The following is a 57,137-nucleotide window of genomic DNA, read 5'->3' as shown; positions in this document are numbered from 1 at the left end:
GTCGTCGCCGCAATCATTGCCGACTTCGGCCGCCTCGACGTGCTGATCAACAACGCCGGGCTGATGCCGATCCGTCCGATGGCCGAGGTCAACACCGACGAGTGGGACCAGATGATCGACGTCAATCTGAAGGGTACGCTCTACGGCATCGCGGCGGCCCTTCCCGGTTTTCTCGAGCAGGGCAGCGGCCACATCATCAACCTGAGCTCGGTTGCGGGCATCAAGGTCTTCGCACCAGGCGGCACGGTCTACTCCGGCACCAAGTTCGCCGTCAGCGCGATCAGCGAGGGCTTGCGCCACGAGGTGGGGGAAAAGGTCCGGGTCACGTCAATCGAGCCAGGAGCTGTCGAAAGCGATTTGAAGTTCACGACCTCTGGCACGGCTGCCGAGACGGTGCTGGACTTCTACAAGCAGGCCATTCCGGCGGCATCGGTGGCGCGTGCTATCGCGTTCGCTGTCGAACAACCTGATGACGTCGACGTCAACGCGATCGTCATCCGGCCGACCGCACAGGAGTTCTGATTTCGACGAGGAGGCGGGGCCGCGTGTGCTCCGCCTATGGGGAACGTACCGGCCCGCTCGTCCGTTACTTTGCCGAATGATATCTGTCCGTTTTACTCGAGGAGTCAATTATGCCCAAACTTGCCCTGTATGTACCGCTGAAGGCCAAGCCCGGAAAAGAGCGCGATGTCGTCGATTTCCTGACCTCGGCATTGCCGCTCGTTCAAGCTGAGCCGGGCACTCTGACCTGGTATGCGATCGAGGAAGGTCCCGGTGCGTACGCGATCTTCGATACGTTCGACACAGAGGAGGATCGGCAGGCCCATCTTGACGGCAAGGTTGCCGCCGCACTGATGGAGAAGGCAGAAGAACTGTTCTCTGAACCGCCGCAGATTCACAAGTTCACTCTGCTGGCTGCGAAATAGCGGAGCGATCGGCACCCTAGCGCGTCGCTCTCATCGCCCGCGTGGGGGGTGGACCCGGGCGCGGCGGCGTGCGTTGAGCGGTGTTCCACGAACTGACCACGGAGACACACCATGCGCACTACCCAAACGCTCGACCTGAACGACGCGCGGACCATCATCGATGTGGGGATCGCGGAGGCCGAGCGGATCGGCAACCCGATGAACATCGCGGTGGTGGACGCGGGCGGCTGCCTCCTAGCGTTCGCGCGGATGGACGACGCGTGGCGCGGCAGCGTCGACATCGCGATCGGCAAGGCGTGGACGGCGCGCGCGTTCGACGTCGAGACCAAGGCGCTGGCGAAGCTCGCCCAGCCGGGCGCCGACTTCTACGGCATCCATGCCTCTAACGACGGCAAGGTGATGATCTTCGCCGGGGGCGTGCCGATCAAGGAGGGCGAGACGGTGATCGGCGCGGTGGGCGTGTCGGGCGGCACCGGCAAGCAGGACCAGGGCGTGGCCGAGGCGGCGGCGCAGGCGTTGGCGGGCGGCTGAGCTTTGGAGCGCGGTGCCGGGCGCGACGGCGCTGGCTCAGTCACGGCGGTTCAGTCGACGGCGGCGGCTCGGGCGCCGGGCGCGCCTCCCGCGCGGCGCGGGTCGCTTCCGTTTGGCGCGTTATTGGGCGGTTCTGGTCCGGTCATTCAGAAAACCGCCGTGAATCGATCCCGGGATGGCTCTACGGGAAGGAACCTCTCAGGTAGCAGATGGTTCAGGAAACTGAGATCACTTCGAAGGGTGCGATGTCCTCCGCCGTTGCGATGGACCGGATCATTACCAAGCTCTCGATTTGATGACGCGTTGAGAAGAGCTGCGAAAGGAAAAGATCCATGAAAGCTGTCGTGTACAACGGGCCCAAAGATGTTTCCGTCAATACCATCGATGATCCCAAGATCGAAAAGCAGACCGATGTTATCATCCGGCTGACCACGACCAATATCTGCGGGTCGGACCTTCACATGTATGAGGGCCGCACCAGCTTTGAGAAGGGCAAAGTTTTCGGTCACGAAAACCTTGGCGAGGTCATCGAAGTCGGCGCTGCCGTAGATCGCATCAAGAAGGGCGATCGCGTGTGCATGCCGTTCAACGTCGGTTGCGGTTTCTGCGAAAATTGCGAACGCGGTTTGACGGGTTTCTGCCTCACGACCAACCCTGGAACCGCCGGCGCAGCGTATGGCTTTGCCGAGATGGGTCCGTGGCAGGGTGGTCAGGCCGAGTTGATGCGCGTTCCCTATGCGGACTTCAATTGTCTGAAGCTGCCTGAGGACGCTGAGGAGAAGGAGGATGACTATGTCATGCTCTCCGACATCTTCCCCACCGGTTGGCATGGCGTCGAACTGTCGGGTTTCCAGCCGGGCGAAAGCATCGCGATCTACGGCGCCGGTCCGGTCGGCTTGATGGCCGCGCACTCAGCCGAAATCCGCGGCGCCTCTCAGATCTTCGTGGTCGATTCTCACGATGACCGCCTGAAACTGGCCGAGGCGATGGGCGCTATTCCGATCGACATGCGCAAGGGCGATCCCGCCCAGCAGATCCTTGACGCGACCGGCGGCCTCGGGACCGACCGGGGGGTCGAGGCGGTCGGGTATCAGTGTTGCGATCGCCACGGCAAGGAGCGCAGCAATTACACGATGAACTGCCTCGTCAAAAGCACGAAGGCCACCGGAGGCATCGGCGTCGTCGGCGTGTTCATTCCGGAAGACCCGAACGCGCCCGACGATCTCCAGAAGGAAGGCAAGATGGCGTTCGACTTCGGCAACTTCTGGTTCAAGGGCCAGAAGATCGGCACCGGCCAGTGCAATGTAAAGCACTACAACCGGCGACTGATGAAGCTTATCGAGCGAGACCGGGCCAATCCTGCCCAAATCATCTCGCACCGACTGCCGCTTGATCAGGCACCAGACGCCTACAAGCATTTCGACGAACGCGATGCTGGTTGGACGAAGGTCGTGCTCAAACCGGGTGCCTGACTTTCGACGGATAGGAAATAAATTATGACTTTGAAAGGCAAATCAGTTGCTATTCTGATCGCACCTCGTGGAACGGAAGAACCAGAATTCTCGAAGCCCAAGCAAGCTGTCGAGGACGCTGGTGGCAAAGTTACCGTGGTCAGTTTTGAACCGGGCAAGGCTCGCACAGTCAATGGCGATCTTGACGAGGGCGGCAGCTATACTATCGACAAGACGTTTTCCGAGGTCAAAGCCGACGATTTCGACGGGCTTGTTGTGCCCGGAGGGACTGTCGGTGCCGACAAGCTGCGCGGCAGCGACGAGGCGATTGGTTTCATCCGGGCTTTCTTCGATCAGAAGAAACCTGTCGCGGCTATATGCCATGCACCCTGGACATTGATCGAGGCGGGCGTACTCAAGGGTCGCACCTTGACGTCCTACTCGACGCTGAAGGTCGATATCGAGAACGCTGGCGGTGCATGGACCAATGAGGAAGTCGTGGTCGACAAAGGCCTTGTTACCAGCCGCGATCCCGATGATCTGCCCGCCTTCTGTACCAAACTCGTTGAAGAAATCGCAGAAGGTGGGGGCGCAGCGCTCCCAGCAGGGAGTTAAGACGGGGCGTTTCGACGAACCATGTGAGGACCCTCTCCCTGGAGAAGGTCCGCACAAAACAAGCGTTGCGGGTGGCCAGCGATTGGCCGTCCGCCACGCTGCGTAGCACACGGACACGGCGCACCTGGCGGGCATTCAAACCCTAAGCCGCGTCAACCGCGGTGACACATCGCCGGCTCCCGCTTCCAGATCCGACCCATTCCGCCGTGTGGTTGAGATGCACCTGGTCGAACGTGCGTTCGGCCAGATTTACGACCTACAGCGCCGCCTTGAGATAGCGGGCGGTGAGACTGCCTTTCGCTTCCGCAACGACGCCAGGGACGCCGCTGGCAACGATACGGCCCCCATCTTCTCCAGCCCCCGGTCCCAGGTCGATGATCCAGTCCGCCTGCGTGACGGCGCGCATGTCATGTTCGACGACTACGACGGTATTGCCGGCGTCTACGAGGCCCTGCAGGTGTTGCATCAGCCGGTCGCCATCGGAGGGGTGAAGCCCCGAAGTTGGCTCGTCGAGGATATAGATCGTGTTGCCGCGTTGAGCACGTTGCAGTTCAGTCGCCAGCTTGATGCGCTGCGCCTCCCCGCCAGACAGCTCGGTCGCCGGCTGACCGAGCCTCAGATAGCCAAGACCGATCTCCCGCAACACGTCGAGGGAGCGCATTACAGATGCCTCGCCAGCGAAGAAATCGCACGCATCGTCGACCGTCAGTTCGAGCACCTGGGCGATATTGCGCCCGTTCCATTCGACTTCGAGCGTTTGCGGGTTGTAGCGCGAGCCATGACAGGTCGAGCACGGGGCAAAAACGCTCGGCAGGAATAGCAGCTCCACCATGACGTATCCCTCGCCCTCGCACACAGGGCAGCGGCCTTGCGCGACGTTGAACGAGAACCTTCCCGGGCTGTAGTGCCGCCGGCGGGCGAGCGGCGTATCAGCGAAGATCCGTCGCACATGGTCAAACATGCCGCTGTAGGTGGATAGGTTCGAGCGCGGCGTGCGGCCGATCGGCTTCTGATCGACCCGCACCAACCTGCGAACATGCTCCATGCCTGCGACAATGCGTCCTTCAGTGTCGTTCTGCGCAACATCGAGCAGCGGATCGATATCCTCCTCATCAGCCGCGGGGGAGCCGCCGAGGTGTTCCGTGACGAGCTCGGGTAGCGCCTGACTGACAAGACTGGATTTACCCGATCCCGAAACGCCGGTGACAGCGGTGAAGCAGCCGATGGGAAACTCGACGTCGAGACCATGGAGATTGTTCCGTCTGATCCCTTCCAGGCGTAGCCATGCCTTGGGATCGCGCGGTGTGCGCTCACTGCGGACCGGCTCTGCGAACAGGTAGCGGCGGGTGATCGAACTCTCGACGTCGGCAAGCCCCTCTATCGGCCCGCTGTAGAGGACTTCACCGCCCTTTTCCCCGGCTCCTGGCCCGACATCGACGAGCCATTCCGCGCGGCGGATCACGTCGAGATCATGTTCGACGACGAACAGGGAGTTGCCCGCCGCCTTGAGACGCTCGAGGATGGTGAGCAAGGCTTCGCCATCTGCCGGGTGCAACCCTGCCGAAGGCTCGTCAAGCACATAGACCACCCCGAAAAGCTGTGACGACAATTGCGTGGCAAGCCGCAAGCGCTGCAGCTCTCCGGAGGAGAGCGTCGGCGTGCTGCGGTCGAGCGAAATGTAGCCAAGGCCAAGATCGATCAGCGGGTCCAGCCGCTCGATCAATTCGCAGGCAAGGCGTTGGGCGGCGATCCGCTTCTCGTCGGAGAGATTGGGCGTGCGGCGTACGTCGGGCGCGCTCTTGTGCGCAGAGCCGCCCGCCGCAACCCGTTGTTCGACCGCTGCATCGCGGGCCGCTTTTTCCAGAACATGGCCCTTTGAGGGGGCTGAGACCGCCCCATACGCGCCATGCGCGACGGGCATCAGCAAGTCCTTCAGCTTGAGCACCGTCAGGTCGCCGAACTCGGCAATGTCGAGGCCGGCGAATTTGACCGACAAGGCTTCGCGCTTCAGGCGCTTGCCGTCGCAGGTCGGGCAATCGCGGCCGATGATATATTGCGAGACGCGCTTCTTCATCAGCGCGCTTTTAGTGTTGGCGAAGGTTTCCAGCACATAGCGGCGCGCGCCGGTGAAGGTGCCCTGGTAGCTCGGCTCCATGCGGCGCTTGAGCGCCGCCCGGGTCTGTTCGGGCGTCAGACCCGCATAGACCGGCACCGTCGGCGCCTCTTCCGTGAAGAGAATCCAGTCGCGATCCTTTTTCGGCAGGTCGCGCCACGGCGTGTCGACGTCATAGCCGAGCGAAACGAGGATATCGCGCAGGTTCTGCCCATGCCAGGCGGTCGGCCAGGCGGCGATCGCCCGGTCGCGAATGGTGAGGCTGTCGTCAGGAACCATTGTCTCTTCGGTCGCGTCATATACGCGGCCGATGCCGTGGCAGGTCGCGCAGGCCCCCGCGACCGTGTTGGGGGAGAAATCCTCCGCATAGAGCATGGGTTGATGGCGCGGATATTCGCCGACGCGCGAATAGAGCATCCGCACCAGGCTGGAGAGCGTCGTCACGCTGCCGACCGAGGATCGCGCGTTGGCCGAGCCGCGCTGCTGCTGCAGCGCGACCGCAGGCGGCAAACCGTCGATCACGTCGACCTCCGGCACGCCGGCCTGGTCGATCAGGCGACGGGCATAGGGCGCAACCGATTCCAGATAACGCCGCTGCGCTTCGGCGTAGAGCGTGCCGAAAGCCAGCGATGACTTGCCCGAGCCCGATATGCCGGTGAACACCACGAAGGCGTCGCGCGGTACATCGACGTCAATATTTTTGAGGTTATTCTGGCGCGCGCCGCGAACCTGCACGCAAGCGGGCGGCCCCGTATGCCCATGATCGGTGGCCGGCGTCCTCGCGTGAATATCCTTGCTCTTCAATTCAGTCTTCCTGCCCTATACGCCCGTGCGCCCCGTGGTTCATCACAGTCGGGCGACAGATGAATGCATTTCCGACTCAATACGTCCAACGGCCAGGCTGGCCCGATGTTCGGCACCTTTGAAATATTTTTTCAGCATCAGACAACGGTTACGACAAAACCATTTTTCCCGTTGGGTCGCGCGACGAGACCACACACACTCCGCTGGTAAGCGCCTGGGCCAGGCGGACCTGGTCAGTGCCGCTATCGGCATGTAACGACCGCACTTCGGCCCCTGTTACCGCATCGCGACGCGTTGCCCATTTGCCAGAGCGCGCGTCATCATGGCCGGGGTCGGGCCATGATGACGGGCGAGTTGTCGATTCGAGCGCTTCGCGCCGCTTTGGATCGATGGGTCAGTAGTGAATGACCGAGCGGATCGACTTGCCTTGATGCATCAGTTCGAAGGCCTCGTTGATCTCCTCCAAACCCATCGTGTGGGTTACGAACGGGGCCAGATCGATATCGCCTCTCATCGCGTCCTCGACCATGCCGGGGAGCTCAGTCCGTCCCTTGACGCCACCGAAAGCGGACCCCTTCCATACGCGGCCCGTGACGAGCTGGAATGGGCGGGTGGAGATTTCCTCGCCCGCGCCGGCAACGCCAATCACGATCGACTGACCCCAGCCACGGTGCGCTGATTCAAGCGCGGCGCGCATGACGTGGACGTTGCCGATGCACTCGAAGGTATGATCGATGCCCCAGCCCGTCATCTCGATCAGCACTTGCTGGATGGGCTTGTCATGGTCCTTGGGGTTGATGCACTCGGTCGCGCCGAACTGGCGCGCCAGCTCGAACTTGGACGGATTGGTGTCGATGGCGATGATGCGACCCGCCTTCGCCTGGCGCGCACCCTGAATCGCCGCGAGGCCGATGCCGCCGAGGCCGAACACGGCAACCGAGTCTCCGGGCTGGACTTTGGCGGTATTGTGGACTGCGCCGATGCCGGTCGTGACGCCGCAGCCGAGCAGGCAGACATGTTCGGGGTTTGCCTCGGGATTGATCTTGGCGAGCGAGACTTCGGCGACGACAGTATATTCACTGAAGGTTGAACAGCCCATGTAATGATAGAGAGGCTGACCATTGTACGAAAAGCGGGTGGTCCCATCGGGCATCAAGCCCTTGCCCTGCGTTTCGCGGACAGCGACGCACAGGTTGGTCTTGCCCGACAGGCAGAAGTCGCACTTGCCGCACTCGGCAGTGTAGAGCGGAATCACGTGATCGCCCGGCACGACGCTGGTGACGCCTTCGCCGACCTCGACAACGATGCCCGCGCCCTCGTGGCCCAGAACCACCGGGAAAACACCCTCCGGATCACTCCCCGCCAGCGTGTACGCGTCGGTGTGGCACACACCGGTGTGCGTCACCCGTATGAGGACTTCGCCTTTCCGGGGTGGGGCGACATCGATCTCGACGATTTCGAGTGGCTTGCCCGCCTCGAAGGCTACAGCGGCGCGAGATTTCATGTTGGGATACCCTCGTTGGACTAAACTGATTGCTGGCGCGAGGCTGTTGCGTCAGCGCAAATTCGTCGACATTCTCATACTGGCAGGGAGTATGTTTATCATACTCCCCAGCAGTATACAAGAGGTGTCCTGACGAGGATCTCAAACCAGAGAAGGCAGCAGGGGCTGGCTTCTGAGTGCGGGAGGACACGGGCAGGAAAATGAGCCTGAAATCGTCATTTGAGATAAGTACGCAGAATCTTCATTACGCCCTCCACGCCGTCATCGTGCTCGCCACCTGCGCCTCCGACGGCCCGATCCGCGCCCGCACCGAATGTTTCCCTGAGATGGCTCTGCATCACTTCTGCCATCAGTCCATTTGTCGCACCGCGCATGGCGACAATTTGCTGCAGCAGGGGAGCGCAATCGGCCCCCGCTTCGATCGCGCGTTCCAGAGCGTCCGCCTGACCCTTGATGCGCCGCAAGCGTGTGATGGCTCGCTTCTTGTCCTCTGATGAATGTGGCATCGCGTTTTCCCGAGAAATCGCTCCAGCATACTATACAGGGGGGGAGTTTCAATCCTGCACAGAGCTGGGCGTTTTTCTGATCGGGCGAGGTTGCGGTCATGCTCTCAAGCCTTCGCCACGAGCAGCTTTGGCATGGGCTCCGAGGGTCCGATTCTCTGTCGGGGAAGGGGGAGCGATCGCTCACTCCCCCGGTATGCCGGTCAGACCGTAACGACGACCTTGCCGATCTGGTCGTTCGATTCGAGGAAGCGGTGAGCGTCCTGGATGGCGTCGAGCGGGAAAGTGCGCGCGATCCGCGGCTTGAGCGAGCCCGATTCCAGACCCGCCACGATGAACGCCTTGGCGCGATCGAGGGCGGCATCGTCCGAGACAATCTCGCTGTAGAGATACCCCTTGAGCGTGAGGCTCTTGCCCAGCACGGAGAACAACGGGAACGGCGTCGGTTCGCCGCTGAGCGCGCCATATTCGAGCAGGATGCCGCCGCGTGCCATGCTCTCGGTCAGCGGCTCGAACGACGGGCCTCCGACGGGATCGAGCACCACGCGCGCACCCTGACCATCGGTTATCTCCATCACCCTCGCTACCAGATCCTCTTCCCCGGTCGCGACGACATGATGTGCACCGGCATCGATCAGGGCCTGGCGCTTGGCGCCGGTACGCGTCGTCGCGATTACCGTCGCGCCGACCATCCGCGCAATCTGGAAGGCAGCAAGGCCGACGCTGCTGGAGGCAGCAGTGACGATGACGAAATCGCCCTCGCCGAGTTTCGCCTGCTCCACCAGCGCACCCCAGGCGGTGACATACTGCATCCATACGGCCGCCGCTTCCTCGAACGACAGCGCCGCAGGATGCTTGACGACGAGGCGGGCGGGCACGTTTGCGACCTCGCCATAAGTGCCCCAGCGCGCGATATCGAGTGGGGGAATGACGCTGACGGCTTCGCCTTCCGCAAACCCGGTAACGTCCGCACCGACCGCAGCGACAGTGCCGGCAGCCTCATAGCCAAGGCGGCTCGGGAACTCGGCTTCCTGAAGGTAGGCATGGTTGCGGAACATCACCTCGGCGCGGTTTATGCCTATCGCCTTCACCGCGATCTGCACTTCGTCGGCCGCGGGCGCGTGGACTGCCACATCTTCAATCCTGAGGACGCTGGCGTCGCCATATTCGTGGATACGGACGATGCGGCTCATGGGAGACTCCTTGATTATTGAATGACCGTTCTGTAAGGTAGCGGACCACCAGTTTCAAGATATTATTTATCGATCGTTCCATATCGTGCACCAGAGATGACAGAGACGAAAGCCCGTCGCCGCGCAGGTCGCCCACGTGTGTTCGACACTGACGCTGCGCTCGACAAGGCGGTGCGGCTGTTCTGGCAGCGCGGCTACGAGGCGACATCGATGGCCGATCTGGTGGCGGAGACTGGCGTCGCCGCCGCCAGTCTCTATGCAGCGTTTGACAACAAAGCGGGGCTGTTTGCGGCGGTGATCGAGCGCTACGCTGCGACGTTTAGCGTCCACCTCTACGCACCCATCAACGATCCGGCGTTGTCCACCTACGAGGCCGTCAAAGGCCTGCTGGATCGAGCGGCGTCATCATTCTCGGAACCTGGAACGCCGGCCGGCTGCTTCATGTATTCGGCAGCGGCAGCCGTTTCGCCGGCGTCCGCCGCCATCGAATGCCTGCTGCGCGACAAGCGTATCGCGGCGGAGGCCCTCCTGATCGAGCGTCTGCAACGCGGCGCCGCGCAGGGCGAGCTCGCGGCCAACACCGATCCGGCCGTGCTAGGCAAATTCATCAATACTGTCATGGAAGGCATGTCCGTTCAGGCGCGCGACGGCGCTACGATCAACGAACTGCTCTCCATCGCCAAAATGGCACTCGATCGATGGCCTGCCGCGATATGACCGTTACATGGTGGTCATCTGCCAATCCGCCTCCCGCGACCGAACAGTCGAACTGATCTAATAGGACGGATGCACATGAAACACGTGACATTGCCCGGCGGGGAAGTGGTTCCTTCAATGGGTCAAGGCACCTGGAAGATGGGTGAGCGTGCCGAGCGGCGATCCGATGAAATTGCCTCGCTGCGCGCCGGTGTCGAGCTGGGTATGACGCTCGTCGATACAGCGGAAATGTACGGCGACGGTGCGGCGGAAGTGCTGATCTGCGAAGCGCTCGGCGACCGTCGCGACGAGTTGTTCCTCGTCAGCAAGGCGTATCCACAGAACGCATCGCGCTCCCGCCTTACCGGTGCGTGCGAGGCGAGCCTGAAGCGGCTCGGCACTGATCGGCTCGACCTCTATCTGCTCCACTGGCGGGGATCGGTGCCGCTCGCTGAGACGGTGGAGGCAATGAAGGCGCTGAAATCGGCAGGGAAGATTCGGCATTGGGGTGTCAGCAACCTCGATACCGACGATATGGACGAGCTTGTCGCTGCGGGCGGAGATGGCTGCGTGACCGATCAGATCCTCTACAATCTCGTCCGTCGAGGCCCTGAGTTGGACCTGTTGCCGTGGCTCGCCGAGCATAAAGTGCCAGCGATGGCGTATAGTCCCGTCGAGCAGGGACGACTCTCAAGCCATCCCGCTCTCGAAAAGATCGCAGCCGAGGTCGGTGCAACCCCTGCCCAAGTGGCACTCTCCTGGACGTTGCGGCACGATGGCCTCATCGCCATCCCGAAAGCGAGTTCGATCGCACACGTGCGGGAGAACCGCGCGGCCGCGGATATCGTCCTCTCAGACGCCGACATTGCGACACTCGACGCGGCATTTCCCCGCCCAGCGGACCGACGCCCGCTCGAAATGCTGTAGCGGCAGATGGCGATCTTCTCTCTCGAAGGAACCGAACGCAAATCGGATCGCCTTGAGGCGTTCATGGACGCGGTACTTGCGATCGCGTTCACCCTTCCTGTGGTCGAGTTGCACGCGCCGAAACCGGAGGAGGGCGACCTCGCAGCGGCGTATCTGAAGTTGGCGCCGGAGTACGGCGCCTACGTTCTCAGCGTGGTCCTGATCGGCCTCTACTGAGCGTACAGCCATTTCAGTGGCAAGCTGCTGGAGAAGACCGACCACGGCTACAATCTGCTGAGCATCGGCTTTCTGGCTGCCGTCAGCATCACTCCGTTTCCTGCGCGACCGTTGGTCGAACACCTCGGCGGAGATGCGGAGAGTACCACCGCCGCCCTATGGTATCTGGGCGTAGCAGCGACACCGGCGACTTGGTGGTTTCTTCGTTGGGTATACGCCACCGCGAGAGGTCTTCCCGATCGAAGGCTGACCGAGGCTTATCTTCGCCGCCTTACCATCAAATATGGCCTAACTGCCGCTGCCTATTGGGCGGCATTCGGCTTGGCACTCTGGAATTGGCGTGCTGGACTGATCGCCGCGGGGATCGTGACGTTGAGCTACATCGTTCCGCCAGCAAAGCCCACCTACAAGCCAGACTAGGAACCGGAGAATGGCTGAGGCTGGGTATTGACCCGGCACGGTGGATGCTGACTTCGGTTAATCAGTCCAGGATTTTGTCAATCGTGATCGGTAAGGACCGCATCCGCTTACGCGACCTTGCGATGTTTAACTGTGCACTGGATGCAAAGCTCAGAGCCTGTGATCTGGTGAAGCTCCGCGTCAGTGACGTCGCGCCTGGCGGCTCAGCGGACCCGGCGTTCGTCCGCTAAGAGTGGAAAGCGGACTGGCGTTCTCAAGTCGCTGGCATGAGGAAAGCAGCAACCGCTGAACGGAGTTGCTCGCGCATTACGACGGCGCGTTCGTGGCTGAGGTCAAACTTACTGTTCAGATCGCGGGTGATGGCCATACCGGCGAGAAAGCCCATAAGCAGGCGCGCACGGACATCTGCGTCCTCGCCCCCGATCCATGCTTCAAGGTCGCGAAAGCCTTGGTCACCCAACGCTTCATCGATGAGGCGTTTGGCCTTATCTGATCCAGCGGAGCGCATCAGAACGAGCAAGTCGCGCAGCACCCTTCCGCCATTTGGAACCGCCAGAACATCATCCGTCACGCGCTCAGCGAAGCTCTCACGATCTCCCCAGCGACGCTGCCAGTTCACGCTCCCAGATTTGATCACTTCGACGAAAAGCTCGTCCTTTCCACCGAAGTATCGGCTGATCAGCGAATAGTCGACGCCCGCGCGCGCTCCAATAGAGCGGACTCCGACCGCCTCGAAACCCTCCTCAGCGAAGAGGTCCAGCGCAGCCCGAAGGATCGCGTGTCGGGTAGCTTCGGCATCGCGCGTTGGAGTGGTGGTGGTCATAAGCCATCTATAGCGGAACTGATCTAACTATGTCCGCAACGGGTCGAGGCCGTGTAAAAACGCGCCGAGCTGGGAGGGAACGGCGGAGGCCTCAAGGCGCGAAGTATCTCCTTCTCTCAGGCCCTGATCGCTTCCATCAGGGGCTTGGTTCCCAGCACCGCCATCACGCGCTTCATGTTGTAGGCGAGGATGTGGAGGCTGATCTCGGTCTTCACGTTGGGCAACCGCTTCATCAGGAAGTGAGTGTGGCCCATCCAGGCCTTGATCGTTCCGAACGGGTGTTCGACCAGCCGTCGTCGGGTGCGCATGGCGCGCGGGGCTAGGTCCGTTCGGGCCTGAAGCGCGTCGATCACGCCCTCATGCTCCCAACGGGTGACGCGCCGCTCAATGCTTGGCGTGCATTGGCTCTTGAGCGAGCAGCCGGCGCAACTGGCCCGGTCCCCGTATCGGTGCAGGGTCATGCCCTTCTCGACGGGCGTCATGTGGCGCGGCAGCAGCGCGCCGGCCGGGCAGCGGTAGACGTCCTGATCGGACAGGTAGACGAAGTCCTGTTTGCCGAAGCGGCCTGCCGCCTTGGCGCCTGACGTCAGGGGCTTGGGCACGAAGGGCGTCACGCTCATGGTCTCGCAGGCGAGGATCTCCTCGCCGGAGAAGTAGCCCCGGTCGGCCAGCACATCGAGCGTCTCCACGCCCATGGCGTCCTTAGCCTTCGCCGCCATGGAGGCCAGTTGCTCCCGGTCGCTTCCCGTCATCACCACCTCGTGGGCGACGATCAGGTGATGCTCGCCTTCGACGGCGGACTGGACGTTGTAGCCGACGATGCCGCTCCCCGGCCCGACGTGGCCATGGATCTGGCGTCGGGATCGGTCAGGGAGACCTGGCCGTCCGGCGACGCCTCGACCTCGGCCTCCATGGTCTTGAGCATCGCCATCTGGGCGCGCAGCCGATCGATCTTCTCGACCAGCCGTCCGGACCGCGCCTCGGCGGCCTCGCCCTCGTGACGATCCGCCGTGTCCAGGTCCTGCAGATAGCCGGTGATGTGCTCGGCAACCTGCTCAATCCGCCGCTTCAGCTTGTAGGCGGTGAAGTTGCGATCCCGGGTGTTCACTGCCTTGAACTTCGACCCGTCGATGGCGACCAGGGCCGCACCGAACAGGCCCAGCTGCCGGCACAGCACCACGAACTGGACGCAAGCCGCCTGGATCGCCGGGCCGTTCTCGCGGCGGAAGGCGGCGATGGTCTTGTGGTCCGGAGCCAGCCGCCCCGTCAGCCACATCGGCTCGACGTTGCGCTGCGCCTCGCGCTCCAGCCGCCGGCTGGACTGCACCTTGTTCAGGTAGCCATAGACATAGAGCTTCAGCAGCATGGCCGGGTGATAGGCCGGCCGGCCCGTCGTCGCCGGCGTCATGCCGACGAAGCCCAGCCCCCTGAGGTCCAACTCATCGACAAAGACATCGACGACCCGAACCGGATTATCCTCGGCCACATAGTCGTCGAGACATTCGGGAAGCAGCGTCGGCTGCCGGCGATCGGCACCCTGAACGAAGCGGCTCATACCCACCTCCTGCTGACATCAGGAAGGTTAAACGAATTTGCTCAAGCTGGAGGCGTTTTCACACAGCCTCGACCCGTTGCGGACGCTCACCTAGGTGTGTTGCCGAGGTCCGGTTTCCGGCGGTGAGTGAATGACCGCTACTGGCGCAAAGCGGATCAATAGCCGCCACGCGGCGGCTCGCAGGCGAGGCCGTCACCATCGCCGTCCATCCAGGAGCGATATGAGGGATCCCAACTGGGGATGTCTTTTCGGCCGGCTGCCCGCACGGCCGTGCAGCCGCTGTAATGCTGATCGGTCGTGCGCACTTTGACATATGACGCGACTGCTGCGCGAGGAGCTGATGGCGTGATCGCGAACCAGGTCAGGGCAAAAGCCACAACAGCGGTTAGGCCGACGACGGCAGCAAAAGGTAGCTGGAAGGGGCGAGCAGGGGGCGCTTGCCGGTGAGATCTATGGGGCGATTTTCGGCGCATCAGCACACGATGCTCGCTGAAGGTTGAGCGGCCGTTACGATGTTGATCGGCGTTCTCTGACATCGCCAGGGCGACCGTCAATCGAGGTGAGAGGGCTATCTGGAGGTGGCCCAGCTTCACCCCAGCGCTGACGCCAGCCGTCCCGCGATCCGCGTCGCCGCTTCTCTCACCGGGTGGTCGGCAAGGTGCGCATACCGGGCGGTGGTCTGAACCTGAGTGTGTCCCAATAGCTTGCCGATCATCGGCAAGCCTTCGCCCGCCAAGACGCCGTCCGACGCATAGGTGTGGCGAAGGTCGTGAATGCGAACGTCTTCCAGGTTGGCAGTCTTACGAATGCGCCGCCACGGATGCTGGAGATCGGTGAGGTGGCTTCCTTCCAACTTGCCGACGATGACGTAGGGATTGCCGTCCACCTCAGGCAGCTTGCGCAGCAGTTCGACGACGGCGTCGCCCAGGTAGACCGTCTTCGCTCCGGTCTTGCTGTCCGGCAGCCGGAAGCGGCCAGCCCTGAAGTCGATATAGCTCCACTTCAATGTCTGGATTTCGCGCAGGCGGCAGCCGGTGAGCAGCAGCAGCCTGAAGGCGGCGACGGCGAAACGGCTTTCTGCGCCTGTGCGCTCGGCCTCTTGAAGGGCCGCGCCCAGGCGCTCGATCTCTTCGGGCGACAGGAAGCGCTCTCGCTTGCGCTCGGGGAAGGCCTTCACGTCGTCGCATGGATTGGTGCGCTTGTCCCGCATGCCCCAGACCTCGGCCAGGTTCATCATCTTGGAGAGAACGCCTAGGACCCGGTTCGATTGGTAGGGGGTATGGGCATACTTCCCATGCAACTCCGCCACGTCGGCAGAGGTCACTGTCCGAACCCTCTGTTTGCCGAAGAACGGATTGATGAAGAACTGAATGGCTCGCTTGTACTCGTACTCGGTGGTCGGCTTGCAGCGCACGGCGACATGTTCCTTGAGGAAGCGCGCTCCCAACTCCTGAACCGTCGCTGCCTGACGCTCCATGTCGCGCAACGTCGCTGGATCGGCCCCGCCGCCGCGAACGGCGCCCAGCATCCGGTTGGCCTCTCGTCGCGCGATCTCGGCCGTCACGACGCCATGCTGGCCCAGCGCCATGCGTCGCGTTCGGCCGTGCCGCCGATACTGGATCAGATAGAAGCGTTTGCCATTTGGCATCACGCGGACGCCGAAACCCGGCAACTCGCCATCGAAAATAATGTAATCTCTGGCGCGAGCCTCGAGGCGGTCCACCACGCGCTTGCTCAACTTCTCGCTGGCCATCTCCAAGTCCTTTTCTGACGATGTCGCCGCGTTTCAAGCCGGTTGTTCCGTGGAAGCAATATGGAAGCGGTTGGCGGAAAAGCAGGGCGAAATAGATCGCAGAAACGGTGAGTCAGAATGGCTGGGGCGTCAACAGAAAGTCAGGCATAGTAGGGGTTTAGCGTTCAATAAGAAGCGCCGTCGCGAGAAGTGAAAACTCTAAAAATCGTTCTCATAACCTGAAGGTCGTAGGTTCAAATCCTACTCCCGCACCCAGAATAACAAAAAGCCGCTGGATCATCGATCTAGCGGCTTTTTGGTTTCCAAGCCCGATCTACGCACCCTGTCCCCCGCACAAAGGCTTCAGACGCAGCCAAGCGGTCAGGTGTGTGGCGGCTGAGCCCTCAAAACTCCAGGAGCGCGGCGGCTGCAGCGCGTTTCACGGTCGCTTCAGCGATCGCTTCGAAACGAAGGTCCGTTACTCCGAAATACTCGCCTTGGTTCGTGGCGCACCAGTCGGTGGTAACGATGCGAACCTGATCGGCTTTCGGTGAAACCACCGCCGCATAAAGGAAGTCACCGCTACGGTCGGCCAGGGGCATCGCGCGGTCCTGATTGGCGCGAGGCATGACGCGTTCCAACTCTGCGCGTGACACCGTGGCGATCATCAGCTTGCCGTCAAAGCGGACGATGGAATCAAAATCGTAGCGGCTGACCGGCCCGGCCGGGACGCCGGTCCCCAGGGTGGTGTGGCCGATAAAGCCGGCGTCGGCCCCGGTCGCCTGGGCCAGTCCGGCGGCGACACGCCGTCCCGTATCGCCCAGCGACAGGGCGCGAGGGCTGCTTCCTAGAATGGTTCGCTCCTCATCGGTCAGATTGGCGGCGAGAGTCGCGGCGATCAGGTCCGCCAACGCAGGAGAGGCGGGGGCATCCCGCGCGACGGCGCGCGACTGCGCCGCGACCGAGCCGTCTGACAGGAACTCGGCTACCGTATAGGCCGCGGTCCAGGAACCGGTATGGACATAGGCGCTGCGGCCCTGGCGGTGCTGGAACAGCAGGTGGTTGTGACCGCCGACCATCAGGCTGCCGTCCGGCAGCAGCGGCAGGATATCCCGGTCGGCGGTCACCCCGGCGTGGCTCATGACCATGACGAGGTCGGCGTCGGCCAGAGCTCCGGCGAGATTGGCGCTCGCCCAGTCGGCGGCGACGGGGATCGACAAATGCTCGCGAGACGCCTTGGGATAGGTGGTCAGCGCATTGGTCGCCAGGCCTACGACCCGCAGCGAACGGCGGCCGAAAGGCAGGGTCGTGGACGCGTGAGCATAGCCGGCGCCCGTGCGCGTATCGCCGATGGTGCTGACAACCTGGATCCGCAGACCCTTCAGGCGCGCGACGACGTCAGCCAGGTCGGGGGTGAGGTCGTTGTCGTGATTGCCCAGGTTGAACACGGTGGGCGCGATCGCCGGCAAGGCCGCCAGGAAGGCCCAGTCGATCACGCCGCCAGACCGCGCGGCGACGACATTTCCGTGTTCGAAGATGTCGCCGTCAATGGCGATGACGTGCGGGACCGGGTTGGCGCGGACTTCGGTCTCGAAGGCGGCCAGCAACTGCGCGGTTCGCTCATAGGCCGAGTGCATGTCCGACACGGCGAGCACGCGGCCGATCACATGCGCCGGCTTCATGCCGATCAGCCCTGGCGTGATCGCCGTCGCCCCGGCGAGTTGAAGCAGCCGGCGACGGGAGGGCGTGACGAGAGGCATACGCGATCCAAACGATGTCGAGGAGGACGTGCGGAGCGAACTCACGCAGCTGTTCAGGTTCGCATTTCGGGCGCCCCAGCACAATGGCGCCGCACCCTGCAGCCCCCGCCCAAAGACAGATTGTCACACGGGTGTGGCCGCGTCTTCAAAGGTTCAAGAAACAGGTCCGCTCTGCACTGGCGGCCATGGCTGTGAAGCTTTACGGCCTCGCGCGACACGTCCTCCCCTGTCGCCAAGGAAATCTCGATCATGCTTCGCCAAGCCCTTCTGGCCGCCACCGTCAGCGGCATCGCCCTGTTGAGCGCCGGCTCGGTTCTCGCCCAGACGACGGACGCCGCCATTGAGCCCGCCGGCGTCGACGACATCGTCGTCACCGCCCAGCGCCGCAGCGAGAACATCCGCGACGTGCCGTTCGCCGTCACCGCCTTGAGCCCGCAGACGCTGCAGGAGGTTTCGGCCGGCGGCGCCGACATCCTGTCGCTGTCGGGCCGCGTGCCCAGCCTGCAGGTCGAAAGCTCGAACGGCCGTTACGCGCCGCGCTTCTACATTCGCGGCCTGGGCAATGTGGATTTCGACTTCACCGCCTCGCAGCCGGTGTCGGTCGTGCTGGACGACGTCGTGCTGGAGAGCGTCTATCTGAAGGGCTTTCCCCTGTTCGACGTGCAGCAGCTGGAGGTTCTGCGCGGCCCGCAGGGCACGCTGTTCGGCCGCAACACGCCCGCAGGCGTGGTCAAGATCGACACCGTCAAGCCGTCGGACGACTTCACCGGCTTCGGCTCGCTGACCTATGGCAACCTGGGTTCGACCCGGGCCGAGGCGGCCGTCACCCTGCCGGCGTCGGACACGCTTCAGGTGCGCGGCGCCATCCTGTGGAACCATCGCGACGACTGGGTGAACAATGCCTACAATCCGTCGTTCGCCAATCCCGACAAGGATGATCTGGGCGGCTTCGACGATCTGGCCGCGCGCGTTCACGTCGCCTGGACGCCGACCGATCGGCTATCGACCCTGCTGACGCTGCAGGCCCGCGACTATGACGGCACGGGCACGATGAACCGCGCCAACGCCCTGACCAAGGGCTCCAACAAGCTGAACGACAACTTCGACCGCGACACCGTCTATTACGACGGCGGCCGCAACAACTTCCAGAAGCAGAAGACGACGTCCGAATCGTTGAAGGTGGCCTATGACTTCGGTCCCGCCATCCTGACGGGCATCGTCGGCTCTTATCAGGGCTGGTCCCAGGGCGACGGCGACATCGACGGCGGCGTGGCCACCGCCCCGGCGACTGCTTCCTACAAGACCCCGTTCAACTCCGAGACCGGCACCCTTGCCAGCGACCTGCTGCAGAACACCTATGAGCTGCGCCTGGCCTCGAACGGCGACGGGCGGGTCGGCTGGCAGGTCGGCGCCTTCTATTGGGACGAGCGCTTCAACCTCGTCAGCGGCACGTTCAACGGCGTTGGCGGTCTGATCCCAACCAAGATCACCGATATCGTGCAGAAGTCCGATTCCTGGTCGATCTTCGGCCAAGGCAGCTACAAGGTGACCGAGGCGCTGAAGGTGACGGCGGGTCTGCGCTACACCGACGACAATCGCCACTACAACGGCCGGATCGTGGTCGGAACGCCGGTTGGCGGCCAGGGCGCCGTGTCGGTCGGGGACCAGCAGGTCAGCTGGGACGTCAGCGTGGTCTATCAGGTGAACGACGACCTGAACCTGTTCGCGCGCGTGGCCAAGGGCTATCGCGGCCCGTCGATCCAGGGCCGCAACCTGCCGGTCCTGACGACGGCGAACTCCGAGACCGTCATGTCCTACGAAACGGGTCTGAAGGCGCGGATGATGGACGGCCGGGCGCGCTTCAACGCCACCGCCTATGTCTATGAAGTCAGCGACATGCAGTTCACCGCCATCGGCGGTGCGGACAACTCCAACCGCCTGATCAACGCCAAGAAGGGCGAGGGATACGGCCTGGAGCTGGACGGCGACATCGATCTGGGCGCGGGCTTCAGCCTGGCGGCCGGCGGCGCCTGGAACCATACCGAGATCAAGGACAAGGATCTCTTGGTCGCCGTCTGCGGCTCCAACTGCACCGTGACCGATCCCATCGTCATGGTGGGCGCCACCCGTCGCGCCGCCATCGACGGCAATCCCTTCCCCCAGGCGCCGGAATACACCGCCAACCTGACGCTGAACTACGTCCGGTCGTTGGGGAACGACACCGAGCTGTTCGCCTCGACCGACTGGGTCATGCAGAAGAACTTCAACCTGTTCCTCTATGAATCGGTCGAGTTCATGCAGGACACGCATTTCGAAGGCGGGCTGCGCGCAGGCTGGCGTGATCTGTCGCGCGGTATCGAGGCCGCCGCCTACGTCCGCAACCTGACGGACGAAGAGAATGTGATCGGCGCCATCGACTTCAACAACCTGACGGCCTTCGTTAACGAACCGCGCACCTATGGCGTGCAACTGACCAAGCGGTTTTGATCCGCAGGTGCTGAGACGTCGTATCCGCAGGCTCGCGGACCGACGTCTCAGCACCGTCCACAGGCGGGACGGGGAAGTTGTCTCCCGACCGACGACATCTCGCGCGATCGCGTCGAGATAAGAGCATACCGCTCGTTCGACATAGGAGCGACTGGTCCGCTTGCGGACCGCCGATCGGGCGATCGTCCTTTCCTCTAGTGTTTCGATCAGGCCTGTCCCGCTGCTGATTCCGTCCGCCTGCATGGTGTCCGCGCCACCGACCTGCCCTGCATGTCCGGCATGCGGAAGCGCGCGCCGCCGCGCGGCCAAAGGTCCTGGAGACGGCGCAGAAGAGTGCGCTGTCAGGCGGCTTGGCCGCCCCACTCGACCGCCTAGCCTGTTCGGATCTTGAGGCGTCCCCTGCCATCTCACGCCCAAACTTGCGACCCGCGTCATCCAGAACCGGGACCAAATCCGCAGCATGCTATGCACGCCGATCTCACTGTGCCGGCGGAACAATGCGCTCACGCCCCGTATCGATGTGGTCTGGGCCTGACGATTCTTTTTTCTTTTTGAGGCCAGGCTTTGCCCTCGGGTGGCAAAGCCGTAGGGACGGCGCATGATCCAGGACGTTCCTCCCCCCGTCACGCCCACTGCTTTGCCCGAGATCGTCGTCACCGCAGCGCGTCTGCCGCCAGCGGCGGCCGATGCTGCGTTTTCCGTGGTGCGGATCGACGAGGCGGTGCTGTCCCGGTCGTCGCGTCTGGATGAGGCGCTACGGTCCGTGCCGGCGGTGTCGCTGTTTCGACGCACCAGCAGCGCGGCGGCCAATCCGACGACGCAAGGGATTTCGTTGAGGGCCATCGCGCCCTCGGGGGCGGGACGGACGCTGGTGCTGCTGGACGGCGTGCCGCTGAACGATCCGTTCGGGGGCTGGGTCATCTGGTCCCAGGCGACGCCGGAGTCTCTGGAGAGCCTGGACGTAATCCGGGGCGCGGGCTCGGGCCCCTATGGCGCGGGCGCGCTGACGGGCACGATCACCCTGCGTGAACGCGGGAAAGGCGGCGCGCTGGATGTGTCCGCGTCCGAGCGCGGCGGGTTGCGGGCGGCGGGCTCCGCCTCCAGCCGACTGGGACCTTTGGCGGTGACGCTGAGCGGCTTGCGCGAAGTCAGCGACGGCTATGTGCCGGTGCGCGGGCCGGCGGCAGGCGCCGCGGATACGCCGCTGGATCTCGACAGCCGAAGTGCAGCGCTGCGGGTCGATACGGCCTTGGGACAGGCGAACCTGTCGGTGCGGGCGGCGACCTGGGAAGACGATCGCGGATCGGGTCTGGCCGGAACGCGCGCCAACGCCAGCGGGCACAGCCTGAGCGCCACGGCGGCGCAGGCGCCGTCGGCCGACGGCTATGGCTGGCGGCTGCAGACGTGGCGGATCGACAGCAATCTGGCCAACAGTTCGGCCTCGGTGTCGGCCGATCGATCGACCACGACGCCCGCCAACAACCAGTTCAAGACGCCCGCGACGGGATGGGGACTGAACGCGGCGCTGCGCCGTCGCAGGGCGGATTTCGCGGGCGGACGGCTGGAGTGGGAGCTGGGCGCCGATGCGCGCTTCAACGACGGCGAGACCAACGAACTGTTCAGCAATCCGACGGGGGCAGGCTTCACCCGCATTCGGCGTGCGGGCGGGGAAACGGCGGTAGCCGGCGCCTATGTCGATGCGTCCTGGAGCGCGGCCGACTGGCTGGTCGCGGGCGGACTGCGGGTGGATCGGTGGGAGAATACCGGCGGATTCCGTCAGGAGAACACGCTGGCGACCGGCGCCGTCCTGCTGAATGAAAGCGATCCGGATCGGTCGGGCGAGGTGGTCAGCGCGCGCCTGGCCGTGCGGCGTGATCTGGGCGGCGGCTATGCGGCGCGGGCGGCGGCCTATTCCGGGTTCAGGCCCGCCACCTTGAACGAACTGCATCGGCCGTTCCGCGTCGGCAACGACATCACCGAGGCCAACGCCGCCCTGACGCCGGAAACGCTGACGGGCGTGGAGACGGGCTTGGCCTTCGACCGCGAGGGCGTGCGTTGGGGCGCGTCGGTGTTCTGGAACCAGATCGAGGACGCCATCGTCAATGTGACGATCGGGTCCGGGCCGGCGACCTTCCCGCGCGCCGGGTTCGTGCCGGCGGGCGGGGTGCTGCGCCAGCGCCAGAACGCCGGGACCATCGACGCCTGGGGCGTGGAACTGACGGGGGCGCTGGACCTGTCGTCAGCGGTGTCGCTGAACGCCGCTGCGTCCTGGACCGACGCCGAGATCGACGGCGGATCGTCCGCCGCGCAACTGACCGGCTTGCGTCCCGCACAGGCGCCGGAGTGGAGCGCCACGGCCGGGCTGGATTGGCGCGCGACCGATCGACTGACCCTGGCGCTGGCCGCACGTTATGAATCGAGACGGTTCGACGATGATCTGAACAGCCGGGTGCTGGACGCCGCCGTGACGCTGGATGCGCGAGGGGAGTGGGCCTTCACGCGGAACGCGACTCTTTGGATGGCGGCGGACAATCTGTTCGACGAGGATGTCGAGGTCTCGGAAACGGGCACGGGCGTCGCCGGATACGGCCCGACGCGAACGGTCAGCGTCGGGCTGCGGTTAAGCTATTGAGGGCGCTGAACGGCAGCCTTTTCGACCAGGTTTTTGCGCGACGCACAGATTTCGTCCGCCCAAAGGGTGAAAATGACCTTCAATGCTGTTGCGCGGGGCCGCTGGCGCGCTAAGCGCTAAGAGCGGCCGATCCACGGCCGCTGATCCCAACGACGAGCCTGTCATGTCCGAAGAATTCTACCGCATGAAGCGGTTGCCGCCCTATGTCATCGCCGAGACCAATGCGATGCGCGCGGCGGCCCGTGCGGCAGGCGAGGACGTGATCGACCTGGGGATGGGGAACCCCGACCTGCCGCCGCCGCAGCATGTGATCGACAAGCTGATCGAGGTGGCCAGGAAGCCCGACGCCCATGGCTATTCGCAATCCAAGGGCATCCCAGGGCTGCGACGCGCCCAGGCCAACTACTACGGTCGTCGCTTCGGCGTCGATGTGGATCCCGAAACCGAGGTGATTGTCACCATGGGCTCCAAGGAGGGGCTGGCCAGCCTGGCCACCGCCATCACCGAGCCGGGCGATGTGATCCTGGCGCCCAATCCGTCCTATCCGATCCACACCTTCGGCTTCATCATCGCCGGGGCGGCGATCCGCAGCGTGCCGACTACGCCGGACGAGAAGTATTTCGAGGCGTTGGAGCGGGCCATGGCCTTCACCGTGCCGCGGCCCAAGATCCTGGTGATGAACTATCCGTCGAACCCGACGGCGGAGACGGTCGATCTGGCCTTCTATGAACGCGTCGTGGACTTCGCCAAGGCGAACGATCTGTGGATCATCAGCGATCTGGCCTATTCGGAGCTCTATTACGACGGCAAGCCGACGGTCTCGATCCTGCAGGTGCCGGGGGCCAAGGACGTGGCGATCGAGTTCACCTCCCTGTCGAAGACCTACAGCATGGCGGGCTGGCGCATGGGGTTTGCGGTCGGCAACAAGACGCTGGTCGCGGCGATGACGCGGGTGAAGTCCTACCTCGACTACGGCGCCTTCACGCCGATCCAGGCGGCGGCGTGCGCCGCGCTGAACGGGCCACAGGACATCGTCGAGCAGAACCGCAAACTCTATCACCGCCGCCGTGATGTGCTGGTCGAGAGCTTCGGCCGTGCGGGTTGGGACATTCCCAAGCCGGCCGCCTCCATGTTCGCCTGGGCGCCCTTGCCGCCGGCGCTGAAACATCTGGGCAGTCTGGAGTTTTCCAAGCAGTTGCTGACCCACGCCAAGGTCGCGGTGGCGGCGGGCGTGGGCTATGGCGAGAACGGCGAGGGCTTCGTGCGCATCGCCATGGTCGAGAACGAGCAGCGCATCCGCCAGGCCGCGCGCAACATCAAATCCTATCTGAAATCGCAGGGCGTCAATGTGCCGCCCAGCCGGGAAGACTGACTATGCCGTCTGGATTGATCGCGCTGCTGGACGACGTCGCCGGCATCGCAAAGCTGGCGGCCGCGTCGCTGGATGACGTGGGAGCGGCGGCGGGCAAGGCCTCGACCAAGGCCGCCGGCGTGGTGGTGGACGATGCGGCGGTGACGCCGCGCTATGTCGTGGGCCTGTCGCCCAGCCGCGAACTGCCGATCATCGGCAAGATCGCCTTGGGGTCGTTTCGCAACAAGCTGATCTTCATCCTGCCGGCGGCCCTGCTGCTCAGCGCCTTCGCGCCCTGGGCCATCACGCCGATCCTGATGTGCGGCGGCACCTATCTGTGTTTCGAGGGGGCGGAAAAGCTGCTGGAGGCCATGGGGCACGGCGGGCATGGTGATGCGGAGCCGATCGCCGGGGACGCGGCGGCGCTGGAGAAGACGACGGTGTCGGGCGCGGTGCGCACCGATCTGATCCTGTCGGCCGAGATCATGGCCATCGCCCTGGCCGATGTGGCGGCGCAGCCGATCCTGACCCAGGCCGCTGTGCTGGCGGTGGTCGGCATCGCCATGACCGTCGTCGTCTATGGCGCGGTCGGCCTGATCGTGAAGATGGACGACATCGGCCTGCATCTGGCCCAGCGGCCCAATGGCGGGGTTCGCGCTCTGGGGCGGGGTCTGGTCAAGGGCATGCCGATGGTGATGAGCGCCCTGTCGGCGATCGGCACGGCGGCCATGCTGTGGGTCGGCGGCGGCATTCTGCTGCACGGTTCCCATACGCTGGGGCTGCACTGGCCGGCCGTGCCCGTCGAGCATCTGTCGCATGCCGTCGGCGAACTGCTCGGGCCGCTGGCAGGCGTGATGAGCTGGCTGACGACGGCGGTGGCTTCGGCCGTGATCGGGCTGATCGTCGGCGGGGTGGTGGTGCTTATCCTGCATCAGGTCGCGCGCCTGCGGTCCAAGGAATCGCACTAGGAGCGAGCCGGACTGTCACGCGGGCGCCATCCGCAACGGCTAGAGGCCGCACGGCTGTTGTTGGAGTTGTTCATGTCCCTGTCGCGTCACGTCGCCGCCGCGTGTCTGGCTGCCTTGTCGATCGCGGGCGCCGCCTGTGCGGGCGCGCCGGTCGCCAAGCCGCCGGTTCAGGCCGCTGCGCCTCAGGCGTCGGCTGCGGCCCTGACGCCGCCAAAACTGATCGTGACCATCGTGGTCGATCAGTTCAGCGCCAACCTCTTCAACCAGTATCGCAGCCGCTACAGCGGCGGCCTGCGCCGGCTGGCCGACCAGGGACTGGTGTCGATTAACGGCTATCAGACCCATGGTCTGACCGAGACCTGCCCGGGCCATTCCACCGTTCTGACCGGCATGCACCCGGCCGACACCGGCATTCCCGCCAACGACTGGATCGACGGCAAGACCGGCAAGGAGGTCTATTGCCTGGCCGCGCCGCAGAACCATCTGGCGCACGGACGCGACGACACCGACAACGGGCCGGTGGGACCGGATCAGTTGCGCGCGACGACGCTGGGCGACTGGCTGAAGGCCGTCAGTCCGGACAGCAAGGTCATGGCTGTGTCGGGCAAGGATCGCGGGGCGATCAACTTGGCCGGTCATCAGGGGCAGGCCTTCTGGTTCACCGACGGGTTTGGACTGACCACTTATGTCGAGCCGGGTCAGACGGCCGAGACGAAGCTTGCGCCGGTCGCGGCGTTCAACCGCGACTTCAACGCCTGGACGGCGGCGACTCCGGTGGCCTGGAATTATCAGAACGCGGACTGCCGGGCGCTGGCGGGCGACTGGACCATTCGCGGCCAGACCTTCCATTCGGTGCTGCCGCCAGCGGGGCTGAAGTTCGACACCTCGCCATTGCTGGACGAGCAGACGCTGAAGGCGGCGGAATATCTGCTGGACAGCCAGAAGCTGGGGCAGGGGGCGGCAACCGACATGCTGGGCGTCAGCCTGTCGGCCACCGACCGCATCGGCCACATGTATGGTACCCAAGGGCCGGAGATGTGCGAGCAGATGCACCGGCTGGATGCGGCGCTGGGCGCCTTCCTGGACAAGTTGGCCCAGGTTCCGGGCGGCGCGCTGGTGGTTCTGACGGCCGATCACGGCGGCTCGGACTTCGTCGAGCGGCTGCATGAGAATGGCTATCCGCAGGCGCACCGCGCCGACACCGATGCGATCAAGGTCGTCAACGCCGCGCTGAAGGCGCGCTTCAACCTGGACGCCGATCCGCTGCAGTCCGGCGGAAGCGGCTGGATGGTCGCCGATGCGGATCACAAGGCGCTGCCCGATCCGTTGCGGACACAGGTGGCGGAGGCGGCGGTCGAGATGCTGCGCGCCCTGCCCGACGTGGCTTTCGCCGAGACGCGGGACCGTCTGCTGGCAGAGCCCCTGCCCGACAGCCGTCAGCCCGAGATGATGACGGTTCGCGAGCGGATGCGGCTGTCGACCGTCGCTGAGCGATCGCCCGACATCCAGTTCGCCTGGACCCAGAACACCACCTCGGGCGGCCGCGTCGGCTCAACCCTGGCCGGGCACGGCACGCCGTGGGAATATGATCGCCGCGTGCCGATCATCTTCTGGTGGCCGGGCGCCAAGGCCGAGGAGCGGTTCCTGCCGATCCGGACCGTCGATATCGCCCCAACCCTCGCCCATGTGATCGGCGTCGCCGCGCCGCAGGTGGAGGGCCGGTGCATCGATCTGAACGGATTTACCGTGGCGGCCTGCGGGGCGGCGGCCAGATAAACTCCTGTTTCCAGCCGTCAACTCATGTTTCCTGAGGGGAAGGCGGCCTTACGCAGCGCGGGTTTCGTTGGCAGAAGAGGGCGAATTCGCCCAGGCGGCCCCGTTTTGCCGTCCGAGAGAGCCAACAGGAAACGTCATGAACCGAGCCCGTCGCGCGCGCATCGTCGCCACCCTGGGACCCGCCAGCCGTGCGCCCAGCACTGTCAAGGCGCTGGCCCAGGCGGGGGTGGACGTCTTCCGCCTGAACTTCAGCCACGGTTCGCATGAGGATCACGCCGCCGCGTTGAAGGCGGTGCGCGGCGCCGAAATGGCCCTGCAGCGTCCGCTGGGCGTGTTGGCCGACCTTCAAGGGCCGAAGCTGCGTTTGGGCCGTTTCAAGGACGTCGAGATCTCGGTCAAGCCGGGCCACACCATGCGTTTAGATCTGGACCCGACGCCCGGCGACGAGACGCGGGTGCAGATGCCGCATCCCGAAATCTTCAAGGCGCTGCGCAAGGGCATGCTGTTGCTTCTGGACGACGGCCGGGTGCGGCTGCGTGTGGGCGAGCGGACCGATGAGTGGGCCGATGTGACGGTCGAGAGCGGCTCGAAGCTGTCGGACCGCAAGGGCGTGGCGGTGCCGGAGGCGGTGATCCCGGTCTCGGCCCTGACGCCCAAGGACCGTGAGGACCTGGCCTTCGCCCTGCGGATGGGCGTGGACTGGGTGGCGCTCAGCTTCGTGCAGAAGCCCGAGGACATGGCCGAGCTGAAGCGGATCGTGAACGGACAGGCGGCCTGCCTGGCCAAGATCGAGAAGCCGGCGGCCCTGGCCGATCTGGAAGCCATCTTGGACTATTGCGACGGGGTGATGGTGGCGCGTGGCGATCTGGGCGTCGAGCTGGATCCCGAGGATGTGCCGGTGGCGCAGAAACAGATCGTGCGCGCGGCCCGCAATCGCGGCGTGCCGGTGATCGTGGCCACCCAGATGCTGGAATCCATGACCAGCGCCCCGGCCCCGACCCGCGCCGAGGCGACCGATGTCGCCAATGCGGTCTATGAGGGTGCGGACGCCCTGATGCTGTCGGCCGAGACGGCGTCGGGCGACTATCCGCTGGAATCCGTCGGCATCATGAGCCGGATCATCGAGCGGGTCGAACGCGATCCGATGTGGCCCAGCCTGATGGGCGCCGAACATGCCGGCATGGATGAGCACGATGTGGACGCCCTGGTCGGGGCGGCGCGGATGGCGGCGAATGCGCCCTCGACCGGCTGTCTGGTGGTGTTTACGACTCTGGGCGGCACCGCGCGGCGGATGGCGCGCGAGCGGCCGCTGAAGCCGATCCTGGTGCTGACGCCCAATCCCAACACCGCGCGGCGGCTAGCCCTGGTCTGGGGGCTGGAGCCGCGTCTGGGCGAGCAGCCAGACTCGCTGGAGGCCGTGACGGACGACGCCGTCAACAGCGCGGTCAAATATGGTCTGGCCGAGCCGGGCCAGCGCATCCTGATTTTGGCGGGCACGCCGTTCGGGGCGCCCGGTGCGGCCAATCTGCTGCGACTGGCTCACGCGCCTGCAGCGACGTCGAAGGGCCGCAAGAAGAGCTAAAAGGCGATCTCTCGACGCTCCGCCGCGCTACGCAGACCGGAGTCGAGGATGCGCATGACGGTCAGGGCCTGGTCAGCGGGCACGGGCGGCGGGCCCTTGCCGAGGATCGCATCGCGCATGGCGGCGTAGAAGGCGGGATAGTCGCCGCGCTCCGGAGCCGGCGTGGTGCGGACGGTTTCGCCGTCGATCTGTTTCGTCAGGACGCCCGGCGAGGGGTCCAGGCCCCAGTCGGGGTGGCCGGGGCGCAGGCCCGCCTTGGACTGGCACTCCTGGGCGTCGAGGCCGTGTTTGATGAAGCTGCCGCCCGTGCCGTGGACGACGTAGCGGAGACTGGCCTCGGCGGCGAGGTGGCTCATGTTCAGGATGACGCGCAGACGGTCATAGCGCAGCAGAACGTGGGCGTAGTCGATGGCCGTGGCGCCGAAACGTTGGGCCTGGAGGTCGGCATAGATGGCCAGCGGCGGCCCGAACAGCTGGACCGCTTGGTCGATCAGGTGTGGGCCCAGGTCAGCCCAGACGCCGCCGTCGCGCTTGTCCTTCCAGCGGTCGGCAGCGGTCGGACGAAAGCGGTCGTAGTGGCTTTCGAAAACGGCGACGTCGCCCAGTTCGCCTTGGTCGATCAGGCGGCGCAGGGTCAGGAAGTCGGCGTCCCAACGGCGGTTCTGGAAGACGCTGAAAACGCCGGGCGATGACGCTGCGACGGCGGCGACGGCTTCGGCGTCAGCCAGGGTCGCCGCGAAGGGCTTGTCCACCACCACCGACTTGCCGGCCCTCAGAGCGGCGATCGACTGTTCGGCGTGCAGGGCGTCGGGGGTGGCGACGACGATCAGGCCGATGTCCTCGCGGGCGATGGCTGTGTCCAGATCGGGCAGGACCTCAACGTCAGGCAGGTCGGCGTGGACCACTTCGGGCCGGGACGAGACGACGGCGATCAGGCGCAGGCCGGGGGTCGCCGCGATCGGGGGGCGTGGAAGGTCTGGCCCGCCAGGCCGTAGCCGACGACGGCGACGCCGATGGGTGTGTGTGAGGTCATGCCCCGATCAATAGCGGTCGGGGCGCGGGCCATCCAGCACATAGGGCACCACGCCGCGCTCGTTCTCCGGCACGTGCAGGGTCCGGTCCAGGGGCGGGAAGGCGCGCTGGGTGCAGTCGGTGCGCTCGCAGATGCGGCAGCTGACGCCGATCCGCGCGGCCGGGCCGTTCAGATCGAGGCCGGCGGCATAGACCAGGGCGCCCGCATGTTCGACCTCGCAGCCCAGGGACAGGGCGTAGCGGCGGTCGTTGGCGAGATAGGAGCCGCTGGGCTTGGACACGCTGCGGGCGATGGAGATGTAGCGCGATCCGTCCGGCATCTCGGCCAGCTGCACCCCGATCCGGTCGGGCGCCGCGAAGGCCTCGTGGACGTTCCACAGCGGGCAGGCGCCGCCGAAGCGGGCGAACTGGAAGCGGGTGGCGCTGTGGCGCTTGGTGATGTTGCCGGCCATGTCCACGCGGGCGAAATAGAAGGGCACGCCGCGCCAGCCGGGCCGTTGCAGGGTCGAAAGCCGGTGGCAGACCTGCTCGAAACTGACCTGGAACCGGGTGCGCAGCCGGTCGATGTCGTGCTTCTCCTCGCGCGCGGCCTCCAGGAAGGCCCGATAGGGCAAGAGCAACGCGCCCGCCGCATAGTTGGCCAGACCGACCCGGGCCACGTCGCGTGCGGCGTCGGTGCGGAAGGCGGCCTGATCCAACTCGGCCTCAATCAGGTCGCGGAAGGACAGCAGGGCCAGCTGGTGCGCCAGCTGGAACGACCGCGTCGCGCCGGGCTGCCAGGCGTCCAGCGTCAGGACGCGGCTGGCGGGATCGTAGCGACGCAGCGCCTCCTGACCGGCGACATAGGCGACGCGAACGCCGTGCGCCTGGCTCAGCGCAGACTCCAACGCCCGCTCAATCTGGCCGTCCTGAACCAGCGTCGCCGCCAGCGTCTCGGCCGCGGTGTCCAGCGTGTCGATGTAGTTGTCGCGATAGTGGAAGAAGTCGCGCACCTCTTCGTAGGGCAAAAGGGCGACACTGGCGCCGTGTTCATCCCGGCCCAGGGTGTCGTCCAGCGCCTTCACCCGCTCGTCCAGACGACGGAAGGTCTGGTGCAGGGCCAGGAACTGGCGGGCCAGACGCGGGGTGTTGGCGACAGCCTGTTTCAGCTCGGCGGCCGTGGGCGGTTCGGCCTCACCCATCATCGGGCCCGCGATGTCGGTGGTGGCCTCGCGCAGGTCGGCGATCAGGCGGGCGTCGCCCTCCAGATCGAACAGGCTGGCGTCCACATGGAAGGCGCGGGTCAGGGCGATCAGGACTCGCGCGGTCGCCGGGCGCTGGTTGGTCTCGATCTGCGACAGATAGGACGGTGACAGGCCTAGGCGCTCGGCGCAGGCCTCCAGCGTCCAGCCGCGCGCCTCGCGCAGCTTGCGCAGCTTGGCGCCCAGGAAAAGCTTCTCAGCCATTCGCAACTTTGCAGATCATATCGCCATCCTTTGCAAGCCCGCGCAGTTCCACACTTTTTGCAAAGTTGCGTTTGCCTATTTGCGATGAAGGCGCCACCCCTCTCTCAACGAACAAGAGGCGAAGATCCATCATGAGCCAAGCCATCCTTGAAGAACTGGCGCGCCGCCGCGCCGCCGCCAAACTGGGCGGCGGGGAAAAGCGTATCGCCGCCCAGCACGCCAAGGGCAAGCTGACCGCGCGCGAACGCATCGACGTGCTGCTGGACGAAGGCTCTTTCGAGGAGACCGACATGTTCGTCGAGCACCGCAGCCACGACTTCGGCATGCACGACCAGCGCATCCCCGGCGACGGCGTGGTGACGGGGCGCGGCACGATCGGCGGGCGGCTGGTCTATGTCTTCTCCAAGGATTTCACCGTCTTCGGCGGCAGCCTGTCGGGCGCCCATGCGGCCAAGATCGTCAAGCTGCAGAAGATGGCCCTGACCACCGGCGCGCCGATCATCGGCCTGTTCGACGCGGGTGGGGCGCGGATTCAGGAAGGCGTGGAAAGTCTGGCGGGCTACGCCGACATCTTCCTGCAGAATACGCTCGCCAGCGGCGTCATTCCCCAGATCAGCGTGATTATGGGGCCGTGCGCGGGCGGCGACGTCTATTCGCCCGCCATCACCGACTTCATCTTCATGGTGAAGGACACGAGCTACATGTACGTGACCGGCCCCGATGTGGTGAAGACCGTCACCAATGAGTTGGTCAGCCACGAGGACCTGGGCGGCGCCCGCGTCCATGCCGGCAAGTCGGGCGTGGCGGACGGGGCGTTCGAGAACGATCTGGAGGCCTTGTCGGAGGTGCGCCGCCTGATCGGCTTCCTGCCGCTGTCGAACCGCGAAAAGCCGCCGGTGCGTGAGAGCTATGACGAACCGGAGCGGGACGAGCCGTCGCTGGACACCCTGATCCCGGCCAATCCGAACCAGCCCTATGACATGAAGGAGCTGATCCTGAAGGTGGTCGACGAGACCGACTTCTTCGAGATCGGGGCCGACTTCGCCAGGAACATCATCTGCGGCTTCGGCCGGCTGGACGGACAGACGGTCGGCATCGTCGCCAACCAGCCCCAGGTGCTGGCGGGGGTGCTGGACATCGATTCAAGCCGCAAGGCCGCGCGGTTCGTGCGCTTCTGCGACGCCTTCGACATTCCGCTGGTGACCCTGGTGGACGTGCCGGGCTTCATGCCGGGGACCAAGCAGGAATACGGCGCCCTGATCAAACACGGGGCCAAGCTGCTGTTCGCCTATGCCGAGGCGACCGTGCCGAAACTGACCCTGATCACGCGCAAGGCCTATGGCGGCGCCTATGACGTGATGAGTTCCAAACACCTGCGCGGCGACGTCAACTACGCCTGGCCCACCGCCGAGATCGCGGTCATGGGCGCCAAGGGGGCGGTCGAGATCATCTTCCGCAAGGAGGCCGGCGATCCGGCGGCCCTGGCCGCGCGCGAGGCGGAGTACAAGGACCGGTTCGCCAATCCGTTCGTGGCGGCGGGGCTGGGCTATATCGACGACGTCATCATGCCGCACGGGACGCGGCGGCGGCTGGTGAAGGCGCTGCGGACGCTGAAGAACAAGGTCCAGGAGAACCCCTGGAAGAAGCACGACAATATTCCGCTTTAAGGTTAGGCCATGAGGCGAAATAGATCTCGGACAGCTAGATACAGGCGAGCAACTTCATCGTCTGCTAGGTATCCGCAGTGTGCTATTGGTCCTCTGAGTGTGTTGAGTAGGCTTATGACACGCTCGGCTGCCCTTTGTGACTTGAACATTCCTCCGAAGGCTTCTGAATTTGCGGAGATTATTACGCTAAGTTCTCCAAAGGTAGTGAATTCCAGAGGGTTGTTTGACCTAGGTGTTACTGACGAGTCCAATTCACGTGCGCGCGTCGTCGTCACTGCATCTTTGACCCTTTGGGGCGTTTTTTCTTCCCACCAATCGTCCCCATAGGTGGCGCTCATTGTATCTGACACCATGCGCCTAAGCATGTTTTCTATGAGGTAGAACACCTCATAATACTGGGCCATAAATCGCGCATCTTCGCGGTCTTGGTCATCGAGCTGATCGACATAAGAAGCAATGATCTCTGAGCCTGCAAAAATTCCTAAGCCGCCCAAATCGTCGCCAGCTTGTTTTTTGCTGATGGATCTAATCTCGCGCTCAAATGCGAATCCATTAAGCATGAACTCTCTTATGGACCTAGCGGTGCCAGTCAAGAATGTTCTCCCGAAGGCTTTTGAATATCATATTGTAGGTCTCAATATTGTTCGACTGTGGAAGGGTTATATTTATGACGTAGTTGAGTCCACCTATAGGCGATGCGTTGCTGAATTGACTGCTTCCATTGCTATCCATTGTTTGACTAGGTTCTGCGTTTTCCGATTCTCTCGGCGAGGAAATTCCAGCATTTTTGTCAGTAATGTAGCCCTTAATCCTATCAAAAGTGCCAGTTATATAGCCGACGATGGCGTCGTTCTTTTTCAGGCCAGTGATCTGGGCCACGATGTCCTTGATTTCGCTGTCGGACAGGGTGTGGGCGAACGTGTTCTTCTGAAAGATGGCGTTGTATCCGGCCTTCAATGCTTCCAGCGCAGCGGCGGATCGATCCATATCGCTTCTAAAGCGCGAATAACGCTCGGTGGGTGTTCCGTCTGCAGCGACAAGACCCATGCGCTTCAGAGTAGAAATTTGCTGGGCAGCCGAACCGCCTTTAATTCCAAGAATCTGAGCGATGAAGTCCTTCGAGAATTTCTCGGGAACTTCCGCCTTTTGCACTTGATCCAAAACCGACTTCAGCGACCCAGGCGTAGTCGTGTAGAGCAGGTTGCCAGGTATATCTCGGCGGGCGGCGCTTGGTTTATCACTCCCCGTCTTGGCCTCGGGGTCATTCGCCGCTTCTGTCGGTGCTTTGGCTGTATCAGTCATTTCGCGCTCCGGTTTCATTCGTCAATGTTTGTTCGATTAATGTTCCTGTCAAGCTCGCTTAATCACTCTCGCTGCGTAGCGACTTAGAGGTCTCCCATGTTCTCCAAAATCCTCATCGCCAACCGGGGCGAGATCGCGGTTCGGATCATCAAGACCTGCCGCCGCATGGGCATCCAGACGGTGCAGGTCTATTCGGAGGCCGACGCCGGGTCGCTGGCGGTCGAGATGGCCGACGAGGCGGTGCTGATCGGGCCGGCGCCGGCGGCGCAGTCCTATCTGCTGGCGGACAAGATCGTCGAGGCGGTGCGCCAGACGGGGGCCGAGGCCGTGCATCCGGGCTTTGGCTTCCTGTCTGAGAACGCCGGGTTCGCGCGGCGGCTGAGGGACGAAGGGATCGCCTTCATCGGCCCGAACCCCGAGGCCATCGAGGCCATGGGCGACAAGATCAGCTCCAAGAAGCTGGCGGCCGAGGCGGGGGTCTCGACCGTGCCGGGCCATATGGGGTTGATCGAGACGCCGGACGAGGCGGTCAGGATCGCCAACGAGATCGGCTATCCGATCATGATCAAGGCCTCGGCCGGCGGCGGCGGCAAGGGTATCCGCGTGGCCCATTCGGACGCCGACATGGCCGAGGGGTTTGCGGCGGTGAAGGCCGAGGCGCTGAACGCCTTCGGCGACGACCGGGTCTTCCTGGAGAAGTTCATCGTCGATCCGCGCCACATCGAGATTCAGGTGCTGGGCGACAAGCACGGCCATGTGGTCCACCTGTTCGAGCGCGAATGTTCGATCCAGCGCCGCAACCAGAAGGTCATCGAGGAGGCGCCCAGCCCCTTGCTTGACGAGGCCACCCGCGCCGCCATGGGGGCGCAGGCCGTCGCCCTTGCCCAGGCGGTGAACTATGACTCGGCCGGCACGGTCGAGTTCGTCGCCGGTCAGGACAAGAGCTTCTACTTCCTGGAGATGAACACCCGGCTGCAGGTCGAGCATCCGGTGACGGAGCTGATCACGGGCGTCGATCTGGTCGAACAGATGATCCGTTCGGCCTGGGGCGAGACGCTGGCCTTCGAGCAGAAAGACCTGAAGATCGACGGCTGGGCGATCGAGAGCCGCATCTACGCCGAGGATCCGTATCGCGGTTTCCTGCCGTCCATCGGCCGGCTGGTTCGCTACGAGCAACCCGAAGAAGGCGATCAGGGGGACTATACGGTCAGAAACGATTCCGGCGTCCGCGAGGGCGACGAGATCAGCATGTTCTACGATCCCATGATCGCGAAACTGTGCGCCTGGGGCGAGACGCGCGAGGCGGCGGTCGAGGGCATGGCGCGCGCGCTGGAGGACACCCACCTGTCGGGCCTGGGCCACAATGTGCCCTTCCTGGCGGCGGTGATGGACCAGGACCGGTTCAAGTCGGGCCGGCTGTCGACCAGCTATATCAAGGACGAATTCCCGGACGGCTTCCATGGCCTCAAGCCGACGCAGGACCAGGAACGCATCCTGATCGCGGCCGCCATGGCCATGCACGAGATCATCGCCGAACAGGACGGCGATCCGTCGGACCGCACCGACTGGATCGTGATGATCGACAAGACGCCGCACGGGGTGGGCCTGTCCTATGATGCGGACGAGGCGATGATCCTGACCCTGACGGGCGGGGGCGACATCCGCCTGTCGGAGATCGACTGGCGGCCCGGCCTGGCCCAGTTCAAGGCCGAGCTGGACGGCGAGGCCTTCACCGCCGAGGTCAAACGCGCCGCCGACGGCTTCGACATCCGCCATCGCGCGGCCAAGGCGCGGGTGAGGGTGCTGCGGCCCCAAATCGCCGAACTGTATGCGCGCCTGCCGGAGAAGGTCGCGGCGGACACCTCCAAGATGGTGCTGTCGCCGATGCCGGGTCTGGTGGTCTCGATTCCGGTGGTCGTCGGCCAGGAGGTCAAGACCGGCGAGACGGTGGCCATCATCGAGGCCATGAAGATGCAGAACATCCTGAAGGCCGAGCGCGACGGGGTGGTGAAGGCCGTCGGCGCCAAGGACGGCGATCCGGTGGCGGCGGACGACGTGCTGGTGGAGTTCGGATGATGAAGAACCCCTCCGTCTCTCCGCTTCGCTCCGAGCCACCTCCCCATTGCATGGGGAGGAGACGACAGCCTGTCTCCTCCCCGCTTGCGGTGAGGGGGACCGCGAAGCGGTGGAGGGGTTCTTCACGACGCGCGGATGGGAAGGCGGGCGCATGACCTTCCCCACACCCACGCCCCTCGAATGGCGCGAGGCGGCCCAGAAGGCGCTGAAGGATCGGCCGATCGAGTCGCTGATGCATCTCGACGCCGATCAACTGGTGACGCGGCCGCTGTATGCGGGCGCGACGGGCGTGCAGCCGATCTTCGCCCCGCGTCCATCCGACTCCGAAGGCCGGGCCTGGGATCTGCGGACGCTGGTGGAGGGCGACGATGCCGAGGCGGTCAACGCCGCCGTCCTGACCGATCTGGAGAATGGCGCGGCCTCGGTGGTGCTGAAGGGGCGGGTGCTGGCGGATTCCGCGCCCTTGGGCCGGGCGCTGGAAGGCGTGGCGCTGGAGTTGGCGCCCGTCGCGCTGGACGCCGGGATCGACGGGCCGGATGCGGCCAACGCCCTGGCGGTCGTCGCCAAGGGGTCTCCGCGCGCCAAGCTGAGATTCCATATGGACCCGGTCTCGGCCTTCGCAGGGGCGGGCGGGGCGCCGCGGTCGGTGGAAGAGCATCTGAGCCTGGCGGCCAATACGGCGGCGCGTCATGCGGGCGCATATCCCGACGCGACCTTCTTCATGGCCAGCGGGCGTGTAGCGCACGAGGCCGGCGGATCGGCGGCGCAGGAGCTCGCCTTTGCGGCGTCCAGCGTCGTGGCCCATGCGAAGGCGGCGGTGGAGGCCGGGATGTCGGTCGAGGCGGCTTTGCGCGGCACCGTTGTCGGCCTGTCGGTCGATGCGGAATATTTCGACAGCCTGGCCAAGGTTCGGGCCATGCGGCTGGTCTGGGCCAGCCTGACGAAGGCGTTCGACGTGGATGTTCCGGCGGTGATCGAAGCGCGCTCGTCGCGGCGGATGCTGTCGGCGCGCGATCCCTGGCCCAATCTGCTGCGGCTGACGGCGGCGGGCTTCGCCGGCGCAGTCGGTGGGGCGGATGTCGTGGTGCTGGATGGCTTCACCCGCGCCTCCGGAACGTCAGACGCCTTTGCGCGGCGACAGGCTAGGAACACCCAGCTGGTCCTGATGGAAGAGGCCAATCTGGGACGGGTCGACGATCCGGCCGCCGGCTCCTGGTATCTGGACGCCCGGACGCGGGACCTCACGGAGGCCGGCTGGGCCGAGTTCCAGATGATCGAGGCCGAGGGCGGTCTGGTCGAAGCCCTGAAGGGTTCGGTCATCCAGCCCCGCATCGCTCGCGCCCGCGCGATCCGCGAGGCCGCGCTGACGAACGGTGCGGCCCAAATCATCGGCGTGACCAAATATATCGATCCTGAGCCCCGTCTGGCGCCGGTTGAATCTGATCGTCCTTCCGGGGCGCTCGAAGAGCGAACCCGGAACCCAGGACCGCATCTCGAACCCCTGGGTTCCGGATTCTCCGCTTCGCGTAGCCCCGGAATGACGGATGGGGTGGAGCCCCTGTCTCCGATCCGGTTCGCCGCGGCCTTCGAGGAGGCGGCTCAATGAGTTTCCCCGACTTCAGCAAGATCGCCCTGAACCTCGATGCGACGGGGCAGGGGCCGATGCGCGATCCTTGGCTGACGCCCGAGGGACTGACGGTCGAGACCGCATATGGTCCCGACAGTACGGACGCGCTGGATCATCCGCATGGCCTGCCGGGGTTCGCGCCGTTCGTGCGTGGTCCTTATCCGACCATGTATGCGGGCAATCCCTGGACGATCCGCCAGTACGCCGGCTTCTCGACCGCCGAGGAATCCAACGCCTTCTATAGACGCAACCTGGCGGCCGGTCAGAAGGGGCTGAGCATCGCCTTCGATCTGGCGACGCACCGGGGCTATGACAGCGACCACCCGCGGGTGAAGGGCGACGTCGGCATGGCGGGCGTCGCCATCGACAGCATCTATGACATGCGGACCCTGTTCGACGGGATCCCGCTGGACCAGATGTCGGTGTCGATGACGATGAACGGGGCGGTGCTGCCGATCCTGGCCCTCTATGTCGTCGCGGCGGAAGAACAGGGCGTGCCGCACGCCAAGCTGACCGGGACCATTCAGAACGACATTCTGAAGGAGTTCATGGTCCGCAACACCTACATCTATCCGCCCGAGCCCTCGATGAGGATCATCGCGGACATCTTCGCCTGGACGGCGCAGGAGACGCCGAAGTTCAACTCGATCTCGATCAGCGGCTACCACATGCAGGAGGCGGGAGCCTCGGCGGATATCGAGCTGGCCTACACCCTGGCGGACGGGATCGAATATCTGCGCGCGGGCGTCGCGGCGGGGATGCCGATCGACCGGTTCGCGCCGCGCTTGAGCTTCTTCTGGGCCATCGGCATGAACTATTTCATGGAGGTGGCCAAGATGCGTGCCGGCCGCCTGCTGTGGGCCGAGGCGGTCAGGAAAGAGGGCGGGGTCGATCCCAAGTCGCTGTCCCTGCGCGCCCACTGCCAGACTTCGGGCTGGTCGCTGGCGGCGCAGGACGTGTTCAACAATGTGCCCCGCACAATGGTCGAGGCCATGGCGGCGGCGGGCGGCCAGACGCAGAGCCTGCACACCAATGCGCTGGACGAGGCCCTGGCGCTGCCGACCGACTTTTCGGCCCGGATCGCGCGCAACACCCAGATCCTGTTGCAGCAGGAGACGGGTCTGACGCGGGTCATCGATCCCTGGGGCGGCAGCTTCTATGTCGAGCGGCTGACGCACGAACTGGCCGAACGGGCGCGCGCCCATATGGCCGAGGTCGAGGCCCTGGGCGGAATGGCCAAGGCGATCGAAGCCGGCATCCCCAAGCTGCGGATCGAGGAGTCCGCCGCCAAGACCCAGGCCAGGATCGACACTGGTCAGCAGACGGTGGTCGGGGTGAACAAATATCTGAACCCCGTCGTCGACGACATTCCGATGCTGAAGGTCGACAATGCGGCGGTGCTTGCCGCCCAGATCGACAAGCTGAAGCGCCTGCGCGCCGAGCGGGATCAGGCGGCGACCGATGCGGCGCTGAACGCCCTGACCGCGGGGGCGCGCGGGAACGCCAACCTGCTGGAGCTGGCGGTTCAGGCCGCCCGCGCCAAGGCGACGGTAGGAGAGATTTCCGACGCGCTGGAGGCCGCCTTCGGCCGCCACGTGGCCACGGTCCAGACCGTTTCGGGCGTATACGCCAAGGAGGCGGGGACCGACGCCCGCTTCGCCCGCGCCCGCGAGATGGTGGCGACCTTCGTCGAGAACGACGGCGGCCCGCCGCGCATTCTGATCGCCAAACTGGGACAGGACGGACACGACCGGGGCCAAAAGGTCGTCGCGACCGGATACGGCGATCTGGGCTTCGACGTCACGGCCGGCAGCCTGTTCCAGACACCGTCGGAGGCTGCTCAAGAAGCGGTCGAGAAGGGCGTTCACGCGGTCGGCGCATCATCGCTGGCGGCAGGGCATCTGACGCTGGTGCCCGAGTTGAAGGCCGAGCTGGAGAAACTGGGCCGGCCCGACATCATGATCGTGGTCGGCGGCGTGATCCCGCCGTCCGACGTCCAGCCTCTGCTCGATATGGGCGCGGCCGCGGTCTATCCGCCCGGTTCGGCCATCGCCGATACGGCGGTGGACCTGATCGAGAAGCTGAACCAGCGTCTGGGTTACGCCCAGCCGACCCCCGACAAGGACAAGTCATGATCGGCGCCCTGAACCACGTCGGCGTCGCGACGCCATCCATCGCCGACTCGATCAAACTGTATCGCGATATCCTCGGCGCGACGAAGATCGGCGAACCCTTCGACCTGCTGGCGCAAGGGGTGAAGGTCTGTTTCGTGGATACGCCGACGGCTCAGATCGAGCTGATCGAACCCTATGACGACACCAGTCCCATCGTCGGCTTCCTGGCCAAAAATCCCAAGGGCGGCCAGCACCACGTCTGTTTCGAGGTCGCCGACATCCACGCCGCCGTCGCCGAGATGCGGGCCAAGGGCGTGACGATCCTGGGGACCGGCGAACCGCGCATCGGGGCGCATGGGACGCCGGTCGTCTTCCTGCATCCGCGTGACATGGGCGGCGTATTGATCGAGCTGATGGAGACGCCGAAAGCGGGGCATTAAGCGGAGCCTTTGCTTAGGTTGGGCCGTTGAAGGCGAAACCAGAGGACATGACATGATGTCGCACCGCCTGACCGCATTCGTCGCCATCGCCGCCCTGACCGGCGCCGCAGCCTGCTCTCGCACCGAGCCCCAACAGCCCGCCGCGCCGGTCGAACCGTCGGCCGCGCCTGCATCCAATGCGCCCTCGGTCGGCTATGCCTGCGAAAGCGGCGCGACGCTTCAGGTCCAGTATGTCGACAGCGACAACGCCAAGCTGACCCATCAGAACCAGACCTATGCTTTGCGGTCAGTGCAGGCCGCCAGCGGCGCGCGCTATGTCGGCGGCGGGGTGGAATGGTGGACGGCGACGCGCGATGGGCAAGAGAGCGGGACGCTGAGCCGACTGGGGCCGGACGGCACGACCGGTGTCGCGGTGCTGGAGCGCTGCTCGCGGCCGATCCCCGGGGCTGATGCGACGCCGGGCCCGCTGCCGACGCCAGGTCAGACGCGGACCGAGGCGGCCGGCGGGGTCTTGCCGGCTGCGCTGCCCTGCAAGGGGCCGCAACTGACGCTGGGGGCAGGCGACGGGGATGCTGGCGCGGGAAACCGGGTCAGCAACTTCAGTTTTCAGAATATCGGAACCCAGGCCTGCAGTCTGACCGGCTATCCGACAGTGACCTTGCAGGACGCGCGCGGACGCAACTTGTCGTCCATCCGCGCCGAACAGAGTCCCGGAAGCTATTTCCGTCAAGGTCAGGCCCCGACGCCGGTTCAACTGGCGCCCCGGGCCAAGGCCTATTTCGAAATGGCCTGGAGCGTCGTGCCCAATGAAGCCATGCAAAAGACATGTCCCGACGCCGCTGCGATAAAGGTCACCGCGCCCAGCGATACCGCCGCCGTCAGCCTGCCGTTCTCGTTCAGCCCCTGCGGCGGCCGCATTCGTGTCAGTCCGATCCGGGCCGAGGCCAACCCGGCCCCAGAGACCTGAGGCGGGTGGAAACCGATCGAAAATCGGCGTAGGTCGCGGCCCATGACCCAGAGCTTCTATGACCGCGTCGCCGGCGAACTGTCCGAGATCGACGCCCAGGGCCTGACCAAGCCCGAACGCATCATCGCCTCGCGCCAGGGGCCGGTGATCCAGGTCGCCGGACGCGACGTGTTGAACTTCTGCGCCAACAACTATCTTGGCCTGGCCGGCGACGAGCGCGTGACCCAGGCCGGGATGGCGGCGCAAGCGAAGTGGGGCGCGGGCACCGCGTCCGTGCGCTTCATCTGCGGCACTTTGGAGATCCACAAGGAACTGGAAGCGGCCATCGCCGCCTATCTCGGTTTCGAGGACGCCATCCTGTTCGCCGCCGCCTTTGACGCCAACGGCGGTCTGTTCGAGCCGCTGCTGGGCGAGAACGACGCCATCGTCTCCGACAGCCTGAATCACGCCTCGATCATCGACGGGGTGCGGCTGTGCAAGGCCAAACGCTATCGCTTCGCCAACTCGGACATGGACGAGCTGGAGAGCCGTCTGAAGGAGGCCCGCGCGGCCGGCGCCCGCGACATCATCATCGCCACCGACGGCGCCTTCTCGATGGACGGCTATATCGCCAAGCTGGACGAGATCCGGGCATTGGCCGACAAATACGACGCCCTGATCATGGTGGACGATTGTCACGCGACGGGCTTCCTTGGCCCGCAAGGCAAGGGCTCGTTCGCACATCACGGTGTCGACGTGGATTTCGTCACCGGCACCTTCGGCAAGGCCCTGGGCGGCGCCATGGGCGGCTTCATCTGTGCGAAGAAGTCGGTGGTCGAACTGCTGAAACAGCGGGCGCGACCCTATCTGTTCTCCAACGCCCTGGCGCCGGCCGTGTGCGGGTCCAGCCTGGAAGCGATCCGTATCGCGCAAGGGACGGAGGGCGACGCTTTGCGCACCCGCCTGTCGGCCAACGCCCATCGCTATCGCGGGGCCATGTCGGACGCGGGCTTCACCCTGCTGGACGGCGAACATCCGATCATCCCGGTCATGCTGGGCGACGCCAAACTGGCGCAGGATTTCGCGGCTCGGGCGTTGGAGCTGGGCGTCTATGTGATCGGGTTCTCGTTCCCCGTCGTGCCGCGTGGCCAGGCCCGCATCCGCACACAGATGTCGGCCGCCCATACCTTCGAACAGATTGACCGTACGGTCGAAGTGTTCACCCAGGCGGGCCGGGAGCTGGGCGTCATTTAGCCCTTTTCGCGCGCCATCGACGAAAGCCAAGCGGCGAGGAGGCGTGGGGCCTCAGCCGCCGGTTTCGGGATGAACCCGGAGCCACGATTTCAGGGAGTTTAGACAATGACCGACACGATGAAGGCCCTGGCCAAGACCGCGCCCGGCGTCGGCCTGGAACTGATCGACGCGCCGATCCCCGAGGCGGGGCCGGAGGATGTGCTGATCCGGGTGCATCGCACCGCCGTCTGCGGCACCGACATCCACATCTGGAACTGGGACGAATGGTCCCAGAAAAACGTGCCGACCCCGATGATCACCGGCCACGAGTTCGCCGGCGAGATCGTCGCCATCGGCAAGGACGTTGATCGCCCGTTGAAGATCGGCCAGCGCGTCTCGGCCGAGGGCCACGTCATCGACCTGAACTCGGAAGCTGCCCGCGCCGGCCATTTCCACCTGGACCCGCAGACGCGCGGCATCGGCGTGAACCGTCAGGGCGCCTTCGCCGAGTTCGTCGTGGCGCCGGCCTTCAACGTCATCGAACTGCCGGACGACGTCCCCTATGAGATCGGCTCGATCCTCGATCCGTTCGGCAATGCGGTGCATACGGCCCAGCAATTCGACCTGCTGGGCGAGGACGTGCTGGTCACCGGCGCTGGCCCCATCGGCATGATGGCCGCGGCCGTGGCGCGTCATGCGGGCGCGCGCACCGTGGTCCTGACCGACATCAACGACTTCCGGCTGGAGCTGGCGCAGAAGGTCGCGCCGGGTGTGCGGACCGTGAACACCACCAAGGAAGACATCCACGACGTGATGAAGGAGCTGGGTCTGAAGGTCGGGTTTGACGTGGCGCTGGAGATGTCGGGCTCGCCCATCGCCTTCAAACAGTGCGTCGACACCCTGATCATGGGCGGCGGCATGGCGCTGCTGGGCATTCCCGGCAAGCCGATGGAAACCGACTGGGGCGCGATCATCCTGAAGGCCCTGACCATCAAGGGCGTCTATGGGCGCGAGATGTTCACCACCTGGCGCAAGATGCTGGGGCTGCTGAAAGCCGGCCTGGACCTCAGCCCGCTGATCACGCACCGCCTGGGTTACGCCGACTACCGCGAAGGCTTCGAAGCCATGAAGTCGGGCCAGTCGGGCAAGGTCGTGCTGGACTGGGACAAGGCCGCCTGAAGCCTTAAACCCTTGGTCTAGGCCAGTTGGCGAGCTGCGGTTAGATCGCCTGCGAGCCGGAAAGCGTCACCGCATATCGCGCGACGACGCCGTCCGGCTGAAAGTCGTATTCGGCCAGCCGGTCGAGGGACATGAGGACGCGGGTCGTGAAGGCGTCGGTGTCGCCATCCTCGATGGCCGGACGCAGCCAGTCGGTGACGACGGCGCGGGCCGGATAGGTTCCGACGGGGCCGGCAATGCTGAGCGCCACCTCAATGCCTTCCGCGATCCAGCCGGCGACGGTCACGAAGAAGTCGGTCGAGGCCAGGAAGTCGGAGCGGCGCAGGACATACAGGGTGATGACCCCGTCCTCGACCCCGTCGGGACGGACGATGACGCCGCTGCGATCCGGTCGCCAGTCGTCGGACAGCTCGACCACACGCCACAGGCAGAACCAGACGCGGCAGGTGTTCGGCCGGATCGCGTGGACCGAACAGCCGGCGCCGTCGACGCAATAGGCGCACAGCTCGCCCGTCGGCTTGGCCAGTTCCGGCAGGTTCAGCGGAATGACCCGGCAGCATTCGACGCAGCCGCCGCAGGTCCGGCCCGGGAGGAGGGGCAGGCTCACCCGGCTGAACGCTCCAGCCGGGCGATGCGGCGATCCATGTCTGCGACGACGGCCTCCAGCCGGGCCTTTTCGGAGGCCATGTCGATGGGCGTGCCGTCCTCGTAGGAAATCTTCGCGCCCTTGGCGATCAGGTCCAGCCGGTAGATGGCCGTGACGCGCTGCGCCTTGAAGCGTTCGAGGGCGGCGGCTGCTGGATCGGGCGTCTGGCTCATGCGCGTCGCTGTAGCGCATGGGGCCTTCCTGTGGAAACACGCGTTTGACGCTGAACCGCAGATAGAATCCCTGTATCCGTCAACGGATGATCGGGCGATTTCCCATCCTGTACATCGCCGAGGCGGACGCCGAGGACGCCGTGCTGTCCTCAGGCGTGCTGGCGCATCTGGTCGAGAGCCTGCCGCACGCGACCTTCACCATCGTCGGATCGGCCGCCAGCGCGCCGCTGTTCGCCGATACGCCGCGCCTGACGAAACTGATCGTGCTGGAGCGCGAAGGCCATTTCGAATGGATCGCTCTGTGGAACCAGGTGCGGGCCACCAAATGGGGTCTGGTCGTGGACATGCGCGGCTCGGACCTGTCGGGCAAGCTGAGGCGGCACAAGCGCGCGGTGCGGGGCAAGGATCAGCCGGGCCTGCATGCGGTCGAGGCGGCGGCTGCGGTGCTGAAGCTGGAGCCGCACGAGATCCCGGCGCCGAAACTCTACGTCTCGGATGAAACGCGGGCCCAGGTCGAGGCGCTGATCCCGGCGACGGGCGGTGACGGGCCGATCCTGGCGGTCGGGCCGGGCGTGGAATGGATGGGCAAGCGCTGGCCCGCCGAACGCTACGCCAAGGTCGCGGCCAAGCTGCTGGCCGACGACGGGCCGCTGGCGGGCGGCCGGCTGATGATCGTGGGCGAGGAGATCGACCGCGAGGCGGCGCACACGATCCGCTACGCCGTGCCGCGCGCGCGGGTGATCGAGCTGCAGGGCAAGCTGACGCGCCGGCAGACGGTCGCGGCCCTGTCGACGTCGGTGCTGTACGTCGGGGCGGACTCGATCTGGACCCAGCTGGCCGTGGCCTCGGGCGTGCCGGTCGTCGCCGCCTTCGGGCCGTCGGACGAGACCGTGCGCGGGCCCTGGAAGGGCGAGGCCGTGCGCGGGCCGCGCACCTATGAAGAGTTCAAAAAGCTGGATCCGCGCCTGAACCAGGCGATCCAGCATATGATGGACCTGCCGTGGGAGCGGGTGCTGAAGGCGGCGCAGCGGATGTTGAGGGCGCGGGGGTAAGACTCCTTCATCCCGCTCATCCCCGCTTTCGCGGGGATGAGCGGAAATGTAGAAGCACGGCATCGGATAGAGGATGCCCGCCCCATGACCCAGACCTATGACCTGATCGTCCGAGGCGGCGAGGTGGCGAACCATGCGGGGCGGGGCATGGCCGATGTCGGGGTGATCGACGGCAAGATCGCCTTCATCGGCGACCTGAGCCAGGCCCCGGCGGGCGAGACCTTTGACGCGAAGGGCCTGACGGTCCTGCCCGGCGTTATCGACACCCAGGTCCATTTCCGCGAGCCGGGGCTGGAGTGGAAGGAGGATCTGGAGACGGGCAGCCGCGCGGCGGCCCTGGGCGGCGTCGTCGCCGTGTTCGAGATGCCGAACACCAATCCCAACACCACCGACCCCGACACCATGGCCGACAAGCTGGCGCGGGCGAAGGATCGGATGTGGACAGACCACGCCTTCTACGTCGGCGGCACGCACGAGAATGCGGACTATCTGGGCGAGCTTGAGCGGCTGCCCGGCTGCTGCGGGGTCAAGGTCTTCATGGGCGCCTCGACCGGGGACCTGCTGATCGCCGACGACGAGGGGGTGCGCAAGGTCCTGTCCAATGTGCGCCGCCGCGCCACCTTCCACTCCGAGGACGAATACCGTCTGGTCGAGCGTCGCGGTCTGGCCCGCACCGGCGACTGGACCAGCCACCCCGAGGTGCGCGACGCCGAAAGCGCCATCCGCTCGACCCGGCGACTGGTCGGCCTGGCCAAGGAGACGGGCGCGCGCATCCATGTGCTGCACGTCACGACCAGGGACGAGATGGAGTATCTGCGCTTCCACAAAGATGTCGCCACCGTGGAGATCACGCCCCAGCACCTGACCCTGGTCGGACCGGAAGCCTATGAGCGGCTGGGCAGCTATGCGCAGATGAACCCGCCGATCCGGTCGCAGGAGCACGTAGATGCCCTGTGGCTGTGGGGAATGCAGCAGGGCGTCGCCGACGTGCTGGGCTCCGACCACGCGCCGCACACGAAGGAGGAGAAGGCTAAGCCCTATCCGGCCTCTCCGTCCGGCATGCCGGGGGTGCAGACGCTGGTGCCGCTGATGCTGACCCATGTCGCCAATGGGCGGCTGTCGCTGGAGCGCTTCATCGACCTGACCTCGGCGGGGGCGCAGCGGGTGTTCGGGACCGCGAACAAGGGGCGGATGGCCGTCAGCTATGACGCCGACCTGACCATCGTCGATCTGAAGGCCAAGCGGACGATCACCCATGATCAGCAGGCGACGCGCTGCGGCTGGACACCGTTCGACGGGGTCGAGGCGACCGGCTGGCCGATGGCGACCCTCGTGCGCGGCCGGGTGGTGATGCAGGACGGCGAACTGATCGGATCGGCGCACGGGCGGCCGGTGCGGTTCATGGAGACGCTGTGAGGGAAACGCTCGGCCTGATCGGCTTTGGCGCCTTTGGGCGGCTGACGGCGCGGCATCTGTCGGCCGGGTTCGATATCCTGGCGCATGATCCGGCGGCGAGCGAAGGCGAAGGTTTCGCGACCCTGACCGATCTGGCGATCGCCGCCGCCTGTCCCACGGTGGTGCTGGCCGTGCCGGTCGAGGCGTTGGAGGCGACGCTGGTCGCCATCGGCCCGCTCCTGAGGCCCGCCGCCCTGGTCATCGACGTGAGCTCGGTGAAGGTGAAGCCAGCGCGGGCGATGAACACCCTGCTGCCGCCCGGCGTGCGGATCGTCGGCACCCACCCGCTGTTCGGCCCTCAGAGCGGCAAGGACGGCATCGCGGGCCTGCGGATCGCCGTGTGCGAGGTGAGGGGGGCGAAAGACGCCCGCCGCGTTGCCGCCTTCTGCCGCCGGGCGCTGGGGCTGAAGGTGTTTCAGGTCAGTCCCGAGGACCATGACCGCGAGGCCGCGACGGTGCAGGGCCTGACCCATCTGATCGCCCGCGTCCTGATGGCCATGGAGCCCCTGCCGACGCGCATGACCACCGCCAGCTTCAACCGGCTGATGCAGGCCGTCGACATGGTCCGCCACGACAGCCCCGCCGTCTTCCGCGCCATCGAACGCGACAACCCCTTCGCGGCCGAGGTGCGGGAACGGTTCTTCGCCCTGGCGGATGAGGCGCGGGGCGAGGCGGAGGAGGAAGACATCTGAGGAGGGCGATCGGGCGCCGCTATCGACCCGCGGCGGACCGTACCGCCAGCCGATCCGGGGCGCGGTCTGGTCTGACCGATTCGTAAAGCTTTCGCGCCAAAGATTCAGCGCGTAATTATCGGCCGGATATCGCGTCAGGCGAGGGGTTCGATGTTGCGGCGGACATGGATGGCTCTGGCAGGGCTTATCGGGGCGGCAGTGCTCGCGAGCGGCTTCGCCGTCACCCGCGGTTCTGACGTCGGATCGGCACAAGCTGTCGCGGAAGGCCGCACAACAGGCGTCTGGCAAGCTCCGGGGGGCGCCCGCCAAATCCCGATCTGGCCGAATGGCGCGCCGGACATGGAAGACGTGAGCCAGCCTTCCGAGAGCGTCTTGACGCGCAGGACGCCCGAAGCCGTTGATGGCGACGTGTCCCAAGCCGTATTCGACGTGACCGAACCTACGATGACTGTCTTCCCACCGCAGGGCAAAAACACCGGGGCGGCAGTCGTCGTCTTTCCCGGCGGAGGATTCCGTGCGGTGGTAGTTACCGTCGAGGGGACGGAAATCTGCAACTGGATCGCTGCGCGAGGCGTCACCTGCATCCTGTCAAAGTACCGCGTTCCGCGTAGCAATCACTACTGGGATGACGACCTCGGCCGGGCCGTGACGCCGCGAGTGCCTCGTGCCCTTCAGGACGCACAGCGCACCGTAAGATTGGTCCGCTCACAGGCGCGGGAACTTCAGATCAATCCTACCAAGATCGGGGTGATGGGCTTTTCGGCCGGCGGCTATCTGGTCGCGCAGACGAGCAACATTTTCGAGCCCGCCTATTCCCCCGTCGATGAGATCGATCAGGTCAGCAGCCGGCCCGACTTCGCCATCGCCTTTTTCCCCGGCCACATCTGCCGACGCGGCGGTGTTTTTGATCCCGGGCTGAAGGTGACCCAAGAGGCTCCGCCAACCTTTCTGATCGCCGCGTGGGACGATCCGACGAATGAAATCTGCAACAGCACGCTCTACGCGCGAGCACTGGATCAGGCCGGGGTTCCGGCCGAGGTTCATCTGTTCTCCACCGGTGGGCATGCCTTCGGTCTGCGGCGGAACCACAGCCCGGACACGGTCTGGCCCGGACTGCTGGAAACCTGGCTGGAGGAACGGGGCATTCTGCCTAAAGGCTGAGCCGTTGAAAGTCCGCCAACCAACCTTGGCGGACTTTCTGAGTGCCTGTTTGCAGGCCTTTTGGCCGTCAGAACGTTCGGCGGCCGCCAGCGAATTCAGCGGGCGGCGTTCGTCTTGATGAAGGCCGCCACGTCCTGCGCCACGCCGGGGGCCAGAGGCAACGCCGGGTCGGCGTAGGTGGCCAGATTGGCGGCGCGGTCGGCGGGGGCGATCTTGAGGAGGTGGTTGACGCCCTCCCAGAGTTTCAGCGTGGCCTTTGGGTCGGCGGCGGCCAGGGCCTGGGCGTCCGTGACCGTGACCTGGAGGTCGGTGGTCCCCTGGCCGATGAAGACCGGGCCGTCGTAGGCGGCGAGCAGGGCGGCGGGGTCCAGCGGCAGCCACGAGATCAGATAGGGCTGGACCGACGGGCGGAACAGGGCTGCCAAGGCAGGCGGCGTGTCGGCGACGGTGCGGCCGGCCTCGAGCTCGGTCAGGGCGGCGAAGGCTTGGGGCTTCATCGGCTCGGGCAGGCCGGCTTGTAGCTGCTCGCGAATCCCTGCGCCGGCTGGGCGACCCGCGCCGGCCAGCAGGATCAGGCCGCAGACCTTGTCGTCTCCGCCCTCGACCGCCTTCAGCGCAACCAGGGCGCCTTCGCTGTGGCCGATCAGCCAGGCGCAGGATTTTCCGGCGCGCGAGGCGGCCTCGGCAGCCCAGGCGCGGGCGTCGGCGGCGTAGTCGTCGAAGCGCAGCTTGGATTCATCGAGCCCGGCGGCGGCGCTGGCCGCAATGCCGCGCTTGTCGATGCGGACGGTGGCGACGCCCTGTTCCGCCAGGCCCTCGGCCAGCAGCCGGTAGGTGGAGGCGGCGACGCCCATCGGGCTGTTCCCGTCCCGATCGGTTGGGCCTGAGCCGGGCAGGATGACGGCGACGGCCGTCGGCGCCTCCGGCGTCAGCAGCGTGCCATGCAAGGGCGCGGGCTGGGCGGGCAGGGCGATGTCGGTCGAGACCGGGCCGGCGAGCAGGCTGGCGGCGAGAAGGGCGTGGGTCAGCGTCAGCATGGCAGTCTCCTTCAGAAGGGTTGGCGGTCGGGATCGGCGCGCCAGACGCGCCAGCTCTCGAAGATCGAAAGACCCGCGACGACGATGACGGCGGCGACCAGGGCCGTGACGCCGTAGGGCGGGGGCGCAAGCGGCGCGGCGATCAGGCCGGCCAGGCCGACCAGACAGAACAGGCGGCCGGCCAGACGGTTCGAGCGGTCCCAGGCCAAGCGGCTCTTGTAGCTCCAGGGCGTGCGCACGCCGATCAGGGGATTGGGCGCGACACGTCCGAGGAAGGCGCCGGTGACCAGCAGGATCAGCGACAAGGCGCCGGTCATGACGGCGGGGCCGCTGTCGACGGTTGCGTGCCCCAGGCTGGCCCAGGCGATGATCAGGCCGATGGCGGCGACGATGAACACGGTCAGCCCCTTGCCGATCCGCATCGAGCGACGCCGTGAGGCGTCGCCTTGGTCCTCTGCGCGCATTGCGGCCAGACCCAGGCCGGCGGCGGCGATGAAGCCGATCACCGCCATGCCGCCCGCGAAGGTCGCGAACTCCACTCGGTCGCCCCAGCGATCAACCTGCCAGTCCGCGTTCCAGTGCATCGGCATGGGCGTCGTCGGGCCGTTGACGCCGATATAGAGGGCGAACGCCGCCTGCACGCCGAAGACGGCGAGTGTCAGATAGTCCAGCAGGCTCAAGCGATACTTCATCGGCGTGCTTCCTTTGAGGGCTGGGGCAGGGGGGCGGTCGCTTCGCCGGTCCCGACAATATCCATCAGAAAGGCCATGGCCTCCTCGACCGCCGAGATTTCAAGGCGATAGCGGATGGTCTGGCCCTCGCGCTCCGGGCTGACCAGACCGGCCTCCTTCAGGGCGTTGAGGTGACCTGTGATGGTGGGCCAGCTTATGTCGAAGGCGGCGGCGATATCGCCGGAGGCCAGCGGACCGGCGCGCAGCATGGCGATGATGCGGCGGCGCACCGGATGCGACAGGGCCTTGAACAGAGTGTTCATAGCGACGTTCCTAATTAGGAAAAGGGCTAAATGCAATATGTCGCGGGCGCGGCGGATTGCATTGCGCCCACCGATCGGGCTAGGGACGCGCAACTTGATTTTGAGAATGCGTATCAAAATGCTCTGCCTTCGCCTTGCCTCCGTTCTTTTGACAGCCAGCGCCCTTGCGATGACGCTCGCCTCGCCAGCCCTGGCGCAGCAGGCGACGGCTCCGGCGGAGCTGGGCGAGATCGTGGTGACGGGATCGCAGGTGCGGTTGACCTCGCCGGCAGCGGGCGGTCAGGTGGCGCGCGGGGGACGGGTCGGCCTGCTGGGCAATCTGGGCGTGATGGACACGCCGTTCTCGACCGCCAACTACACTGAAAAATTGGTGCGTGATCAGCAGGCGCGCGGCATCGGCGACGTGCTGCAGAACGACCCGACGGTGCGTGTGTCCAAGGGATTCGGCAACTTCCAGGAGCTGTATGTCGTTCGCGGCTTCCCGGTCTTCTCGGACGACATGAGCTACAACGGCCTTTACGGCGTGCTGCCGCGCCAGTTCGTGGCGGCCGAACTGGTCGAGCGGGTCGAGGTGTTTCGCGGGGCCAGCACCTTCCTGAACGGCGCCGCGCCAGGCGGAACGGGGGTCGGCGGCGCCTTCAACCTGACGCCGAAGCGGGCGGGGGACGTCCCGCTGACCCGCCTGACCGGAGGCGTGTCGGGCCGAGACGAGATCTATGCCGCCGCCGACCTGTCCCGCCGTTTCGGCGACGAAGGCGAATGGGGCGCGCGTCTGAACGTCGCCAGCCGCGCGGGCGAGAGCTCGGTCGAGGACGAGACCGGCCAACTGCGGGTCGTCGGCCTTGGACTGGACCGCCGAGGCGATCGCGCCCGGTTTTCGGCCGATCTGGGCTGGCAGGATCACCGGATCGATGCGCCCCGTCCCAGCGTGACGCCGGGAACCGCCATCCCTGACGCGCCCTCGGCCGACAAGAACTTCGCCCAGCGCTGGACCTACACCGACGAGAAGCAGCTGTTCGGCGCCTTGCGCGGCGAGCTTGACCTGACCGACAGCATCAGCGCCTGGGCCGCTTTCGGCGGGCGTCAGGGCGAGGAAGACAACAGCCTGGCCAATCCGCGCGCCGACGCGGCGGGCGCGATCCGCGGCTATCGCTTCGACAATATTCGCGAGGACACGGTGTGGTCTGGCGACATCGGCGTGCGCGCCGATCTGACGACCGGCCCGATCAACCATCGCCTGGTCGCCTCGGCCTCGCAGATCCAGTCGAAGTCGAAGAACGCCTGGGCGGCGTCGAGCTTCGCCGGCTATGCGATGGGGACGCTGACCAATCCGCTGTTGTCGCCGGCGCCGGCCATCGGCAGCGTCTCGGGCGATCTGGATGATCCCAACGTCACCGAGCGGGTCAAGAACACCAGTTTCGCCGTCGCCGATGTCTTGTCCTTCCTGGACGGACGGGTGCTGGCGACAGTCGGCCTCCGCTATCAGGAGATCGAGACCCGATCCTATGCCTATGCCGACGGCGCATTTACGTCGGGCTATTCCAGCGACGCGACGACGCCGGCCTTCGCGGTGGTCTACAAGCCCAGCGACACGATCTCGCTGTACGCCAACTATGCCGAAGCCCTGGTTCCGGGCACGACCGCGCCGGCGGTGGTCAACGGCGTGACGGTGATCAACGGCGGGGAGGTCCTGTCGCCCTTCCGCGCCGAGCAGGCCGAGATCGGCGCCAAATACGACGCCGGTTCATATGGCGGCACGCTGAGCGTCTTCCGCACGACCCTGCCCAGCGCCTTTTTCGATCCGGACACCGCCGTCTATTCGGACGGCGGCGAGCAGGAGAACCAGGGCGTCGAACTGACCGTATATGGCGAGCCGATCACGGGCTTGCGTCTGATCGGCGGCGCGACCTGGCTGGACGCCGAGATCAACCGTTCGCTGACCGCCGCCAATGCGGGTAAGTCGGCCATCGGCGTGCCGGACTTCCAGGCCAATCTGAACGTCGAGTGGGACGTGCCGATCGTCAGCGGTCTGACGGTCGAGGGCCGGGCGGTTCACACCGGCGCCCAGCCGGCCAATGCGACCAATACGCTGGAGCTGGAAAGCTGGACCCGGTTCGACGCCGGGGTGCGCTACGCCTTCGTGGCGGGTGACAAGCCGGTGACGCTGCGGGCGCGGGTGGAGAATGTCGCGGATGAGGATCAGTGGGTCGCAGTCGGCGGCTATCCGGGATCGAACTATCTGACGCTGGGCGCGCCGCGGACCTTGCGTCTGTCGGTCTCCACCGAGTTCTGATCCGCGCCGGCCGATGCACGCCCGGACGATCCGCGCCTGGACCTGGACGCACAAGTGGTCGAGCCTGATCTCGACCCTGTTCCTGCTGATGCTGTGCGTCACGGGGCTGCCGCTGGTGTTCAGCCACGAGCTGAACGAGGCGCTGCTGCATGAGCCGTGGGCCCCGAAGAACCCGGGCGGCCGACTGCTGACGCTCGACGAGGTGCTGGCCGCGGGTCTGGCCAAACATCCGGGCGAGGTTCCGGCCTTCATGAGCTTCGACGAGGACCGGCCGGTGGTGAACGTCACCAGCCGCGCCCCCGACGCCCCGGCCGGCAAATACAGTTTCGAGCCCATCGACCAGACCAGCGGCGAGGGCGCGCCGCTGGTCGCCGGTCATCCGGTCATGGAGTTCCTGCTTCAGCTGCACACCGACATGTTCCTGGGTCTGCCGGGAATGCTGTTTCTGGGCGCGATGGGGCTGTTGCTGGTCGTGGCCGTGGTGTCGGGCGTGGTGCTGTATGCGCCCTTCATGCGTCGGCTGCCGTTCGGCACGGTGCGGGTCAAGAAGGCGGCGCGGACGCGGTGGCTGGACTACCACAATCTGCTGGGCGTGGTGACGGCGGCCTGGGTGCTGGTGGTGGGGCTGACGGGGGTGGTCAACACCCTGGCCACGCCCATCCTGGCCTATTGGAAAGAGACGGCGCTGAAGGAACTGACCGTCGCCTACGATGCGCCGGCGCCCGCCCAAGGCCGGGCCTCGCTGGATGCGGCGGTGGAGCGGGCCAAGGCGGCGCTCCCGGGCATGAAGCTGCAGTTCGTGGCGTTTCCGGGGACCGACTATTCGACCGACCACCACTATGCCGTCTTCTTCCACGGCGACACGCCGCTGACGACGCATATGACGACGCCGGCGCTGATCGACGCGCGGACGGGCGAACTGGCGGCGGTGGCGCCGATGCCCTGGTATGTGAAAACCTTGTCGTTGTCGCAGCCGCTGCATTTCGGCGACTACGGCGGGCTGGCGCTGAAGATCCTGTGGGCGCTCTTGGACATCGCCACCATCGTGATCCTGGGGTCCGGTCTTTATCTGTGGCTGGGCAAGGGGAGGCGGAAGGCGTGAGCCGGCGCCGTCATAACCCGCGTGATCTGAGCCTGTGGGCCATCTTCCGCACGCCCATCGTCCTGTTCGCGCTCAGCCTGATCGGGCTGGTGGGCGCACTGTTGCAGGATGGGGTGTGGGACTGGGCCTTTGCGGCCTTGCTGGCCTCTCCCATCCTGGCGACCGGCTGGGCCGTCGTCAGATCGAGAAGCTGACGCCGCAGCCGCAGCTGGAGGCGGCGTTCGGGTTCCTGACGACGAACTGGGCGCCGGCCAGTTCATCGACATAAGCGATCTCGGAATTCTTCAGGAAGGGAACTGAGACGGGGTCGATCAGGGCGGTCTGGCCGTCGGCCTGAATGCGCAGATCGTCGTCCTCGGCCGTCTCGACCAGTTCGAACCGATACTGGAAGCCCGAGCAGCCGCCGCCGTCGACCGCCACGCGCAACATCAGGGTCTTGCCCTCGGCCGCCCCGAGTTTCGCCAGCCGCTTGGCGGCGCTGGCGGCCAGGACGATGCCTTCCGGCGCGCGCGTGGCGACGGTGAAGGCGGGTGTGGACGGTTCTGTGGATTGGACGGTGCTCACGGCTGTCTATATGAGGCGGGCAGGGCCGTTCGCAAAGGCCCCCGCATCAAAGCAGCCTCAAAGTTGATGACTTGAGCCACACAGACCTCGCCTCCTACGCCGAGCGCGCCGACCTGACGCAAGGCCGCCGCGTTTTCGAGCCCGCCAGCCGCACGCGCACCGCCTTTGCGCGGGACCGTGACCGCATCATCCATGCGACGGCGTTCCGGCGGCTGAAGGAGAAGACCCAGGTCTTCGTGGCGCATGAGGGCGATCACTACCGCACCCGCCTGACCCATTCGCTGGAGGTGGCGCAGATCGCGCGGTCGTTGGCCCATGCGCTGAGGCTGGACGACGACCTGGCCGAAACCATCGCCCTGGCCCACGACCTGGGCCATCCGCCGTTCGCCCACGCCGGCGAGGACGAGCTGGTGGTGCAGATGCGCGACTACGGCGGGTTCGACCACAACGTCCAGAGCTTCCGCGTCGTGACCGAGTTGGAGAACCGCTATCCGCAGTTCGACGGGCTGAACCTGAGCTGGGAGACGGTCGAGGGCGTCATCAAGCACAACGGCCCGGTGTCGCACCGGCTGGACGAGCCGGCCTGGTCGGTGGTGCGTCCCTATGCGGCCGGCGGCGAGGCCGGGTGGGACCTGCGGCTGGGGACGTTCGCCTCGCTGGAGGCCCAGTGCGCGGCCATCGCCGACGACATCGCCTACAACAACCACGACGTGGACGACGGGGTGCAGGCGGGTCTGATCACCCTGCGCGATCTGGATCAGGTGCCGCTGATCGGCCCCATGTTGGCCGAGGTGCGCAGCGAATATCCCGCCATCGACGATCGGATGCTGCGCATCGAAGCGGTGCGGCGGATGATCGGCGTGATGGTCGAGGACGTGCTGGCCGAGACGGGGCGGCGGCTGGAGGAAGACCGGATCGTCACGACCGAGGACGTTCGGATGGCCAAGCGCACAATGGTGGATTTCTCGCACGCCATGCACGTCGATCTGGCGGTGCTGAGGAAGTTCCTGTTCGAGCGGATGTATCGCCACTACCGCGTCAACCGAACCCGCAGCCAGGCGCGGCGCGTGCTGTCGCAGCTGTTCGAACTGTTCATGGCCGAGCCGGAGGTGATGCCGCCGGAGTGGGGCGAACCGGCCATGACCCCGGACAAGACACAGCGGGCGCGCGCCGTGTGCGACTACATCGCCGGCATGACCGACCGTTACGCCATAGAAGTGCACCAGAAGCTGTTCAGCCTCGACCTCGCCCTCGATCTGTGATTCGAAAGATGCACGCGGGGGCGTAGAGTGATCGTTCGGCGCGCCGATTCGCGCCGACAGACGGCGGAGCGCGACCATGTCCTTTGAAGACGACAATAAACCCGGCCGGGGCGCCTATACGCCGCCGACCGACGACGACCTGCCGTTCCGCCGCAATAGCTACGATCCGCGCAGCGGCCGCAATGTCGGCTCGGGCGGAGGCAAGGCGCCGCCCGTGACATTGATCATCAGCGCGGTGGTCCTGCTGCTGCTGATCGTTGCGGTGATCTTCTTCTACCGTTCCGGCATGCGTGCCTCGACCGACGCGCCGCCGGCCGTGGGTCAGCCGGTCGGCGAGATGAAGACCGCCGCGCCCATCGACGCCCAGCCGATCGATCCGGCCGAGGGCGTGCGCGTCTATCGCGACGAGACCGAAACGACCGATGCGCCAGTGACCTTCACCCCGCCGCCCGAGGCGCCCCAGCCGCGTCCGGCCGCGCCGCCGACCGCCGCACCGATCGGACAGGGCCTGCCGCCCGCCAATACGGCGACGCCGGCCGCGCCTGCGCCGCGTCCGACGACTCCGACTGCGCCCGTTGCGACGCCGGCGACCAAGGCTCCGGCCGCGACCGGCGGGTCGGCCTCGGTCCAGATCGGCGCCTTCTCCTCGACCGAGATCGCGGACCGTGAATATGCCGCCGTCGCCGGCCGCTTCGGCGCGTACGCCTCGGGCGCCGAAAAGCGGGTGACCGAAGTGACCTCGTCCAGCGGATCGACCCTGTACCGGACGGCCTTCTCGGGCCTGTCGCGCGAACGGGCGGTGGCCTTCTGCAATGCGCTGAAGGCGGCGGGCCGGGACTGCATCGTCCGGTGACGTCCGCCGCCATCTATGGCTGCCTGGGACATCGGCTGACGGAGGCCGAAAAGGCCTTCTTCGCCGAAGTTCGACCCTGGGGCTTCATCCTGTTCCGGCGCAATATCGACACGCCGGAACAGGTGCGGGCCCTGACCGACGAACTGCGGGCGTCCATCGGCGATCCCGAGGCGCCGATCCTGATCGACCAGGAAGGCGGCCGGGTCCAGCGCATGGGGCCGCCGCAC

The 57,137-nt window shown here is 65.6% G+C and carries 49 protein-coding genes and 3 pseudogenes (2 of these 52 running past the window's edge); 33 read left to right on the top strand and 19 right to left on the bottom strand.

All coding sequences use genetic code 11. The annotated features are described in order from the left end of the window. The 5 genes from O2K97_RS13390 to O2K97_RS13370 all read left to right on the top strand — a co-directional run. On the top strand, window positions 1-522 hold the 3' portion of the coding sequence (locus O2K97_RS13390; protein ID WP_249750279.1) for an SDR family oxidoreductase. It extends 219 nt beyond the left edge of the window; the window shows 522 of its 741 coding nt (coding positions 220-741); the start codon falls outside the window, past its left edge; the stop codon is at window positions 520-522. Between the two features lie 110 nt (window positions 523-632). Beyond that, window positions 633-926: a putative quinol monooxygenase gene (locus O2K97_RS13385; RefSeq protein ID WP_249750280.1), complete on the top strand. Its 294-nt coding sequence runs from the start codon at window positions 633-635 to the stop codon at window positions 924-926. 111 nt (window positions 927-1,037) lie between these two features. After that, window positions 1,038-1,457, top strand: a complete 420-nt coding sequence (locus O2K97_RS13380) for a GlcG/HbpS family heme-binding protein (RefSeq protein ID WP_249750281.1) — start codon at window positions 1,038-1,040, stop codon at window positions 1,455-1,457. A 332-nt stretch (window positions 1,458-1,789) separates the two neighbouring features. Continuing rightward, window positions 1,790-2,929, top strand: a complete 1,140-nt coding sequence (locus tag O2K97_RS13375; protein ID WP_269219638.1) for a glutathione-independent formaldehyde dehydrogenase — start codon at window positions 1,790-1,792, stop codon at window positions 2,927-2,929. A 24-nt stretch (window positions 2,930-2,953) separates the two neighbouring features. Then, entirely contained in the window at window positions 2,954-3,523 is a 570-nt protein-coding gene (locus O2K97_RS13370; RefSeq protein WP_249750285.1) for a type 1 glutamine amidotransferase domain-containing protein, read from the top strand. A gap of 256 nt (window positions 3,524-3,779) precedes the next feature. On the opposite strand, the gene O2K97_RS13365 is transcribed toward O2K97_RS13370, so the two are convergent. From O2K97_RS13365 to O2K97_RS13350, 4 genes are all read right to left on the bottom strand, one after another. After that, window positions 3,780-6,371 carry an excinuclease ABC subunit UvrA gene (locus tag O2K97_RS13365; protein WP_314123113.1) on the bottom strand — a complete coding sequence of 864 codons (2,592 nt, stop codon included), beginning with the start codon at window positions 6,369-6,371 and terminating at the stop codon, window positions 3,780-3,782. A 463-nt stretch (window positions 6,372-6,834) separates the two neighbouring features. Further along, complete coding sequence (locus O2K97_RS13360; RefSeq protein ID WP_088582808.1) at window positions 6,835-7,944, bottom strand: S-(hydroxymethyl)glutathione dehydrogenase/class III alcohol dehydrogenase; 1,110 nt, start codon at window positions 7,942-7,944, stop codon at window positions 6,835-6,837. Window positions 7,945-8,159: 215 nt separating this feature from the next. Beyond that, the gene (locus tag O2K97_RS13355; protein WP_184279026.1) at window positions 8,160-8,450 is read right to left on the bottom strand and encodes a metal/formaldehyde-sensitive transcriptional repressor; all 291 of its coding nucleotides are present in this window, start codon (window positions 8,448-8,450) and stop codon (window positions 8,160-8,162) included. A 200-nt stretch (window positions 8,451-8,650) separates the two neighbouring features. Continuing rightward, window positions 8,651-9,640 (bottom strand): zinc-dependent alcohol dehydrogenase family protein, encoded by a 990-nt coding sequence (locus tag O2K97_RS13350; RefSeq protein ID WP_249750287.1) that lies wholly within the window; start codon window positions 9,638-9,640, stop codon window positions 8,651-8,653. A 138-nt stretch (window positions 9,641-9,778) separates the two neighbouring features. Between O2K97_RS13350 and O2K97_RS13345 the strand changes: the two genes are divergently transcribed. From O2K97_RS13345 to O2K97_RS13330, 4 genes and pseudogenes are all read left to right on the top strand, one after another. After that, window positions 9,779-10,357: a TetR/AcrR family transcriptional regulator gene (locus O2K97_RS13345; protein WP_249750288.1), complete on the top strand. Its 579-nt coding sequence runs from the start codon at window positions 9,779-9,781 to the stop codon at window positions 10,355-10,357. Window positions 10,358-10,432: 75 nt separating this feature from the next. Then, complete coding sequence (locus O2K97_RS13340) at window positions 10,433-11,263, top strand: aldo/keto reductase (protein WP_249750289.1); 831 nt, start codon at window positions 10,433-10,435, stop codon at window positions 11,261-11,263. 6 nt (window positions 11,264-11,269) lie between these two features. Further along, entirely contained in the window at window positions 11,270-11,479 is a 210-nt protein-coding gene (locus O2K97_RS13335) for a TMEM175 family protein (protein WP_249750290.1), read from the top strand. 524 nt (window positions 11,480-12,003) lie between these two features. After that, window positions 12,004-12,105, top strand: a pseudogene (locus tag O2K97_RS13330) (integrase); the annotation flags it as partial. A 47-nt stretch (window positions 12,106-12,152) separates the two neighbouring features. Here the strand turns inward: O2K97_RS13330 and O2K97_RS13325 are convergent. From O2K97_RS13325 to O2K97_RS13310, 5 genes and pseudogenes are all read right to left on the bottom strand, one after another. Then, window positions 12,153-12,722 (bottom strand): TetR/AcrR family transcriptional regulator, encoded by a 570-nt coding sequence (locus O2K97_RS13325; RefSeq protein WP_249750291.1) that lies wholly within the window; start codon window positions 12,720-12,722, stop codon window positions 12,153-12,155. A gap of 116 nt (window positions 12,723-12,838) precedes the next feature. Beyond that, window positions 12,839-14,277: pseudogene (locus O2K97_RS13320) on the bottom strand (IS1182 family transposase). 155 nt (window positions 14,278-14,432) lie between these two features. Beyond that, entirely contained in the window at window positions 14,433-14,750 is a 318-nt protein-coding gene (locus tag O2K97_RS15750) for an excalibur calcium-binding domain-containing protein (RefSeq protein ID WP_409516146.1), read from the bottom strand. 116 nt (window positions 14,751-14,866) lie between these two features. Beyond that, window positions 14,867-16,030, bottom strand: a complete 1,164-nt coding sequence (locus tag O2K97_RS13315; protein ID WP_249750293.1) for a site-specific integrase — start codon at window positions 16,028-16,030, stop codon at window positions 14,867-14,869. A 383-nt stretch (window positions 16,031-16,413) separates the two neighbouring features. Beyond that, window positions 16,414-17,769 (bottom strand): metallophosphoesterase, encoded by a 1,356-nt coding sequence (locus O2K97_RS13310; RefSeq protein ID WP_269219636.1) that lies wholly within the window; start codon window positions 17,767-17,769, stop codon window positions 16,414-16,416. A 249-nt stretch (window positions 17,770-18,018) separates the two neighbouring features. Here O2K97_RS13310 and O2K97_RS13305 point away from each other — a divergent pair, with 249 nt between their 5' ends. From O2K97_RS13305 to pyk, 6 genes are all read left to right on the top strand, one after another. Further along, a complete protein-coding gene (locus O2K97_RS13305) occupies window positions 18,019-20,256 on the top strand; it encodes a TonB-dependent receptor (protein WP_269219635.1) in 2,238 nt (745 codons plus the stop codon). Window positions 20,257-20,854: 598 nt separating this feature from the next. Further along, complete coding sequence (locus O2K97_RS13300; protein WP_269219634.1) at window positions 20,855-22,888, top strand: TonB-dependent receptor; 2,034 nt, start codon at window positions 20,855-20,857, stop codon at window positions 22,886-22,888. Window positions 22,889-23,051: 163 nt separating this feature from the next. Then, complete coding sequence (locus O2K97_RS13295) at window positions 23,052-24,260, top strand: LL-diaminopimelate aminotransferase (protein WP_269219633.1); 1,209 nt, start codon at window positions 23,052-23,054, stop codon at window positions 24,258-24,260. A gap of 2 nt (window positions 24,261-24,262) precedes the next feature. Then, entirely contained in the window at window positions 24,263-25,207 is a 945-nt protein-coding gene (locus tag O2K97_RS13290; protein ID WP_269219632.1) for a DUF808 domain-containing protein, read from the top strand. Between the two features lie 72 nt (window positions 25,208-25,279). Continuing rightward, entirely contained in the window at window positions 25,280-26,983 is a 1,704-nt protein-coding gene (locus tag O2K97_RS13285; RefSeq protein WP_269219631.1) for an alkaline phosphatase family protein, read from the top strand. 136 nt (window positions 26,984-27,119) lie between these two features. Then, window positions 27,120-28,565 carry a pyruvate kinase gene (pyk, locus tag O2K97_RS13280; RefSeq protein ID WP_269219630.1) on the top strand — a complete coding sequence of 482 codons (1,446 nt, stop codon included), beginning with the start codon at window positions 27,120-27,122 and terminating at the stop codon, window positions 28,563-28,565. Here pyk and O2K97_RS13275 read toward each other — a convergent pair. Together O2K97_RS13275 and O2K97_RS13270 are read right to left on the bottom strand one after the other, a co-directional pair. After that, window positions 28,562-29,470: an oxidoreductase gene (locus tag O2K97_RS13275; RefSeq protein WP_269219629.1), complete on the bottom strand. Its 909-nt coding sequence runs from the start codon at window positions 29,468-29,470 to the stop codon at window positions 28,562-28,564. The genes pyk and O2K97_RS13275 overlap by 4 nt on opposite strands. A 135-nt stretch (window positions 29,471-29,605) precedes the next feature. Beyond that, window positions 29,606-31,042 (bottom strand): helix-turn-helix domain-containing protein, encoded by a 1,437-nt coding sequence (locus O2K97_RS13270; RefSeq protein WP_269219628.1) that lies wholly within the window; start codon window positions 31,040-31,042, stop codon window positions 29,606-29,608. A 131-nt stretch (window positions 31,043-31,173) separates the two neighbouring features. On the opposite strand from O2K97_RS13270, the gene O2K97_RS13265 reads away from it, so the two are divergent. After that, window positions 31,174-32,709 carry an acyl-CoA carboxylase subunit beta gene (locus O2K97_RS13265; protein ID WP_269219627.1) on the top strand — a complete coding sequence of 512 codons (1,536 nt, stop codon included), beginning with the start codon at window positions 31,174-31,176 and terminating at the stop codon, window positions 32,707-32,709. A gap of 2 nt (window positions 32,710-32,711) precedes the next feature. Here O2K97_RS13265 and O2K97_RS13260 read toward each other — a convergent pair whose 3' ends face one another. Further along, complete coding sequence (locus tag O2K97_RS13260) at window positions 32,712-33,269, bottom strand: Swt1 family HEPN domain-containing protein (protein WP_269219626.1); 558 nt, start codon at window positions 33,267-33,269, stop codon at window positions 32,712-32,714. Window positions 33,270-33,285: 16 nt separating this feature from the next. Next, complete coding sequence (locus tag O2K97_RS13255) at window positions 33,286-34,011, bottom strand: DUF5343 domain-containing protein (protein WP_269219625.1); 726 nt, start codon at window positions 34,009-34,011, stop codon at window positions 33,286-33,288. 96 nt (window positions 34,012-34,107) lie between these two features. On the opposite strand from O2K97_RS13255, the gene O2K97_RS13250 reads away from it, so the two are divergent. The 7 genes from O2K97_RS13250 to tdh all read left to right on the top strand — a co-directional run bounded on the left by O2K97_RS13250 (window position 34,108) and on the right by tdh (window position 43,626). Beyond that, window positions 34,108-36,087, top strand: coding sequence for an acetyl-CoA carboxylase biotin carboxylase subunit (locus tag O2K97_RS13250; RefSeq protein WP_269219624.1), 1,980 nt, complete (start codon window positions 34,108-34,110; stop codon window positions 36,085-36,087). A 151-nt stretch (window positions 36,088-36,238) separates the two neighbouring features. Continuing rightward, on the top strand, window positions 36,239-37,693 hold the full coding sequence (locus O2K97_RS13245) for a methylmalonyl-CoA mutase family protein (protein WP_269219623.1): 1,455 nt from the start codon (window positions 36,239-36,241) through the stop codon (window positions 37,691-37,693). Next, a complete protein-coding gene (gene scpA, locus O2K97_RS13240; protein WP_269219622.1) occupies window positions 37,690-39,849 on the top strand; it encodes a methylmalonyl-CoA mutase in 2,160 nt (719 codons plus the stop codon). Before O2K97_RS13245 ends, scpA begins: the two co-directional genes overlap by 4 nt. After that, window positions 39,846-40,268: a methylmalonyl-CoA epimerase gene (mce, locus tag O2K97_RS13235; RefSeq protein WP_269219621.1), complete on the top strand. Its 423-nt coding sequence runs from the start codon at window positions 39,846-39,848 to the stop codon at window positions 40,266-40,268. The genes scpA and mce overlap by 4 nt, the downstream gene beginning before the upstream one ends. Before the next feature lie 52 nt (window positions 40,269-40,320). Then, window positions 40,321-41,235, top strand: a complete 915-nt coding sequence (locus tag O2K97_RS13230; protein WP_269219620.1) for a DUF4232 domain-containing protein — start codon at window positions 40,321-40,323, stop codon at window positions 41,233-41,235. Window positions 41,236-41,277: 42 nt separating this feature from the next. Continuing rightward, complete coding sequence (locus O2K97_RS13225) at window positions 41,278-42,468, top strand: glycine C-acetyltransferase (RefSeq protein WP_269219619.1); 1,191 nt, start codon at window positions 41,278-41,280, stop codon at window positions 42,466-42,468. Between the two features lie 117 nt (window positions 42,469-42,585). Then, entirely contained in the window at window positions 42,586-43,626 is a 1,041-nt protein-coding gene (gene tdh, locus O2K97_RS13220; protein WP_419466124.1) for an L-threonine 3-dehydrogenase, read from the top strand. A gap of 40 nt (window positions 43,627-43,666) precedes the next feature. Here tdh and O2K97_RS13215 read toward each other — a convergent pair whose 3' ends face one another. Next, window positions 43,667-44,233: a hypothetical protein gene (locus O2K97_RS13215; RefSeq protein ID WP_269219617.1), complete on the bottom strand. Its 567-nt coding sequence runs from the start codon at window positions 44,231-44,233 to the stop codon at window positions 43,667-43,669. Beyond that, window positions 44,230-44,445, bottom strand: a complete 216-nt coding sequence (locus O2K97_RS13210; RefSeq protein WP_269219616.1) for a hypothetical protein — start codon at window positions 44,443-44,445, stop codon at window positions 44,230-44,232. The genes O2K97_RS13215 and O2K97_RS13210 overlap by 4 nt, the downstream gene beginning before the upstream one ends. An 86-nt stretch (window positions 44,446-44,531) precedes the next feature. On the opposite strand from O2K97_RS13210, the gene O2K97_RS13205 reads away from it, so the two are divergent. From O2K97_RS13205 to O2K97_RS13190, 4 genes are all read left to right on the top strand, one after another. Further along, window positions 44,532-45,497 carry a glycosyltransferase family 9 protein gene (locus O2K97_RS13205; RefSeq protein WP_269219615.1) on the top strand — a complete coding sequence of 322 codons (966 nt, stop codon included), beginning with the start codon at window positions 44,532-44,534 and terminating at the stop codon, window positions 45,495-45,497. Window positions 45,498-45,581: 84 nt separating this feature from the next. Next, complete coding sequence (locus O2K97_RS13200) at window positions 45,582-46,913, top strand: dihydroorotase (RefSeq protein ID WP_269219614.1); 1,332 nt, start codon at window positions 45,582-45,584, stop codon at window positions 46,911-46,913. Continuing rightward, on the top strand, window positions 46,910-47,644 hold the full coding sequence (locus tag O2K97_RS13195) for a prephenate dehydrogenase (RefSeq protein WP_269219613.1): 735 nt from the start codon (window positions 46,910-46,912) through the stop codon (window positions 47,642-47,644). Before O2K97_RS13200 ends, O2K97_RS13195 begins: the two co-directional genes overlap by 4 nt. A 168-nt stretch (window positions 47,645-47,812) precedes the next feature. Then, the gene (locus O2K97_RS13190; RefSeq protein WP_269219612.1) at window positions 47,813-48,805 is read left to right on the top strand and encodes an alpha/beta hydrolase; all 993 of its coding nucleotides are present in this window, start codon (window positions 47,813-47,815) and stop codon (window positions 48,803-48,805) included. Window positions 48,806-48,900: 95 nt separating this feature from the next. Here the strand turns inward: O2K97_RS13190 and O2K97_RS13185 are convergent, their stop codons facing one another. Genes O2K97_RS13185 through O2K97_RS13175 form a run of 3 tightly spaced genes read right to left on the bottom strand, consistent with a single transcriptional unit; the run spans window position 48,901 to window position 50,836 of the window. Then, on the bottom strand, window positions 48,901-49,842 hold the full coding sequence (locus tag O2K97_RS13185; RefSeq protein WP_269219611.1) for an alpha/beta hydrolase: 942 nt from the start codon (window positions 49,840-49,842) through the stop codon (window positions 48,901-48,903). 11 nt (window positions 49,843-49,853) lie between these two features. Beyond that, the gene (locus O2K97_RS13180) at window positions 49,854-50,534 is read right to left on the bottom strand and encodes an SdpI family protein (protein ID WP_269219610.1); all 681 of its coding nucleotides are present in this window, start codon (window positions 50,532-50,534) and stop codon (window positions 49,854-49,856) included. Beyond that, the gene (locus tag O2K97_RS13175) at window positions 50,531-50,836 is read right to left on the bottom strand and encodes a metalloregulator ArsR/SmtB family transcription factor (protein WP_269219609.1); all 306 of its coding nucleotides are present in this window, start codon (window positions 50,834-50,836) and stop codon (window positions 50,531-50,533) included. The genes O2K97_RS13180 and O2K97_RS13175 overlap by 4 nt, the downstream gene beginning before the upstream one ends. Window positions 50,837-51,005: 169 nt before the next feature. Here O2K97_RS13175 and O2K97_RS13170 point away from each other — a divergent pair, with 169 nt between their 5' ends. The 3 genes and pseudogenes from O2K97_RS13170 to O2K97_RS13160 all read left to right on the top strand — a co-directional run bounded on the left by O2K97_RS13170 (window position 51,006) and on the right by O2K97_RS13160 (window position 54,425). Next, entirely contained in the window at window positions 51,006-53,129 is a 2,124-nt protein-coding gene (locus O2K97_RS13170) for a TonB-dependent receptor (RefSeq protein ID WP_419466065.1), read from the top strand. Continuing rightward, window positions 53,039-54,231, top strand: a pseudogene (locus O2K97_RS13165) (PepSY-associated TM helix domain-containing protein). The gene O2K97_RS13170 and the pseudogene O2K97_RS13165 overlap by 91 nt, the downstream one beginning before the upstream one ends. Further along, the gene (locus O2K97_RS13160; RefSeq protein ID WP_269219608.1) at window positions 54,228-54,425 is read left to right on the top strand and encodes a hypothetical protein; all 198 of its coding nucleotides are present in this window, start codon (window positions 54,228-54,230) and stop codon (window positions 54,423-54,425) included. The pseudogene O2K97_RS13165 and the gene O2K97_RS13160 overlap by 4 nt, the downstream one beginning before the upstream one ends. Here O2K97_RS13160 and erpA read toward each other — a convergent pair. Then, on the bottom strand, window positions 54,409-54,726 hold the full coding sequence (erpA, locus tag O2K97_RS13155; RefSeq protein ID WP_039245694.1) for an iron-sulfur cluster insertion protein ErpA: 318 nt from the start codon (window positions 54,724-54,726) through the stop codon (window positions 54,409-54,411). The genes O2K97_RS13160 and erpA overlap by 17 nt on opposite strands. 140 nt (window positions 54,727-54,866) lie before the next feature. Between erpA and O2K97_RS13150 the strand changes: the two genes are divergently transcribed. The 3 genes from O2K97_RS13150 to nagZ form a co-directional block, all read left to right on the top strand. Beyond that, window positions 54,867-56,057, top strand: coding sequence for a deoxyguanosinetriphosphate triphosphohydrolase (locus O2K97_RS13150; RefSeq protein WP_269219607.1), 1,191 nt, complete (start codon window positions 54,867-54,869; stop codon window positions 56,055-56,057). Window positions 56,058-56,133: 76 nt separating this feature from the next. After that, complete coding sequence (locus O2K97_RS13145) at window positions 56,134-56,910, top strand: SPOR domain-containing protein (protein WP_269219606.1); 777 nt, start codon at window positions 56,134-56,136, stop codon at window positions 56,908-56,910. Further along, window positions 56,907-57,137, top strand: partial view of a beta-N-acetylhexosaminidase gene (gene nagZ, locus O2K97_RS13140; protein ID WP_269219605.1) — the start only. 819 nt of this gene lie beyond the right edge of the window; 231 of the gene's 1,050 nt are visible here — the first part of the coding sequence; it begins with the start codon at window positions 56,907-56,909; its stop codon lies beyond the right edge, outside the window. The genes O2K97_RS13145 and nagZ overlap by 4 nt, the downstream gene beginning before the upstream one ends.

Source organism: Brevundimonas vesicularis, from assembly GCF_027105095.1.
Lineage (GTDB): Bacteria > Pseudomonadota > Alphaproteobacteria > Caulobacterales > Caulobacteraceae > Brevundimonas > Brevundimonas vesicularis_E.
The sequence above is the reverse complement of the archived record's forward strand: the minus strand, read 5'-3'. Positions and strand labels throughout refer to the sequence as shown.

Excerpts from the sequence above, each read along its gene's own strand:
- O2K97_RS13175 (WP_269219609.1), bottom strand. The coding sequence starts at position 50,836 with ATGAACACTCTGTTCAAGGCCCTGTCGCATCCGGTGCGCCGCCGCATC.
- O2K97_RS13185 (WP_269219611.1), bottom strand. The coding sequence starts at position 49,842 with ATGCTGACGCTGACCCACGCCCTTCTCGCCGCCAGCCTGCTCGCCGGC.
- O2K97_RS13285 (WP_269219631.1), top strand. The coding sequence starts at position 25,280 with ATGTCCCTGTCGCGTCACGTCGCCGCCGCGTGTCTGGCTGCCTTGTCG.
- O2K97_RS13355 (WP_184279026.1), bottom strand. The coding sequence starts at position 8,450 with ATGCCACATTCATCAGAGGACAAGAAGCGAGCCATCACACGCTTGCGG.
- O2K97_RS13290 (WP_269219632.1), top strand. The coding sequence starts at position 24,263 with ATGCCGTCTGGATTGATCGCGCTGCTGGACGACGTCGCCGGCATCGCA.
- pyk (WP_269219630.1), top strand. The coding sequence starts at position 27,120 with ATGAACCGAGCCCGTCGCGCGCGCATCGTCGCCACCCTGGGACCCGCC.
- O2K97_RS15750 (WP_409516146.1), bottom strand. The coding sequence starts at position 14,750 with ATGCGCCGAAAATCGCCCCATAGATCTCACCGGCAAGCGCCCCCTGCT.
- O2K97_RS13260 (WP_269219626.1), bottom strand. The coding sequence starts at position 33,269 with ATGCTTAATGGATTCGCATTTGAGCGCGAGATTAGATCCATCAGCAAA.
- O2K97_RS13380 (WP_249750281.1), top strand. The coding sequence starts at position 1,038 with ATGCGCACTACCCAAACGCTCGACCTGAACGACGCGCGGACCATCATC.
- O2K97_RS13245 (WP_269219623.1), top strand. The coding sequence starts at position 36,239 with ATGACCTTCCCCACACCCACGCCCCTCGAATGGCGCGAGGCGGCCCAG.
- O2K97_RS13180 (WP_269219610.1), bottom strand. The coding sequence starts at position 50,534 with ATGAAGTATCGCTTGAGCCTGCTGGACTATCTGACACTCGCCGTCTTC.
- O2K97_RS13170 (WP_419466065.1), top strand. The coding sequence starts at position 51,006 with ATGACGCTCGCCTCGCCAGCCCTGGCGCAGCAGGCGACGGCTCCGGCG.
- O2K97_RS13255 (WP_269219625.1), bottom strand. The coding sequence starts at position 34,011 with ATGACTGATACAGCCAAAGCACCGACAGAAGCGGCGAATGACCCCGAG.
- O2K97_RS13305 (WP_269219635.1), top strand. The coding sequence starts at position 18,019 with ATGCTTCGCCAAGCCCTTCTGGCCGCCACCGTCAGCGGCATCGCCCTG.
- O2K97_RS13295 (WP_269219633.1), top strand. The coding sequence starts at position 23,052 with ATGTCCGAAGAATTCTACCGCATGAAGCGGTTGCCGCCCTATGTCATC.
- O2K97_RS13310 (WP_269219636.1), bottom strand. The coding sequence starts at position 17,769 with ATGCCTCTCGTCACGCCCTCCCGTCGCCGGCTGCTTCAACTCGCCGGG.
- O2K97_RS13325 (WP_249750291.1), bottom strand. The coding sequence starts at position 12,722 with ATGACCACCACCACTCCAACGCGCGATGCCGAAGCTACCCGACACGCG.
- O2K97_RS13250 (WP_269219624.1), top strand. The coding sequence starts at position 34,108 with ATGTTCTCCAAAATCCTCATCGCCAACCGGGGCGAGATCGCGGTTCGG.
- O2K97_RS13360 (WP_088582808.1), bottom strand. The coding sequence starts at position 7,944 with ATGAAATCTCGCGCCGCTGTAGCCTTCGAGGCGGGCAAGCCACTCGAA.
- O2K97_RS13210 (WP_269219616.1), bottom strand. The coding sequence starts at position 44,445 with ATGAGCCAGACGCCCGATCCAGCAGCCGCCGCCCTCGAACGCTTCAAG.
- O2K97_RS13385 (WP_249750280.1), top strand. The coding sequence starts at position 633 with ATGCCCAAACTTGCCCTGTATGTACCGCTGAAGGCCAAGCCCGGAAAA.
- O2K97_RS13370 (WP_249750285.1), top strand. The coding sequence starts at position 2,954 with ATGACTTTGAAAGGCAAATCAGTTGCTATTCTGATCGCACCTCGTGGA.
- O2K97_RS13265 (WP_269219627.1), top strand. The coding sequence starts at position 31,174 with ATGAGCCAAGCCATCCTTGAAGAACTGGCGCGCCGCCGCGCCGCCGCC.
- O2K97_RS13270 (WP_269219628.1), bottom strand. The coding sequence starts at position 31,042 with ATGGCTGAGAAGCTTTTCCTGGGCGCCAAGCTGCGCAAGCTGCGCGAG.
- O2K97_RS13315 (WP_249750293.1), bottom strand. The coding sequence starts at position 16,030 with ATGGCCAGCGAGAAGTTGAGCAAGCGCGTGGTGGACCGCCTCGAGGCT.
- tdh (WP_419466124.1), top strand. The coding sequence starts at position 42,586 with ATGAAGGCCCTGGCCAAGACCGCGCCCGGCGTCGGCCTGGAACTGATC.
- O2K97_RS13200 (WP_269219614.1), top strand. The coding sequence starts at position 45,582 with ATGACCCAGACCTATGACCTGATCGTCCGAGGCGGCGAGGTGGCGAAC.
- O2K97_RS13300 (WP_269219634.1), top strand. The coding sequence starts at position 20,855 with ATGATCCAGGACGTTCCTCCCCCCGTCACGCCCACTGCTTTGCCCGAG.
- mce (WP_269219621.1), top strand. The coding sequence starts at position 39,846 with ATGATCGGCGCCCTGAACCACGTCGGCGTCGCGACGCCATCCATCGCC.
- O2K97_RS13225 (WP_269219619.1), top strand. The coding sequence starts at position 41,278 with ATGACCCAGAGCTTCTATGACCGCGTCGCCGGCGAACTGTCCGAGATC.
- O2K97_RS13375 (WP_269219638.1), top strand. The coding sequence starts at position 1,790 with ATGAAAGCTGTCGTGTACAACGGGCCCAAAGATGTTTCCGTCAATACC.
- O2K97_RS13350 (WP_249750287.1), bottom strand. The coding sequence starts at position 9,640 with ATGAGCCGCATCGTCCGTATCCACGAATATGGCGACGCCAGCGTCCTC.
- O2K97_RS13145 (WP_269219606.1), top strand. The coding sequence starts at position 56,134 with ATGTCCTTTGAAGACGACAATAAACCCGGCCGGGGCGCCTATACGCCG.
- O2K97_RS13340 (WP_249750289.1), top strand. The coding sequence starts at position 10,433 with ATGAAACACGTGACATTGCCCGGCGGGGAAGTGGTTCCTTCAATGGGT.
- O2K97_RS13335 (WP_249750290.1), top strand. The coding sequence starts at position 11,270 with ATGGCGATCTTCTCTCTCGAAGGAACCGAACGCAAATCGGATCGCCTT.
- O2K97_RS13230 (WP_269219620.1), top strand. The coding sequence starts at position 40,321 with ATGATGTCGCACCGCCTGACCGCATTCGTCGCCATCGCCGCCCTGACC.
- O2K97_RS13205 (WP_269219615.1), top strand. The coding sequence starts at position 44,532 with ATGATCGGGCGATTTCCCATCCTGTACATCGCCGAGGCGGACGCCGAG.
- O2K97_RS13190 (WP_269219612.1), top strand. The coding sequence starts at position 47,813 with ATGGCTCTGGCAGGGCTTATCGGGGCGGCAGTGCTCGCGAGCGGCTTC.
- scpA (WP_269219622.1), top strand. The coding sequence starts at position 37,690 with ATGAGTTTCCCCGACTTCAGCAAGATCGCCCTGAACCTCGATGCGACG.